We start from the raw sequence: 54,867 nt of genomic DNA, 5'->3' as shown, positions 1-54,867 counted from the left end.
TTATGGCGTATTGCGGCTTTTTTATTAACAGCTATTGACAGAAAAAACGCGCCGCGCTGAAGATGCCTTCATCCGGTGCCGCCGTGGCATCGCCGTTCTGGAGTTGCCCTGGCATGTCTCGAATCACCTGCGTGCGCACGCTGCGCCTCGCGCATCGTCCCAGCCTCATCTGGCTCGAGGTGGACACTGAGGACGGGCGCACCGGCCTGGGTGAAACCTTCCGCGGGGCCGCGGCGGTAGAGACCGTGCTGCACGAGGAGATCGCTCCCTGGCTGATCGGCCGCGACGCCACGCACATCGAAGCCATCTCAAGGCATCTGCTGAGTCCATATGTGGGCTTCAACGCGTCGGGGGCGGAGACGCGGGCCGCCAGCGCGGTCGATATTGCGCTGTGGGACCTGGCTGGCCAGCGCCAGGGCGTGCCGCTCTACGTGGCCTTGGGCGGTGGTGCGCGCGAGAGCGTGCCGGTCTACAACACCTGCGCGGGCTACGCCTTCAACACCACGGGCAAGCGGCGCGACATCGGCGCGGCCGACGTGAGCGCGGGCCCCTACGACGACCAGATCGCGTTCATGCGCGACGCCGGCACGCTCGCGCAAAGCCTGGTCGAGGAGGGCTACCGGGCCATGAAGATCTGGCCGTTCGACATCCACGCGCCGGCCAGCGGCGGCCAGCGCATCGGCCTGGCCGAGCTCAAGCAAGGGCTTGCTCCCTTCGAGAAGATCCGTGCCGCCGTGGGTGACCGCATCGAAGTCATGTGCGAGCTGCACAGCCTGTGGAGCGCGCCGGCGGCCCTGCGCATCTGCCAGGCCCTGGAGGACTTCGACATCTTCTGGGTGGAGGATCCGATCGCCAAGATGGACGATGCGCAAAGCCTGCGGGATCTGCGCTCGCGCACCCGCGTGCCGATCTGCGGCAGCGAGACGCTCGCCGGATTGCGCCCGTTTCGCGACCTGCTCGCCAATGATGCGCTGGACGTAGTGATGCTCGACGTGGCCTGGTGCGGCGGACTCACCGAAGGCCGCAAGATCGCCGCGCTCGCCCAGGCCTATGCCCGGCCGCTGGCGCCGCACGATTGCACCGGCCCCGTGACCCTCATGGCCGGGCTGCACATGGCCTTGCATGCACCCACTGCCATCTACCAGGAAGTGGTGCGTGCGTCGCTCGCGACCTGGTATCGCGAGCTCGTCACCGACCTGCCCGTGCTGCGCGGTGGCATGGCCTTGCCGCCAACGACACCCGGCCTTGGCACGGCCCTGACCCCGGCGCTGCGTGCGCAACCCGATCTCATCCAGCGCGAGACGCGCGCCTCCTGACTCCAACGCCATCATGCGCATCCACATCGTCGGGCTCCACGCCCCCAACACGCCCCGTCTGCAAGCCTTGCTCGGCGACGATCATCAGGTAGAAGGCCTGGCCGGCTTTCCGGCCGATGGCCCGCCGGCCGACGTGGTCGTCACCAATGCCGTGGACGCGACCGCAGCCGCCCGCCTGAACTGCCGTTTGCTGCAGGTGCCGGGCGCCGGTACCGAGCAGATCGCGTTCGCCGCGTTGCCGCCGGAATGTACGGTAGCCAATGTGCACGGACACGAGATCCCGATCGCCGAATTCGTCACGCACGCCATCCTCGAGCATGCGCTGGAGCCCTGGCGTCTGCCTGCCGTGCTGGACGAGACAAGCTGGCCGGCGGTCTACGCGGGGCGGCCCTTGCACCACGAGGCGCACGGACGCACGGTGACCCTGGTGGGTTACGGCCACATCGGCCGCGAGGTGGCGCAGCGGGCCCGTGCCCTGGGTATGCACGTGGTGGCCCTGACCCGGCGCGGTGGCCTGAAGGAGGCCGACGGCGTGCATGAGAGCCACCCCGTGCGGGCGCTCTTCGAGGTGCTGCCGCGCACCGATGTGCTGGTGCTGTGCTGCCCGCTCGACGACGCCACCCGAGGCATGATCGGGCGCGAGGCGCTGGCCGCCTTGCCTGCCCACGCGATGCTCGTGAACGTGGCGCGCGCCGAGGTCGTCGACGAGGCCGCGTTGCATGCAGCGCTGACCGAAGGCCGGCTTGCCCGCGCTGTGCTGGACGTCTGGTACCAGTATCCCAAGCCCGGTGAGGCCGCGCTCGCGCCCTCGCGCCTGGGCCTGCACCGGCTGCCCAACGTGCGCGCCACGCCACACGTGTCGGCCATGACGCCAGGCCTGCTCGCCCGTCGCTATGCCGTCATCGCCGAGAACATCCAGCGTCTGGCTGCCGGCAAGCCGCTGCGTTACGTCGTCCGCCCGCCGCACTGACGCGGCGCGGCTGCGCGTTACCCGTGAGCCGGCCCGTCGCGCCGGCCACGGCCCCCACCACGAGAACCAGGAGACACCCATGCTTGCGACTCTGAAGGCTGCCCTGCGCGGCCCGCGCCGTCACGCCCGTACTGCCGCGCTCGCGGCCCTTGCCGCCGTGTTCGCGAGCGGCGGCGCCCCCGCCGTTGCGGCTGATTTCCCGACCAAGCCGGTGCGCATCGTCGTGCCCAATCCCCCGGGCGGCGCCTCGGACGTATTGGCGCGCCTGGTGGCGCAGCACCTGTCCCAGGCATGGGGCCAGCCGGTGCTGGTCGAGAACCGCGCGGGTGCCAACGGCAACATCGGGGCGGCCCTCGTGGCCAAGTCCGATCCCGACGGCCTGAATCTGCTGCTGATGGACGCGAGCAGCCTCGCGAGTTCGCCGGCACTGTATCCCAACCTGAATTACAGCCCGTTGAAGGACCTTGCCCCGGTCTCGATCGTGGCGTATTCGCCCCACATTCTCGTGGTTCGCAAGGATCTGCCGGTCAACACGCTGCCCGAGCTCGCCGCCTACGCGAAGCAGCACCCCAACAGCCTGAGCTTTGGCCAGACGCCCGGCAGCATCACCCATCTGGCCGGCGTGCTGCTCGGCCAGCAGATGGGCTTCAGCTGGATGCCCGTGGGCTACAAGGGGGGGCTCGCAGGTGCTGACCGATCTCGCGGGCGGTCAGATCGACGCGGCGCTCAACAGCTACCTAGCCACCTATCCCCTGGTGAAGAACGGCAGCGTGAAGATGCTGGCCGTGGCGAGCGCAGAGCGCTTCACGCCGATTCCGCAGACGCCGACGGTGGCCGAAGCCGTACCCGATTTCGTGACGGGCTCGTGGCAGGGGCTGTTCGCCCCCGCGGGCACGCCAGCCCGCGTCGTCGACAAGATCCACGCTGACGTGGCGCGCGTGCTCGCGCTGCCCGAGGTGCACCAGCGCCTCGCGGACCTGGGCTCGGAAGCCGTCGACAAGACGCCGGCGCAGTTCAGCACCTGGATGCAGGAGCAGGCCGATTATTGGGGCAAGGTGGTGACGGACAACAACATCCAGCTCATGTGAACGCGCCGGCCGCGCGCGGCGGCCGGCTCCACGCATCGCCGGATCAGGCCGGCTGGGCGAGCGGGTTGGGCGCGTAGGTGCGCTCCCCCGGCTCGACGGCATTGGCTGGCAGCTCCGGCAGGTCGCGCAGCGCCTGGTAGAGGGGCGCGAAATCCGGCGCGGTCGCGTCGAAGAGCTCGTCGAAGCTCTCGATCACGAAGTAGGTTTCCTGGTAGGTGTCGATCTTGTAGCGCGTGCGCATGAGGCGCAGCGCGTCGAAGGCCACCCGGTTCGGCTGGGGCGAGGTCAGGCAGTGCTCGAGTTCGCCCACCGAGGACAGGATGCCGGCGCCGTAGGCGCGCAGGCCCTTGGGCGTCTGCATGATGCCGAATTCCACGGTGTACCAGTAGATTCGGGACAGATACTCCAGCGCATGCAGCCCCTCCGCCTTCAGCCCGCCGGCGCCGAACGCCTGGATGTAATCCGCGAACACGGGATCGAAGAGCAGCGGCACGTGGCCGAACAGGTCGTGAAAGAGGTCCGGCTCGACGATGTAATCGAACTCGGCCTCCGTGCGCAGCCAATAGGTGACCGGAAAGCGTCGGTTGGCGAGCAGGGTGAAGAATTCGCGCTCGGGGATGAGGCCAGGCACCGCGACGATTTCCCAGCCAGTCGCAGGCTTGAGCAGTTGATTGATGTTTTCGAAGCGCGGGATGCCCTGCGCGTCGCCCAGGTGGGAGAGCGCCGCGATGAATTCGTCGCAGGCTCGACCTTCGACGTGCTTGAGCTGGCGGGCAACGAGCCGCGCGTAGCGCCCGTGTTCGTCTGCCGTGTAGGCGTCCCAGCCCTGATCGCAGGTGTAGTCTTCGCGGGCGCGGGAGTAGTCGCCACGGGGCGGGCGATCGCTGGCGCCGTAGGTGACGGGCTTGGCGGTGGTTTGCATGATTGTCTCCTCGTGGCGTTCGCCAGGCGGGCCGCAAGGCGCAGACCCATCGAAAAATTGTAGGGAGATTGGCGGGGCGAAAGATTGCCAAGTTGGCCTCTCAAGGCGGCGTTCGCGCAATAAAATGCGCGAAATCGACCCTGTAGAGCAATGCCATGGCTGATATCGATCTTGACCGAACGGATCTGCGCATCCTTGCCGAGTTGCAGCGCGACTGCCGACTGACCAATCAGGAGCTCGCCGAGCGAGTGTCGCTCTCGCCCAGCCCCTGTCTTCGACGCGTGCGCCGGCTGGAGTCGCTGGGCGTGATCCGCCAGTACGTGGCGCTGGTCGATGCCGAGAAGGTCGGCTTCGGTCTGGCGGCCTACGTCGAAGTGCGTCTGCAGAAGCAGGCCCAGGGCGATCACGAGCCGCTCGCGGATTTCGCGCGCGCAGTGGCGCGCTGGCCCGAGGTGGCCGCGTGCTACGCCACGACGGGCGACATGGACTATCTGCTGCGGATCCAGGTGGAGGACCTGGCACATTTCTCGCGATTCGCCATGGACACCCTCATGCAGCATCCCGCCGTGGTCGACATGCGGTCGAGCTTTGTGCTTCGCACCATCAAGGAGACGACGGCGGTGGGCTTGTGAGACAGCATGTGGCTTTTTTGAGACAATATTGTTTCACGGGTTACGGCGCGTAGCACGCACGGCTCGTCAGCTTGTGTCTCCGGATTGGTAGAATCCCGCCTTATGAATCCCAACCCTTCCGCCGGTGACGAGGCTGTTCTCGTCTTCGAGGGCCTTGCTGTCGGTTATGGCGGTGCGCCTGTGCTGGCTGGCATCGACATCACGGTGCGTCGCGGCGAAGTCGTCGCACTGCTGGGCGGCTCGGGCAGCGGCAAGACCACGCTGCTGCGCGCGGCCACCGGCCAGATCTTGGCCCAGCAGGGGCGCGTGCTCGCCTTCGGGCAGGATCTCGCCACCGCGAGCGCCGATGCGCTGCGCGCGGTGCGCCAGCGCATGGGCGTGCTCTTCCAGCAAGGCGCGCTCTTCACCGATCTGAATGTCTTCGAGAACGTCGCGTTCCCGCTGCGCGAGCATGCGCGGCTGGGCGAGGCCGAGTTGCGCGACAAGGTCCTGGAGACTTTGTATGCCGTCGGTCTGCGCGCGGCGGCACATCTGCGCCCGGCCGAGATCTCGGGCGGCATGGCCCGCCGGGTGGCCCTGGCGCGCGCCATCGTGCTCGATCCGGCGCTGGTGCTCTACGACGAGCCCTTCGCCGGGCTGGACCCGATCTCCATGGGGGTCACCGCGCAGCTCATCCGCAGCCTGTCGGATCGGCTCGGTTGCGCCTCGCTCCTCATCACGCACGACGTCCAGGAGTCCTTCTCCATCGCCGATCATGCCTACCTCGTCGGTCAACGCGAGCTCAAGGCCGGCGGCACACCCGCCGAGATGCAGGTAAGCCCGGACCCTTACGTCCAGCAGTTCCTGCAGGGCGAGCCGGATGGCCCCGTCGCCTTTCACTATGCCGAGACACCGGCATTCCTCGCCTGGCAGGAGCGGCAGCAGCGTCGTGCCCCGGGCGCGCGGGGGGACAAGCCATGAGCGCGTTGGTCAACGGTATCTCCTGGATCGGCTGGCGCGTGCGCGAGAGCATCGGCGCGTTGGGGTATTTCGCGCGCTTTCTGCTTGGGGTGCTCGGCCGCACGGGCATCTGCCTCGCCCGGCCCCGCCTCGTCGTGCAGCAGGTGCACTTCCTCGGCAATCACTCGCTCGTCATCATTGCCGTCTCCGGCACGTTCGTCGGGCTGGTCCTGGGGCTGCAGGGGTACTACACCCTCAGCCGGTTCGGCGCCGAGGATTCGCTGGGCGTGCTCGTGGCGCTGTCGCTGGTGCGCGAGCTCGGCCCGGTGGTCACGGCATTGCTCTTTGCGGGGCGTGCGGGCACGTCGCTGACGGCCGAGATCGGTCTCATGAAGGCCGGCGAGCAGTTGTCCGCCATGGAAGTCATGGCCGTCGATCCGCTGCGGCGCGTCGTCGCGCCACGCCTCTGGGGCGGCATCATCGCCATGCCGGTGCTGGCGGCCATCTTCTCCGCCCTGGGCATCCTGGGCGGCTGGCTGGTCGGCGTGCAGATGATCGGCGTGGACAACGGTGCGTTCTGGTCGCAGATGCAGGCGGGTGTCGACGTGCGCGACGACGTCGTCAACGGCATCATCAAGAGCGTGGTCTTCGGCGTGGCCGTCACGCTGATCGCGCTGTTCCAAGGCTGGCAAGCCCGTCCCACCCCCGAGGGGGTTTCGCGCGCGACCACCCGCACGGTGGTGGTCGGCTCGCTCGCCGTGCTGGGGCTGGATTTCCTGCTCACGGCGTTGATGTTCGGTAATTGATCGAGGTTTCTCATGGCACGTAGCAAGGTGGATTTCTGGGTAGGGCTGTTCGTGCTGCTGGGCGCGGCCGCCGTGGCGTTCCTGGCGCTGCGCGCCGGCAACCTGGGCTCGGTGTCCCTGGGGCCCAGCTATACGGTCACCGCCCAGTTCAACAACGTGGGCGGGCTGAAGGCGCGCTCGGCTGTGCGCAGCGCTGGCGTCGTGGTGGGCCGCGTCGAATCGATCGAGTTCGATGACCAGTCCTTCCAGGCCCTGGTGACCATGCGCCTGCAGCAAGGCATTGAATTCCCGTCAGACTCGTCCGCCAGTATTCTCACGTCGGGCCTGCTCGGCGAGCAGTACGTCGGCCTCGAGCCCGGCAGCGAAGACAAGCTGCTGGCCGATAACGCGCGCATCACCTATACCCAGGGCGCCATCGTCCTGGAGAATCTCATCAGCCGTTTCCTCTACAGCATGGCGAACAACCAGGGAACGGCGTCGAACAACAACAGTGCTCCGGCTCCCCAGAGCGCTCCTGCCCCCCAGACACCATGACCCAAGCATCGACGTTCCCGCGCACGGCGGCCGCCACGGCCGCAGCCCTGCTCCTGGCGGGCTGTGCCGCCACTTCCGGCACGCCGGATCCGCGTGACCCCTGGGAGGGCATGAACCGCTCGATCTATGCCTTCAACGACACCGTCGATCGCGCCGTGTTGAAGCCGGTGGCCACGGCCTACCAGCGCGTGACGCCGCGCCCGGTGCGCAGTTGCGCCGCCAACTTCTTCGGCAACCTGCGCGACGTCTGGTATTCGGCCAACAGCTTCCTGCAGGGCCAGGTGCCGGACGGCATCAACATGGTCGGCCGGGTGCTCATGAACACCACCGTGGGCGGCCTGGGCTGCTTCGATGTCGCCACGGATGCAGGTGTGCCCTCGATCCCGCGCAACTTCGGCTCCACGCTGGGTGTCTGGGGCTTGCCTTCCGGACCTTATCTCGTTCTGCCGCTGCTCGGCCCGAGCACCGTGCGCGATACGGCCGGCGTGGCGGTGGATTCGGTCGGCAACGTGCTCTTCGACATGGACAACATCCGGGTACGAAACTCGCTGTTGGGATTCCGTGTCGTGAGCGACCGCGAGCGCCTTCTCGAAACGGGCGATCTGGTCGACGACATTGCCCTGGACCCGTACAGCTTCGTGCGTGACGCCTACCTGCAGCGGCGCCAGGCCCTTATCAATCAATCGCTGGGCAAGGACGCACTGCCGGACTACAACCTGCCGGACTACGACGACCCCGCCGATACGGCGCCTGCCGCGACCCCGGCACGCCCCTGATCACACAAGGATGGTTTCATGATGTTCATGCTTTCTTCCCAACCCTGGAAGGCACTGCGCCGCGGTGCCCTGGCAGCCGTGACTGGCCTGTCCCTGCTGGCTGCCGCGGGTGCCGTGCAGGCCCAGGCCAAACCCGATCCCAACGGTGCCCCGGATGCCTTCGTGAAGGCGGTGGCCGAGGACGTGCTCAACGTGCTCAAGCAGGACAAGGCGCTGCAGGAAGGCAACGTGCGCCGCATCAACCAGGTGGTGGACGAGCGCGTTCTGCCCTATGTGGACTTCGAGAAGACCACGCGCCTGGCCGTGGGCCGCAACTGGCGCGACGCCAGCCCGCAGCAGCGTGAGCAGCTGGTCCAAGGCTTTCGCGGCACGCTCGTGCGCACCTACAGCGGCGCCTTCCGCCAGGTGTCGCCCCAGACCAGCATCGTGATGCTGCCGTTCCGTGGCGATGCCAAGGCCGACGACGTTGTCGTCAACACGCAGGTCCGTCAGCCCGGCAGCCAGCCGGCTGCCGTGGACTATCGCCTGGAGCGCACGTCCCAGGGCTGGCGCGTCTACGACATCAGCGTCGAAGGCATCTGGTTGATCCAGAACTATCGCAACCAGTTCGCCCAGCAGATCCAGCAGAACGGTATCGACGGCCTGATCGCCACGCTGAACCAGCGCAATCAGTAATCCGTACCCGCTGACGCCCCTCGCGGGGCGTCAGTTCTCCGCATTGCCTATAATTGACGGCTTGGCCTCATTGCCCCCACCATGTCCGTCGTTCGCATCGAACACCTCACCAAGATCTACACGCCGCGCCGCAGTCTCGGGCAGCGGCTGCGCGGCGTCGCCCAGCCCCCAGGCTTTCAGGCGCTCGATGACGTCAATCTCACCATCGAGGCGGGCGAATTCTTCGGGCTGCTTGGGCCGAACGGTGCCGGCAAGACGACACTCATCTCCGTGCTCGCGGGTTTGTCCGCCGCCACGCAAGGGCATGTCTCCGTGTGTGGCTACGATGTGGCCCACGATGCCGCCCGGGCACGTCGCGCCCTCGGGGTGGTGCCCCAGGAGCTCGTCTTCGACCCCTTCTTCACCGTTCGTGAGACCTTGCGTATCCAGTCGGGCTACTTCGGCCTGCGCCGTAACGATGACTGGATCGACGAGATCCTCGCGAGCCTGGGTCTGGCCGACAAGGCCGACACGAACATGCGCGCGCTGTCGGGCGGCATGAAGCGTCGCGTGCTGGTGGCGCAGGCGCTGGTGCATCGTCCGCCCGTGATCGTGCTGGACGAGCCGACGGCCGGCGTGGACGTCGATCTGCGCCGCACGCTCTGGGAATTCATCGTCCGCCTGAATCAGCAAGGACACACCATTCTGCTCACCACGCATTACCTGGAAGAAGCCGAGGCCCTGTGCGGCCGGGTTGCCATGCTGAAGGCCGGGCGCATCGTCGCCCTGGATCGCACGGCCGCCCTCGTCAGGCAGGTGGGTGGTGCCGATCTCGAGGAGGCCTTCGTGCGCATCATGCGGGGGGATCCGGCGCTGGCCGGTGGCACGAGCGAGGCCGCACGTGCCGAGGACGAACCGACCGAGGTGAGCGCATGAGTGCGGATCGCACGGCCGCGCAGATGGCCGCAGACGCCGCGGCACCCGTCACCCCCAAGCACCGGCCGCAGGGCGTGCCCGCACCGACCCGCATGGACGTTGCGGCGCAGACGCCCCTGCAGGTACCTGATCTGCGCGGCGGCTCGGGCTTTCCGACGCTCTTCTACAAGGAGCTGTTGCGCTTCTACAAGGTGAGCTTCCAGACCGTGGCCGCGCCTGTGGTCACCGCCTTGCTCTACCTGCTCGTGTTCGCGCATGTGCTGGAAGACCACGTCCGCGTATACGACCAGATTCCGTACGTCAACTTCCTGGTGCCCGGGCTGGTGATGATGAGCATGCTGCAGAACGCGTTCTCCAACGCGTCTTCCTCGCTCATCCAGAGTCGCGTCACGGGCAACCTGGTGTTCGTGCTCCTGCCGCCGCTGTCCTATCTGGACTTCTACGGCGCCTACGTGCTCGCGTCCGTCGTGCGCGGGCTCGTGGTGGGCATGGGCGTGTGGCTCGTCACGCTGATCTTTGCCGGGCCGATGCTCGCGCATCCGCTGTGGATGCTCACTTTCGCCGTGCTCGCGTGCGCCAACATGGCCACACTCGGCCTGGTCGCCGGCATCTGGGCCGAGAAGTTCGACCAGATCGCCGCGTTCCAGAACTTTCTCATCATGCCGGCCACCTTCCTGTCCGGCGTGTTCTATTCGATCAATACGCTGCCGCCCTTCTGGCAGGCTGTCTCGCACTGGAACCCGGTGTTCTACGCGATCGACGGGTTCCGCTACGGCTTCTTCGGCCTGTCCGATGCCTCGCCTTGGCACAGCCTGGCGGTGGTCGGCGGCGTCTTCCTGGCCTTGGCCGCGTGCGCGATGCGCTTGCTGGCCAGCGGCTACAAGCTCCGGAGTTGACCATGCAAACCCTGCCCACCCCCGAACAGGTGCGCCAGTACATCCTGGACGGCCTCGCGTGCGAACGCGTCGAGGTCGCGGGTGACGGCCAGCATTTCGAGGCCACGATCGTCTGTGCGGGCTTCGAGGGCAAGCGCCCGATCGCCCGACATCAGATGGTCTATGCCGCGCTGGGCGACCGGATGCGCGCCGAGATCCATGCGCTGTCGATGCGCACCCTCACGCCCGCCGAGCACGCTGCCCGCGGCGCCTGACACCCCACATGCTTTTGGCGGCGCCCTCGTGGCACCGCCGTCCTGGAATGCGATGGATAAACTGAACATCACTGGCGGCCAGCGCCTGCAGGGCGAGGTCGTCGTCTCCGGCGCCAAGAACGCCGCGTTGCCCATCCTGTGCGCAAGCCTGCTGACAGGCGACGACGTGCGGCTCACCAACGTGCCGCAGCTGAACGACATCAACACCCTGTCGCGCTTGCTGGGCCAGATGGGCGTGAAGGTGGCGCAAGAGGGCGCCGGCACGCTCGTGCTCAAGGCCGACGCGCTCACCTCCTGCGAGGCGCCGTATGAGCTTGTGAAGACGATGCGTGCCTCGATCCTGGTGCTGGGCCCCCTGGTGGCGCGCTTCGGCGAAGCCCGGGTGAGCCTGCCCGGCGGCTGCGCCATCGGTCAGCGTCCGGTGGATCAGCACATCAAGGGCTTGGCGGCGCTGGGCGCCGACGTGCGCGTGGAGCATGGCTTCGTGGTGGCGCGGGCGGATCGCCTGAAAGGCGCCATCGTGCGCACCGACATGATCACCGTCACCGGCACCGAGAATCTCCTGATGGCCGCCGTGCTCGCCGAGGGCGAGACCGTGCTGGACAACGCCGCGCGCGAGCCGGAGGTGGTGGACCTGGCTGAGATGCTGATCGCGATGGGCGCGCAGATCGAAGGCCATGGCACCGACCGCATCGTGGTCCAGGGCGTGGAACGTCTGCACGGTGTGGATTACCGCGTCATGGCCGACCGTATCGAGGCCGGCACCTTCCTGTGCGCCGTGGGTGCGGCGGGCGGCGATGCGATCCTGCGCGCGGCCCCGCCTGCGGCGATGGGCGCGGTCATCGACAAGCTGCGCCGGGCGGGCGTGACGATCGACTGCGATGGCGACAACATCCGCGCGCGCATGGATCGCCGCCCGACGGCCGTGGGCTTTCGCACGCAGGAGTATCCGGGTTTCGCCACGGACATGCAGGCCCAGTTGATGGCCATGAATGCCGTGGCCGATGGCACCGCCGTCATCACCGAGAACATCTTCGAGAACCGCTTCATGCACGTGCAGGAGCTGATTCGCCTGGGCGCGGACATCGCCATCGACGGCCACACGGCCGTCGTGAAGGGCGTGCCGTCGCTGTCGGGGGCCACCGTGATGGCCACCGACTTGCGCGCCTCGGCCAGCCTCGTCATCGCCGGCCTCGTGGCCGACGGTGTCACCACCGTCGAGCGCATCTATCACCTGGATCGTGGCTACGAGTGCATGGAGCACAAACTGCAGCAACTGGGCGCGCGCATCGAGCGCGTGTCCGACCGGAGGTCCGCATGATCGCCCCCGCGGGACGCCGCCCGCTGACCCTGGCCCTGTCCAAGGGCCGCATCTTCGACGAAACTCTGCCGCTGCTGGCCGCCGCCGGCGTCACCGTGTCCGAGGACATGTCGAGCACCCGCAAGCTCATCATCGAGACGAGCGACCCGGATCTGCGCATCATCATTGTGCGGGCGTCAGATGTTCCCACCTATGTGCAATCCGGCGCTGCCGACCTGGGCGTGGCGGGCAAGGACGTGCTGATCGAACACGAGAGCAGCCATCCGGGCGGGCTCTACCAGCCGGTGGACCTGGGTATTGCCCGATGCCGCCTGTCCGTGGCCGTGCCGGCAGGCTTCGACTACGAAGCTGCCGTGTACCAGGCGCGCGCCTTCGCGTGGCGACCAAGTACGTCCAGGCCGCCCGTGAACATTTCGCGGCCAAGGGCGTCCATGTGGATATCATCAAGCTGTACGGCTCCATGGAGCTCGCGCCGCTGGTGGGCCTGGCCGATGCCATCGTCGATCTCGTCTCCACCGGCAGCACGCTGCGGGCGAACAACCTGGTCGCCGTCGAAGACATCATGGACATTTCCTCGCGCCTCATCGTCAACCAGGCTGCCCTGAAGACCCGGCGTCCGCGGCTCGAGCCGCTGATCGACGCCTTTCGCACTGCCAGTGCTTCGTGACAGGATTTCTCCGCGATGTCCGCTACTCCGCTGATCCGCCGTCTGGACACCCGCGCCGACGGCTTTGCCGCCACGCTGCGCCAGCTGCTGGCCTTTGAATCGGGCGAGGATGCCTCGATCGAGCAGGCCGTGCAGGGCATTCTTGCCGACGTGCGTACGCGCGGCGACGATGCCGTGCTCGAGTACACGCAGCGGTTCGATCGCCATGCCGCCCGCGACATCAGCGCGCTCGAGATTCCGCTGGCTGAAGCCCAGGCTGCGCTCGCGGCGCTGCCGGCCGAGCAGCGCGCCGCGCTGGAAACCGCCGCCGAGCGCATCCGCCTCTACCACGAGCGCCAGCGCGCCGAGTCCTGGTCCTACACCGAGGCCGACGGCACCCGTCTGGGCCAGAAGATCACACCGCTGGACCGCGTCGGCCTGTACGTGCCGGGCGGCAAGGCTGCGTACCCCTCCTCGCTGTTGATGAACGCGATCCCGGCCAAGGTGGCCGGCGTCGGCGACATCGTGATGGTGACGCCGATGCCCGACGGCACGCGCAACCCCATCGTGCTGGCGGCCGCTGCGATTGCCAGCGTGGACCGCATCTGGGCGATCGGCGGTGCGCAGGCCGTGGGCGCGCTCGCCTACGGCACGCAAAGCATCACGCCGGTCGACAAGGTCGTCGGCCCCGGCAACGCCTACGTGGCGGCGGCCAAGCGCCGGGTGTTCGGCACCATTGGGATCGACATGATCGCCGGCCCCAGCGAAATCCTCGTGATCTGTGATGGCCAGACGCCGCCCGACTGGATCGCGATGGATCTCTTCTCGCAGGCCGAGCACGACGAACTCGCGCAATCCATCCTGCTGTGCCCGGACGCGGCCTACCTGGACGCCGTGGAGGCCTCGATTGCCCGTCTGCTGCCCGAGATGCCGCGCGCCGACATCATCCGCACCAGCCTGCGCGATCGCGGCGCCCTGATCCTCGTGCGTGATCTGGACGAGGCCTGCGCCATCGCCAACGACATCGCGCCGGAGCACCTGGAGATCTCCACCGCCGAACCGGAACGCTGGGCCGACCAGATCCGTCATGCCGGCGCGATCTTCATGGGCCGTTTCAGCTCCGAATCGTTGGGCGATTACTGTGCCGGCCCGAACCACGTGCTGCCCACGTCCCGCACGGCGCGGTTTTCCTCGCCGCTGGGGGTGTACGATTTCCAGAAGCGTTCGAGCCTGATCCAGGTCTCGGAAGCCGGCGCCGCCACCCTGGGCAGGGTCGCCGCCACGCTCGCCTATGGGGAGGGCCTGCAGGCCCACGCCCGTAGTGCCGAGCTTCGCCTCGAGAAGCCCTGATGCCCGAGACGCCCGTCAATTCCGGATCCGCCATGCGTACCGCCGACATCACCCGCAACACCAACGAGACCCGCATCCGCGTGGCCATCAACCTGGACGGCACCGGCCGCCAGAGCATCGCCACGGGCGTGCCCTTCCTGGACCACATGCTGGACCAGATCGCCCGCCACGGCCTGATCGACCTGGACATCCAGGCCGAGGGCGACCTGCACATCGACTCGCACCACACGGTCGAAGACGTGGGCATCACCCTGGGCCAGGCCTTTGCGAAGGCGGCTGGCAACAAGGCCGGCCTGCGCCGCTACGGCCACGCCTACGTGCCGCTGGACGAAGCGCTCTCGCGCGTCGTGGTGGACTTCTCCGGCCGCCCGGGCCTGACCTATCACGTGCCCTATACGCGTGCGATGATCGGTCAGTTCGACGTGGATCTGGCCCGCGAGTTCTTCCAGGGCTTCGTGAACCACGCGCTCGTCACGCTTCACATCGACAACCTGCGCGGCGAGAACGCGCATCACCAGTGCGAAACCGTCTTCAAGGCTTTTGGCCGCGCCCTGCGCATGGCGCTGGAAGTCGACGAACGCCAGAATGGCGCCGTGCCGTCCACCAAGGGAGTGCTCTGACACCATGGCCAGCATCGCAGTCGTGGATACCGGCGCGGGCAACCTGCGCTCGGTCGTGAGAGCGCTGCAGTTCGCGGCGCCAGAGGCCGATGTGCGCGTGAGCGCCACGCCGCCGGAAATCGCTGCCGCCGATCGCGTCGTGCTGCCCGGGCAGGGCGCCATGCGCGACTGCATGCGCCAGCTCGGTGAGGCGGGCCTCATCGAAGCCGTGCTTGCGGCCGCGCGCAGCAAGCCGATGCTCGGCGTGTGCGTGGGCATGCAGATGCTCTTCGAGACCAGCGAGGAGGCCCCGGACGTGGGCGGCCTGGGCTTGATGGCAGGCGGCGTGCCGCGCTTCAAGGGCGAGGCTTTCCGCACCGGCGCCCAAGGCCAGCCGGGCGAACTCAAGGTGCCGCACATGGGCTGGAATCGCGTGCACCAGGCCAATCCGCACCCCCTGTGGGAGGGCGTGAGCGACGGCGCCTACTTCTATTTCGTCCACAGTTATCACGTGGCACCCGCGAGCGAAGACATCGTCGCCGGCACCACGCGATATGGCATCGACTTTACGAGTGCCATCGCTGCGGATAACATCTTTGCTACTCAGTTCCATCCCGAAAAAAGCGCCGAGGCAGGGCTCAGGCTCTATCGCAACTTCGTGCACTGGAACCCCTGACCTTGGCCATCCCAGGCCATCACCCTGACCTGAACCGTTTTCCGTCATGCTGCTCATCCCCGCCATCGATCTCAAAGACGGGCGCTGCGTGCGCCTGCGCCAAGGCGATCTGGACGATGCCACCGTATTCTCCGAAGATCCCGCGGCCATGGCCACGCGCTGGCTCGACGCCGGCGCCCGCCGTCTGCACCTGGTCGACCTGAACGGTGCCGTCGCCGGCAAGCCCCTCAACGAAGCGCCGATTCGTTCCATCATCAAAGCCGTTGGCAGCGAGATCCCCGTGCAGATCGGCGGTGGCATCCGCGATCTGGACACCATCGAGCGATATCTCGACGGTGGCATCTCGTACGTCATCATCGGCACGGCCGCGGTGAAGAACCCGGGTTTCCTGCACGACGCGTGCAGCGCCTTCCCGGGCAGCATCATCGTCGGCCTGGACGCCCGTGACGGCAAGGTCGCCACGGACGGCTGGAGCAAGCTCACCCGTCACGACGTGGTCGATCTCGCCCGCAAGTTCGAGGACTACGGCTGCGAAGCCATCATCTACACCGACATCGGCCGTGACGGCATGCTCTCGGGTGTGAACGTCGAAGCCACCGTGCGTCTGGCCCAGGCCGTGCGCATCCCGGTGTACGCCTCGGGCGGCATCGCGAGCATGGTCGACGTCGAGCAGCTCTGTGCCGTCTACGACGAAGGCGTCGAAGGCGCCATCCTCGGGCGCAGCATCTACGAAGGCACGCTGGATTTCGCCGAGGCGCAGGCCCGTGCCGACGAGCTGATGGAGCGCGAATGAGCGTCGATCGTCCGGTCGTGGCGTCTGAGCTCACCTGCCGCATCATTCCCTGCCTGGACGTGCATGCCGGGCGGGTCGTCAAGGGCGTGAACTTCGTCAGCCTGATGGATGCGGGCGACCCGGTCGAGATCGCACGCCGCTACAACGAGCATGGCGCCGACGAACTCACCTTCCTCGACATCACCGCCTCCAGCGACGAGCGCGACCTCATCCTGCCCGTGATCGAACGCGTGGCCGAGCAGGTCTTCATTCCGCTCACCGTGGGCGGCGGCGTGCGCCAGGTGGGCGACATCCGCCGTCTGCTCAACGCCGGCGCGGACAAGGTCTCGATCAATACGTCAGCCGTCACGAATCCCGCTCTCGTCGAAGAGGCCGCGGGCTACTACGGCTCGCAGTGCATCGTGGTGGCCGTGGACGCCAAGCGCGTCTCGGCCGCGGGCGAGCCGGACCGCTGGGAAGTCTTCACCCATGGCGGGCGCAACGCCACGGGCCTGGAAGTGGTGTCGTGGGTGCAGCGCATGGCCAAGCTGGGCGCGGGCGAGATCCTGCTCACCAGCATGGATCGCGACGGCACCAAGTCCGGCTTCGATCTGGCACTCACGCGCGCCGTGTCCGATGCGGTGTCGATTCCTGTGATCGCCTCCGGCGGCGTGGGCAATCTGCAGCATCTGGCCGACGGCATCCGTGAAGGCCATGCGAGCGCCGTGCTCGCCGCGAGCATCTTTCACTACGGCCAGCACACCGTCAGCGAAGCCAAGGCCTTCATGGCCGCACAAGGCATCCCGACGCGCACGCTGGAAACAGCATGAGCGGCGACCTGACCGCCGGCTGGCTCGACGCCGTTGTCTACGACGACAACGGGCTCGTGCCCGCCATCGCCCAGGATGCCGCCACGGGCCGCATCCTGATGTTCGCCTTCATGAACCGCGAATCGCTCGCGCTCACGCGCGACACGGGCTTTGCCACCTACTGGTCGCGCTCGCGCAACCGGCTCTGGAAGAAGGGCGAGGAATCCGGTCACCGCCAGCACGTGCGGGCGATGCGGCTCGATTGCGACGGCGACGTCGTCCTGCTCGAGATCGAGCAGGACGGTGGCATCGCCTGCCACACCGGCCGCGAGAGCTGTTTCTTCCGCGAACTGCAGGGCGAGGGTGGCGAGGCCGACTGGGTCGTGACCGATCCCGTGCTCAAAGATCCCAAGGCCATCTACCGATGAGCGACTCTGATTCCCGCGCCAGCGCGGGCGACGTCCTGGCCCGCGTGGCCGAGACCATCGCGTCGCGCGACCCGCGTCGCGGCGGCGATCCCACGGCCTCCTACGTGGCCAAGCTGCTGACCAAGGGTCCGGACGCCATCCTGAAGAAGGTGGGCGAAGAGGCGACCGAAGTCGTGCTGGCCGCCAAGGATGCCGACCGCCAGAAGATCGTCTACGAGACGGCCGACCTGTGGTTTCACACCCTCGTCATGCTGGCTCATTACGATCTGCGCCCCCAGGATGTCCTGGACGAGCTCGCTCGCCGGGAAGGCCTGTCAGGATTGGCCGAAAAAGCCGCTCGCGGCAAGGACTGATTCGTCCTCGCCTTCTCCCCCGACTTGGTTAGAATGGTGCGTAGCCCCCTGGCTGGCACTTGCACATTACGGAGCATCACATGGGTTCTTTCAGTATCTGGCACTGGCTGGTCGTTCTGGTCATCGTGGCGCTCATTTTCGGCACCAAGAAGCTGCGCAACATGGGTGAAGACCTGGGCGGCGCCGTCAAGGGCTTCAAGGCGGGCATGAAGGACGGCGACGAACAGGCTGCCGCCAAGCAGGTCGACGCCAAGCGCGTGAACGACGACACGATCGATGTCCAGGCCCGTGAGAAGAACGGCAGCAATACGTGATCCGGGCCTGACCGCCCGCTGCCGGTAGGCTTGCATGTTCGATATCAGTTTCACGGAGCTCCTCGTCATCGGTTCGGTCGCCCTCGTGGTGCTCGGCCCCGAGAAGCTGCCCAAGGTTGCCCGCACCGTCGGGCATCTGGTCGGCCGTCTTCAGCGCTATGTGAGCGACGTCAAGCGCGACATCAATCGCGAAATGGAGCTCGAGGAGTTGCGCAACCTGCGTGCGCAGATGGACGAGGCTGCGCGCGAGGTGAACACCTCGATACGCAAGCACACGGACGACATCCAGGGTGAATTCGACGACGCCGCGCGCGCCATCAAGCCACAAGCCGATGACGCTGCCCGTCCCGTGGCGGGTGTGAGCGTGGCGCCCGAAGCCGACACGGCGCCGCCTGTGCCCGAAGGCGCTGCCATGACCACCGCGGACGACGCGCTGGCCAGTGCAGCGGCCGCCGCCGATCTCGGCCAGTCCGATCCGGCACAGCGGGCCGCACAGGCGGCAACGCAGGTCGCCGCACCTGCCTCTGATTCCGCCCCGGCGGCCCCCGTCGTGCCGGCACCTGCCGGCGCTGACTCGACCCCCGCCGCGACGCCGAAGCCATGAGTGCCATTCCCGACAACGACAAGCAACCCGAAGAGCGCGAAGAAACGTTCGTCTCGCATCTGGTGGAGTTGCGCCAGCGGCTGGTGAAAGCCGTGGCCGCAGTGCTCGGCGTATTCATCGTCCTGTTCGCCTATCCCGGGGCTTCCTATATCTACGACGTGCTGGCCCAGCCCATGCTGGCCACGCTGCCTGCCGGCACGCGTATGATCGCCACTGGCGTGATCACGCCCTTCATGGTGCCCGTCAAGATCACCCTGATGGCGGCGTTCGTGATCGCGTTGCCCGTCGTGCTCTACCAGGCCTGGGCGTTCGTCGCGCCAGGTCTCTATCAGCACGAGAAGCGTCTGGCGCTGCCACTCATCCTGTCGAGCACCTTGCTCTTCATGGCGGGCATGGCGTTCTGTTATTTCGTCGTCTTTCGCACGGTCTTTCATTTCATCGCCTCGTTCGCGCCGCAGTCAATCACGCCGGCGCCTGACATCGAGGCCTATCTGAATTTCGTGCTGACGATGTTCCTCGCCTTCGGCATCACCTTCGAGGTGCCCGTGGTCGTCGTGTTGCTCGTGAAGACCGGAATCGTCACGGTTGCCAAGCTGCGCGCGGCGCGCGGTTACGTCGTGGTCGTGGCCTTCGTCATCGCGGCCATCTTCACGCCGCCGGACGTGGTGAGCCAGTTCATGCTGGCCGTGCCGTTGTGCCTCCTGTACGAAGTCGGGATCATCATCGCCGCCAGTATGGTCAGGCGAGGAGCAGACGAACGTGACGAAGCTGGCAAGGACGCCTGATCCCATCGACGCCGGACCCGGCGTGGCGCGCGATGCGCTGGTCGCCTGGCTGGCGGAGGCGCTGCGCGTCGCCCGCTTCAAGGACTACTGCCCGAACGGCCTCCAAGTCGAGGGCCGCCAGGAGATCCGTCACATCGTCACGGGCGTGACGGCCAGTGCCGCACTGCTCGAGGCTGCTATCAAGGCCGGTGCCGACACGGTCCTGGTGCACCACGGCTGGTTCTGGCGCAACGAGGATCCGCGCGTCATCGGCACGCGCCGACGCCGCCTCGGGCTGGCCCTGGCCGCCGATCTGAATCTGCTCGCCTATCACCTGCCGCTGGATGCCCATCCGGTGTGGGGGAACAACGCCCAGCTGGCGCGTGTGCTGGGGCTGCTGCCCGACGCGGCGCCGGGTGAGGGCGGCGCGCTGCCGCGTACGGCCGGCGTGGATGGACTCATCTGGCTGGGCTCCGCGCCTGGCCTCGTCACGCTGGGCGATCTGGCCGAGCGCGTGGAGAGCCGGCTGGACCGCCCGCCCCTCGTTATCGGCGATCCCGGCCTGCGCCTAGGCAGCATCGCCTGGTGCACGGGGGCGGCGCAAGGCATGATGCAGGAAGCCGTCGATGCCGGCGCCACCGTGTACATTACCGGAGAGGCGTCCGAGCCCACCGCCCATCTCGCCCGTGAAACCGGATGCGGTTTCGTCGGCGCGGGCCATCACGCCACCGAGCGCTATGGCGTTCGCGCCCTGGGCGACGCCGTTGCCGAGCAATTCGGCGTGCGCGTCACCTTCATCGACATCGACAATCCGGTCTGATCGCGGCTTTCAGCCAGGGCAGGGCTGACCTTTCGCAGAGCGGGGCGGGTCGCCCGCTCTGCCATTGGCGCGGCATGCGCCAGCCCTCAATAGTTTTCCTGCGTGACACCCGGACTTGCCGCAGCGAGCGGCATCCCGGGCATCAGCCGTTCCGCCGTCAGGGAGCAGGTGGCACCGTGGGAGGCGTGGCGGGCGGCGGCACGACGGCCGACACCGGACGGCCCGCCAGGGCGTCGCGGATCTCACGCAGCAACACGATGTCCTCCGGCGGCGCCTTGGGCGCGGCGGGGGCGGCCTGCTCTTCGTGTTCGAAACGTGCACGCGCCTTGTTCAGCGCCTTCACCATCATGAACACCACGAAGGCGAGGATGATGAAATTCAGCAGGATGGTGAGAAAGTTGCCCCAGGCAAAGAGAATGGCGCCCGCGGCGTTCAGATCGGCGTAGGTCATGGGGCCGGTGTAGCCCTCGGGCGCTCGCAACACGATGAACTTGTTGCTGAAATCGACCGAGCCACCCAGGATGACGTTGATCACCGGCATGATCACGTCGCGCACCATGGAATCCACGATGCGGCCGAAGGCCCCGCCGATGATCACGCCGACGGCCAGATCCATCACGTTGCCCTTGACGGCGAATTTCTGGAATTCCTTCAAGATCCCTGACATGGGGACTCCTCTATGAGTGGGGTTGCGATTTGCCTACAGGGGCTTGCGGAACGCGCGGCTATCTCTACCGCGCCGGGCCGTTCGCAATGTTAGTGCCAGCGTGTGGTTTGGGCGAGACCAAGGGTTCCCCTGGGTTAGTGTCTGTATGTGTCGCTGCGTTATACTCGAAAGTTGCAATGCGTCTAAAAAGGGGCATTGAACAAGGGATGGTGGAGATGAGTCAGAATTCAATCACGCTGGGTGGTAGACAAGACGGAGACGGCACATCGGACACTCCCGAGAACCCGTTGGGTCCGCAGAACAAGCGGCCGATGGATCCGGAGCGTCGTTTCTGGGTGGGCACAGCCTGTGCAGCCGGTGGTCTCGTGGGCGCCGGCGTTGCCGTGCCCCTGGTAGGCTCCTTCGCACCTTCGGGTCGCGCGCGCGCTGCCGGTGCCCCCGTCGAAGTGGATATCGGGTCGATCCCCGTGGGCGAGATGCGCACCGTCGAATGGCGCGGTCGCCCGGTGTGGATCCTGCATCGTTCCCCGCAGATGCTCGAATCCCTGAAGGCCACCGACAACCTGGTGGCTGATCCGAATTCCGATCGTCCCGGTTTCACGCCAGCCTACGCCAAGAACGAGTACCGCTCGCGCAAGCCTGAGTACCTCGTCGCGGTCGGCATCTGTACGCACCTGGGCTGTGCGCCCACTGCCGTACTCGCCGCCCAGCCCGGGCCGGGCCTGCCGGCCGATTGGCCCGGCGGCTTCTTCTGCCCCTGCCACGGTTCGACATTCGATCTGGCCGGTCGGGTCTATCGCAACAAGCCTGCACCCGACAATCTCGAGGTTCCGCCCTACGAGTTCGTGTCCGACACCCGCATCATCGTGGGTGTCGACGAAGACAACAAGGCCTGAGCCCAGGCAAGGGCGGCCCTCGGGACGCCCGCCTGCGCTGCATTCGAATCAACCGCCACGCAAAAGGAGCCGCTGTCATGGCTGGCGAGAAAAAGATCGAGACGACGGGCCTGCTCGGATGGGTCGACGCGCGCTTTCCGCTCACGTCGACTTTCAAGGCGCATGTCTCTGAGTACTACGCACCCAAGAATTTCAACTTCTGGTACATCTTCGGTTCGCTCGCACTGCTGGTGCTGGTGATCCAGATCGTCACTGGCATCTTCCTGGTCATGCACTACAAGCCTGACGCGGAACGTGCCTTCCAATCGGTCGAGTACATCATGCGCGAGGTGCCGGGCGGCTGGCTCATCCGCTACATGCACTCGACCGGCGCGTCGATGTTCTTCGTCGTCGTGTACTTGCACATGCTGCGCGGCCTGTTCTACGGCTCGTATCGCAAGCCGCGCGAGCTGGTCTGGATCTTCGGCGTGGCGATCTTCCTGTGCCTGATGGCCGAAGCCTTCTTCGGCTACCTGCTGCCGTGGGGCCAGATGTCCTACTGGGGCGCCCAGGTGATCGTGAACCTGTTCGCGGCCATCCCGCTCATCGGGCCTGATCTGGCCATCTGGATCCGTGGCGACTACGTCGTGTCGGACGCCACGCTGAACCGCTTCTTCGCGTTCCACGTGATCGCGATCCCGCTGGTGCTGATCGGCCTGGTCGTGGCGCACATCGTGGCGCTGCACGAAGTCGGCTCGAACAACCCGGACGGCGTCGAGATCAAGAAGTACAAGGATTCGCGCGGCATCCCGCTGGATGGCGTGCCGTTCCATCCGTACTACACGGTGCACGACATCCTGGGCACGGCCGTGTTCCTCATCGTCTTCTTCGCGATCGTCTTCTTCGCGCCGGAGATGGGCGGCTACTTCCTGGAATACAACAACTTCGTGCCGGCCGATCCGTTGAAGACGCCGGCGCACATCGCCCCGGTGTGGTATTTCACGCCGTTCTACTCGATGCTGCGTGCCATCACCAACGAGTTTGCCTGGGTGCTGGCCGGTCTGGCGGTGCTGGGCGCGATCATGCTGTTCCTCAAGGGCGGGCTGCGCGGCATCCTGCGCCTGGTCGTGCCGGCGGTGCTCATCGTCCTCGCCGTGCTGCTGCGCGTCATCGACGCCAAGTTCTGGGGCGTGGCCGCCATGGGTGGCGCCGTCGTCATCCTCTTCTTCCTGCCCTGGCTGGACGTCTCGCCGGTCAAGTCGATCCGCTATCGTCCGGGCTGGCACAAGTGGCTGTATGCGATCTTCATCATCAACTTCCTGATCCTGGGCTTCCTGGGTACGCAGCCGCCGAGCCCCGTGTACAACCTCATGGCGCAAGGTGGCACGCTGATCTATCTCGGCTTCTTCCTGCTGATGCCCTGGTGGAGCGGGCTCGGCACGTTCAAGCCGGTGCCGGATCGCGTCACCTTCAAGCCCCATTGAGTCGACGGAATACGGATATCAAGATGAAGAAGCTGCTTGGAGCTCTCGCGCTGCTGATGTCGATGTTGGCACCTGCCGTGCACGCCGCCGAAGGCGGTGTGCCGCTGGAGCGCGCCCCGTACCGGTTGAACGATCTTGCCGCCCTGCAGAATGGCGCGAAGATCTTCGTCAACTACTGTCTGAACTGTCACTCGGCCACCAGCGTGCGCTACAGCGATCTGCGCCAGATCGGGCTGTCCGACGAGCAGATCACCAACAACCTGCTGTTCTCGGGTGAAACGGTCAACGACATGATGCGCATCGCCATGTCCCCGCGCGACGCCAAGGCGTGGTTCGGCACGGCGCCGCCGGATCTGTCGGTGATCGCCCGTGCGAAGTCGGTCAACGCCGGCCCGCCCGGAGGTGACTACATCTACACTTACATGCGCTCGTTCTATCGGGATGCGTCCAAGCTCACGGGCTGGGACAATCTGCTGTACCCGAGCGTGGCCATGCCGCACGTGATGTGGGAGCAACAAGGTGCGCGCGAGCTCACCAAGACGCTGACGCACCGTACGGCCGATGGCAGCTGGGAGCGCGTGGTCACCACCTACGACAAGGACGGCTACGTCACCACGCAGAAGGCGCCGGCCACGGGCGTGGTTGCCCACGGCGGCACCGACGTCGCCTTCAAGGCGCTGGATCCGGCCAAGGCTCGCGCCTTCGACAGCCAGATGGCCGATCTCGCCGCCTTCATGACCTGGATGGGGGAACCCGTCCAGCAGGATCGCAAGCGCATCGGCATGTGGGTGTTGTTCTACCTCGGCCTTTTCCTGCTGATCGCCTGGCGCCTGAATGCGGTGTACTGGCGCGACGTGAAGTAGTTTTCGTCGTCCGTACCGCCCCGGCCAGCGCCGCGCCCTCGCGCGGCGCTGGCCTTTCGCTTATGATCCACTGTTTGAATTTGGAACGCTCGCCATGATGGTCCTCTACTCAGGCACCACTTGCCCCTACTCGCAGCGCTGCCGCTTCGTGCTGTTCGAAAAGGGCATGGACTTCGAGATTCGCGACGTCGATCTCTACAACAAGCCCGAGGACATCTCGGTCATGAACCCGTACGGCCAGGTGCCCATCCTGACCGAGCGCGACCTGGTGTTGTACGAATCCAACATCATCAACGAATACATCGACGAACGCTTCCCGCACCCGCAGCTCATGCCCGCGGATCCGGTGATGCGCGGTCGTACGCGTCTCTTTCTCTACAACTTCGAGAAAGAGCTCTTCGTGCACGTGAGCACGCTCGAATCCCGCGCCGCCCAGAGCGACGCCAAGGCGCTCGAGAACGCGCGCCAGAACATTCGTGATCGCCTCGCGCAGATCGCCCCCATGTTCCTGAAGAACAAGTTCATGCTGGGCGAGGAGTTCTCCATGCTCGACGTGGCCCTGGCCCCGCTCCTGTGGCGCCTGGATCACTACGGCATCGAGCTGCCGCGCAGCGCCGCGCCGCTGCAGAAGTACGCCGAGCGCATCTTCGCGCGTCCGGCCTACATCGAGGCGCTCACGCCGTCCGAGAAGGTCATGCGCAAGTGACGGAAACTTCCACCAAGCCCTACCTCATCCGCGCCTTGCACGAGTGGTGCACCGACAACGGCTACACACCGTACCTGTCGGTCGCTGTCGACGAGCACACCGTCGTTCCCCGCGAGCACGTGCGCGATGGGATGATCACGCTCAACGTCGGTACGCTCGCCACCCACAAGCTGCAGTTGGGGAACGACTACGTGGAATTCCAGGCGCGATTCGGCGGTGTGAGCCGCCAGATCTCTGTGCCGATCACGGCGGTGCGCGCCATCTATGCCCGCGAGACCGGGCAGGGCATGGCGTTCGAGCCGTCCGACGCCGACGTGGCATCGCCGCCGCCCGCGCACGCCGAGGCTGCCCCGCAGAGGAGGCGCCCAGCGCACCGGCTGCGGAGGATCGCCCCGTGCTGGCCGCCGTGCCCGACACGGGCGCCGACGCCCCGGACGACGACGATCCGTCGCCGTCTGGGAGCGACAACGGCGGCAGCCGCCCGCGCCTGAAAGTCATCAAGTAGAATAGCGCCCCCGGCTCCCCGCCGGGGCGTCTTCAGACCGCCGCGCCACGCCGCGGTCTACCGTGCCGGTGTAGCTCAGTTGGTAGAGCAGCTCACTTGTAATGAGAAGGTCGAGGGTTCGATTCCTTTCACCGGCACCACAGTATTGAAATCCGTTGATCGTATAGAATCAAAAACGTTCAAAATCAACGGCATACAAAGGTCATGTTGAGCTCGTTGAGTGCCGAATAACTAAGATTCGCAGCCAGCGGCCCCATTTTGGCCCCATGCCAGCCTCCGATGGCAAGCATCCAAAAAACCAGCAAAGGGTACCGCGCACAGGTGAAGTCTCTTGGAGTGCGCGACAGCCAAGTGTTCGCGACCAGGCGAGAAGCTGTTGAGTGGGCTGCCCTCCGCGAACTAGAGATCCGCAACAAGGCCTCGAAGCCCGCTGGCAATCTCCACACCCTTAGGGACGCTTTGCGAAAATTCTCGCAGGAAGAGGCTCCGAAGCGTCGCGGTACGCGTTGGGAGCAGATTCGCCTTCAGGCGTTCGAGCACTATCCGCTGCCGTTAGACGTGCCTTTCTCTCAGGTGGATGCCACACATATTGCCGTGTTCCGCGACTACCGCATCGGCAAGGTCAAGCCGGGGTCTGTGCTGCGTGAGTTGACGCTTTTGTCTGCGGTATTCCAGGTGGCCAAGCTGGAATGGCGCTGGATTAAGGACAATCCGTGCCGGGACATCAAGAAACCGCCCACCGTGCCGCATCGTGAGCGCGTGATCCATTGGCACGAGGTACGCCGGATACTGCGAGAACTGGATTATCGCTGGGCTGAGCGCGTCTCGTCGAAAAAGCAGGCCGTCGGCTTGTGCTTCTTACTGGCATTGCGCACGGGCATGCGAGCGGGCGAGCTGTGCAACCTCCACTGGTCGAACATCCACGAACGCCATGTGCGTTTGCCCATGACGAAGAACGGCAAGCGACGGGATGTTCCCCTGTCCAGCAGGGCGCAGCGTATCATCGTTCAGATGCAGGGCTGGCACGAGGTGTCGGTGTTCAACTTGACGGCGGCTAGCCTGGACTCTCTCTTCCGAAAGTACCGCGCGCAGGCGGGATTATCCGGGTTCACCTTTCATGATTCCCGACACACAGCGGCCACCATGCTGTGCAAGAAGGTGGACGTGCTCACCCTCTGCAAGGTGTTTGGTTGGTCAAACACCAAACAGGCGCTTACCTACTACAACCCCAGCCCATCAGCTGTCGCCGACATGCTGGGATAGGTATCTTCGGATCTCCCTGCCACTGATACGGCCGTCAACGGGCCGGATCTTGCCCTCTTTAATGCGTTTTGCGAGCGTGTTGTAGCTCACCCCTAAGCGTTTGCAAGCGTCACGGAGATGATAGGTGGTCAGCTCGTCGAAAGCATGATTTGCGCCTAGCCGCGCTGCTTCAACAAGCAACTGCTGCAATTCGGTTCGGGGCATGGTGACGGCTTCAATCATTTCCAACTCATCTCTATGCTTGGTCCAGGATCTGTGTTGACGGGGCACATTCTCCAGCTGCCGTTGCTGGCGGCTCGAGGATGTGCCCTCGCGACAGCAAGATGCCACGATGCTGTTCGCGAGGGGCCGGTTTGCACGGCACGTTCCGGTTGGGCCGGACGACTTCGCTTTCGATTACGTCGCCATCGATAGCTTGGGGTCATGCTTGCGGCATGAATCCACCGGGGCGCGGCTGTAGCCGTCCCTCTACGTGAGCCTGCGCACACACGGTGTTCACACACCCGCACGCAGGAAGCTCTCACGAAGAGATTTCGCCAGTTTTACTCCCACCCCGGCGCGTTACAGGTGGCCACTCAAACGTCTGCGCGAGCGCAGCGGAATGGTATTCATCGATCATAAGTTGTTAAAGACGGGCAATTTTGCAATCGCACAGGCCGAAATATGTCATGACGCTTATTTCGTGTCAACGAGTGTTAAAACGCAACGATACGTCGCGAGTTGCGGCCGGCGCAAAAACTGTGTCGCTAGACCCTGGGTGTTTGTCGGACCATGAGGCGCGCAGCCTCGAGAAGAGGGCGTAAGGACGCGGGGGCTTCTGCCGGCATGGGTAGACCATGCTCGATGCTTAGTAGAGCCTGAATAATCAGTCTCGTCTCAGCGCCCGCACACTCGTATCGGCGAATCTCTGCTGCCGTGGCATGTCGCGCTGGGCCCACACCCTGGGCGAGCCACTCCGGAGAGACGCCAAGAGTCTGTGCGATCGGGATCAAATACTTCGAGCGCTGTGTGTCGCCTGCTTCGATCCTTGAGACAACGCTCTGCGCGACCCCTACACTTCGTGCAAGCTCGACTTGCGTCAGCCGAGCGTCCTGTCGAGCTCTGACAAGTCGTGCTGCCACTGATTCCATGGGTGAGGAAGAGATAGGGTTGGAGGCAGATGATAATACCCGCAGAGTTACAAATTTGTCTGTTCTTTCTCGGAACTTGGCGTTGGCGTCTCACGTGAACTAGGCCCTTCTTTCACCCCGCCCGCATGGACATGTGGAGCTCGGCTGCGCCGACCCCCTGGCGCGCTGCGCGCGGTTGTGGATAGCTCTATGGACACCGCGGGGACAGGCTGGCGCGTGCCCCCTGCGCTGTCCACAGCCCTGCCCACAACTCCCCAGTCTGCCCCACATGACCACACGGGCCTGTCAGCTGCCACCGAGCTCTCGGGGCACAGACTGAGCACGGAGTTGACGTCCGCCGCCTGCGCTCAGTTCGCTCTACCGAAATCGTTCGAGCGGAGCGGGCAGATACTACGCAACGCCTTGGACGTCGTGATGTGTATCAGTCGGGCAGTTCGAGGTCTGCTTCTCAGGTCGAGCATGCGTGGTGCGGTGTCGTAACCTTTGACCTAATGTTTAACGTGGCGGGTGGAGGGCTAAATGCACTGCAAGGGAACGGCGCTCGTGCCATCAAAATTTCAATTTGTCTTCAGGGAATCATTTTCAGGTGCCGAAGTGACGTGCGCAGAATTGGCCAAGTACATGCGTCAGATTGGATTGGAAGGCATTGCGTACCAAAGATGTAGTAGGGCGATCGCATTGCAGTTGCGTTTTCACGAATCCGTGTTGGGCTTGAACCCAAAGAGTATCGTTCGCGAGATCGCGGCAATGGAAGGTTCAGGTGGTCCCTCTCTCACTAAGCCCGAGAGCAGCTTTGTATTAAATGGGCCTCTGTCCGGGCTGTGGCACAAACACTTCTTTTTTGGACATCCAAGCGTGATAGCGGCAAATGCGCTTTCGATGAGCAAGGCAGCGCAGGAGGGCCTTGCTCGTGCCCACTTTGCGGAGCATATTTCCGAAGAGAGCATTGCCCTCTACGTTGAAGACCGCGTGACTCGGCCTCTCGAATGGCGTGCGAAAAACCAGAAGCTTACTGGTGAATGGATAGTCTTCGTGCGAATTGAGGAAAAAAACTATTATCTGGGACTCGCATCTCACTCACGCGCGGAGGAGGACATCAAGGGTTGGGCGCCTATTTATCGGGCTGAGCTTCCTCAACTCGTGCAAATTTCTCCTGGACTCTTTGGCTGAACACGGCTCACGCATGCGGTTTGTGCGTTCGTCCTTTGGCTGAAGGCGTACCCATACGCAGTCGTGCCGACCACATCAGAACGGGGCGACTCGAGCGGCACGCTTAGCTCCCTCCAATGGCTACACGTTGTCAAGTCCTTGGCCTGCTTCGGGGTATGACTTGCAGGGATGGCTTTGCAGCAGCACCGTGAGCAAGATTCTTAGCGTGCCAAGCAGCGCGCCGAGACAGTGTTAAGGCGCAAGCACGGGCGGGCGGCCTGTAACTGACGGGGCGTGGGACAGCACCGGCTCAATTTTTGGATCAACATGTAATTTTTGTGTTAAAAAGCTCTTGGCCCCGCAAACAGATTTTTTTGTCGTGTTTCGCGGCAAGTGAACGAAATGTTTCCGGGTATGCTCCATGTCGGCTAACTGGTTATCGTACAGCTGATGTATGCTCATCAAGCCAATGAGTGTTTGTGGGGCCACTTGATTATCAGGCCGTACTTTATATGTCACAGTTAATCGCCTTGCGCAATGCTGACACAAGGCGCGAAATGGCTGCTCTATTGGGATATGAGTCCTCTAAACTGACATATGCTCTCCATGGGCTGAAAGAGGAATCTCGATACACTCAGTTCGCCATACCCAAGAAGAATGGAGGGCATCGCACCATTAGCGCCCCTGATGATGCGACTAAAGCTTTGCAAAGAAAGCTTGCAGCACTGCTTGCAAATTGCGTTCGGGAAATTCGAAGCGTGGAGTCGCCGCGATTGCCAGGGCAAAGGCGTGGGGTTCTGTCCCACGGCTTTGAGCCGGGACTAAGTATTATTACAAACGCTCGCGTGCACAGAAAAAGAAGGTGGGTGTTCAACATCGATCTGGCTGATTTTTTTGACTCCATTCATTTTGGAAGGGTACGTGGCTATTTTGAAAATAATCGAAACTTCCAGCTCAAGCCAATTGCTGCACTGGTTATCGCTCAGATCGCTTGCTTCAAAAGCAAGTTGCCACAGGGTAGCCCGTCATCACCAGTAATCGCGAACCTCGTAGCCAGCATACTTGACATTCATTTATCACGTTTAGCAACGCAAGTCGGGTGCTCCTACACCCGGTATGCCGACGACTTGACCTTTTCCACCAACCAGGAAGAGTTTCCGAGCGCTATTGCGCATCAAGTTGACCGGGATTCAAACAGATGGGAAGCAAGTAAAGAACTAGTTGACGTTATATCGCGAAGCGGATTCAAACTGAATTCTAGGAAGACGAGAATGCAGTATCGTCATTCGCGGCAGGAAGTGACCGGACTTGTTGTGAATCGCGTTGTGAATGTTCCCTCTGAGTATCGGAGAGAAGTAAGGGCGAGGGTGCATCGTCTCATAACCAAGGGCGAGTTCTACATTTCGGGCATAGGCGAGGCCGGACAAAGCACACAGGTGGCAGGAACACCAGCCCAGCTCAGGGGAATGCTCGCATTTATCGACCGCGTAGATCTATTCAACTTGAATTTGGCACGTGAATCCAAAGGTGAACCCCCGATCACGCCGGCGTCTGACTTGGTGGATCTTACGAGAAACGAAGAGACCTATAGAAAATTTCTGTATTTCACTGAGTTCTATGCCACACCTTTGCCGCTGGTGATTTGCGAGGGCTCCACCGACTACGTTTACTTGGTTCATGCCATACGCGCGTTGGTCGATGATTTTCCTGAGCTCGCCTATCGCACCGGTGATGAAGAGATAAAGTTCAAAATCCGTTTCTATCGTTATCCGCGCAACAGTACCCGTCGCCTAACCAGGATCCGGGGTGGGACGGCGGATCTGAAAAAATTTGTCGCCACTTACGGTGCCGAAGTTCAGAGGTTCAAAGCGGGCGGTCAGCAGCATCCCGTTATCGTGGATAATGATGCCGCTGGGAGAGAGGTGTATGGCCCCGCCAAGAAGCTCGGGGTGGTATTTAATAAGAGCAGGCCACTCACTCGGGTCAGTGCGAATCTTTACTTGACTGCCACTCCACTGTTGGGCGCGGACGAATCGTGCATTGAGAGCCTTTTCAAGACAGAAGATACCGCTCGACTTGTGGACGGCAAATCGTTCGACCCAGACGACAAAGCGGACCGGAGTCTTACGTACTCAAAGGCTGTGTTCGCTCATCAGATAGTCGCGAAACACGCGGCACACATTAACTTTGATCGATTTCGGCCGCTGCTTGCGTCCCTAAGCGATGCGGTGACGATGCATCGGGAGAGCAGGACTGAAGAGGTCGCTCCGGCCGCTATTACCTAGGGTCGCTGGATGGCAGTCTAGACTCCGGAACGAATGCAATAGGTTCTATGGCGTCAAAAAAGGCTTCCAATACACACCAGCCGAGTCTTTGTCCCCCTCTCTCGCTGCATTGCCGGTTTCGGGTGTCTCTGTCCCGGCTTTTGCGCAGGCAGACATGCACCCTGCTAACGCGGCTGTACCTCGACAGTCTACGACTCCTCTCCTCACCCACTGCACGATACATGCGGCCCGCGCGACGAGACGTCGCTTCAGGGTTAGAAGGTGGCAGCTGTATCGCTGTGCGCATTGGACGTGCTGAGCTTTTCGGCGTTGGCGAACCCTTTACCTCCGGCCGTCTTGAGCATCAGACCTGACGGCTCGCCAACACCTCAGCCTTCGGCACCACATCGTGTGCTGACTCGACCATAGGAGCGTGGCGCACGAGTAGTCCCATTCGCCGAGGCTAGAAGGCGGCGGGGCCGCACGTCGGCGCGCCTAGTGCCGATAAGTAGATGGCGCCCTTTGGGCGTGGTCTGGGAGACCACCAAGGGTGGGGGCTGACTGCTGCATCCTATCGTACCGCGCCATTCTCGGGTTCAAGTGCTGCGCGCCCCTTGGCGCTTGCGGCCTAGCGGCCGGCTTCGCCACTTGAGCCCTGCGCTGTGGCGCGGTGCTCACGTTGCAGGCAATCCAGCCTGCATCAGGAGCTACCCATGTCGCAGTTTTCTCTCGATTTCGCGAGCGCAATCATCTCCGAGAGCACTCCCTCGCCAGTACGCCGTCCGTTGATGGTCGCTGAGTCCAACGGCCAGTTCCGGGCCGCCTCTGATCACGACGTGCTGTGCGTCGCGCGCGACATCATCGAGACCCTGACGCCGCGCACGAAGATGATGAGCCCGGCCGAGGCCAAGACCTTCGTCCAGGTCAAGCTGGCTGGCCTTGAGCGGGAAGTCTTCGCCATGCTCCTCCTGGACAGCCAGCATGGCCTCATTGCCTATGCTGAGCCGTTTGCCGGCACGATCAATCAGGCCACAGTGCATCCGAGAGAGATGGTCAAGCTGGCGCTGCTGCACAACGCCGCGGCAGTGATTCTGGCGCACAACCATCCGAGCCGTTCATCGGAAGCGAGCAAGGCAGACATCGCGACCACGCGTCAGCTCGTAACTGCCTTGGATCTCGTTGGTGTGCGCGTGCTCGACCATCTGATCGTGGCTGGTCACGCTGTTACGTCCATGGCGCAGCTGGGCTTGATGTAGGCCATACGGGCGGCTGCGGCCGCCGCGTGCCGGGGTTCCCGGCACGCATCACGCCGGCAGCGCCGGCGTGCTCGCTCTGCCTTCGCTCCACTCCGCTCAACGAAGGCAGGTGATCTTGAGCCGCACCCATGAAAGCCGTAGCACTGTTGGGCGGTCCTGCTGCCCGGTCATTGTGTCACGGCGTTCTCGCGTTCAAGTGCTGCGTGCCGCCGCGAGCGGCACTTGTGGCCTTCGCCAGCTACGCCACTTGAGCGCTGCGCTGCGCCGTGATCTCGGGTTCCGGGCATTCCCGCCCTGGCAACCGGAGATACACATGGCAAGCAAAGCACAGCAGCGTCGTCACATCCAAAATTCGAGCAACCATCAGCAGGAGATCGTGAAGATCATCCAGCGCGTGGCGCGGCGCTTCGGTGTCGATCGCGTCTGGCGCGATTGGATCGAGATCTGCGCGATCGCCCTGGCCAAGCTCGACTTGTCGCGCGCTGAAGCGCGAGAGACGCGATATCTCGAAGTTGTGGGTAGGTATGAGCGCGACGAGCTCGATCTGCTTGTGCAGGCATTCGCGCACCTGCAGCTCGAGTTCCAGACCTTGGTGGAACACGGTGATTTTGCCGACGTGCTCGGCGCAACCTACATGATGCTGGACCTGGGCAACGCGGAAACGGGGCAGTTCTTCACCCCGTACTGCGTTTCGCGGCTGATGGCCGGCATGATCATGGGCAGCCGCGAGGATCTGGCGGCCACGGTCGCGCAGCGGGGCTTCGTACGGGTGCACGAGCCGGCTGTCGGCGCCGGTGGCATGGTAGTGGCCGCGGCGCAGGCCATCCGCGATGTCGGCGTTGATTACTGGGATTGCATGCACGTGTCGGCGATCGACGTCGACTTGCGTTGCGTGCACATGGCTTACATCCAGTTCACGCTGCTGGGTATCCCGGCTGTGGTGGTCCACGGCAATGCGCTGACATTGGCCGAATGGGATCACTGGTACACGGTGGCGCACATTGCCAACGGCTGGAGCGAACGCCTGCGGTTGCGCCGCATGGCTGACCAGATGCTTGATGTGATCTCGAGCACTGACATCCAGACACGCAAGGAGGCTGGTCCTGCACCTGCCGTAGCTGCGGTGCCTGCTCAGCCGGAAGCCGTCCTGGTCGAGCCAGCGAGGGCAGGGCAGATGATGCTCTTCTAAGCCGTTAGGCGCCCCATCCGGGCGCCTAACGGCGTATGTCGCCTCACGCGCGCACGATGGGTAGCTCTGCCCAATTGGTCGTGTACGCAGGGGTCTTGCGCTCCTGGCGCATTTGCCAGTGTTTGGTCGCACCCGCAGGTCCTGCACTCGCAATGCCGATCGCCCCGCGACCATAGCGCTGGTTGATAGCGTCCAGGGCGGTCATCAGCTGCGTCTGATCCTCGTGCGGCTCGTCCAGGCCGAGCTCGCCCTGGACGAGGTCGTCGGGCTGCAGGTCCAGCAGCATCACGCCCGCTTTTGCTAGCGCATAGCCGGGCGCATATATCTTTCGCACGCCGGCGATCGCTGCGGCCACCAGGTGCCGCGTGTCACGCGTTGGCCGTACCGGCACGACGCAACTGCGCGAGAAGCGGGGACCTTCTCGGAAAGGGCTGGTCCGTGCAAAGACCAGGACCTGGCTGGCCACACTGGCTTGGCCGCGCAGCTTCACAGCTGCCGTCGTGGCAAACGCCGTCACGGCTTCGATGAGCGGCTCGATCGACGTGATGGGCCGCCCGAAGCTACGCGTGCTCGCGATTTCTTTGCGCGGCGCAGGGCTTTCATCGAGCTCGATGCACGGTACGCCTTGCAGCTCGCGCTGAGTCCGTTCGAGCACAACACCCCAGCGCGATCTGAGCGTGCCCGTGTCGTACCGCACCAGGTCGTGCACTGTCTGGACGCCGGCTAGCTGGAGCTGGGCTCCGATGCGGCTTCCTACGCCCCAGACTTCGCCGACTGCCGTGGCCTGCATGAGCTCGTCGACATCACTTTTGGGCATCGCTCCCAAGTTGCAGACTTGGGACAGGTGAGCAGGGTAGCTGCCTGGCTTGCGTTCAGCTCGCTTCGCAACGTGGTTCGAGAGTTTGGCCAGAGTCTTCGTCGGTGCGATCCCGATGCAGCAGGGCACGCCGATCCATTGCAAGATGCGCCCTCGGATCTTGCGTGCGCGCTCGACCAAATCGCCTCGCATGCCGTCAAGACCGATGAAACACTCGTCGATCGAGTAGATCTCCTGCGTAGGGCCCAAGCCTGCGGCAAGCGACATCATGCGGTCGCTGATGTCTCCGTACAGGGCAAAATTGGCTGAAAGCGCTACCAATCCGGCCGAGTCAGCCAGGTGACTCACCCTGAACCAGGGCGCGCCCATTTTGATGCCGAGCGCACGGGCTTCATTCGAACGGGAAATCACGCAACCATCGTTGTTGGACAGGACAACAACCGGTTTGCCCGCGAGCGACGGGCGAAATGCGACCTCGGCTGCGACGTAGAAATTATTGCCGTCCAGAAGCGCGTACATGGTGGCCTTGGGTCAAGCTGGGAACTGCTTAATGCACGACGTGACAACGCCCCACACTTCGAGCGTCTGGCCGTCACGCGGGACGATATCGGGATACGTGGGATTGCCGGCCTGGAGCTTGATACGACCCTGCCGTTGGAATAACCGCTTGCAGGTGAACTCGCCATCTACGATGGCAACCACGATGTGCGCATGCCGCGGACGGATCGCTCTGTCGACGACCACTACGTCACCGTCATCGATGCCTAGCTCACGCATCGAGTCGCCCCGCACGCGCATCAAAAATGTGGCCTGCGGATGCACGACCAGTTGTTTGATTAAGTCAATGCGCTCTTGTGCGAAATCAGCCGCCGGCGACGGAAATCCGGCGCGCACGTCGCCGACCAGACGCAGGAATACGCTGCGCTCAGGCACGGTGACGGCGATAGGCTGATAGCTGTACATTCATCCAGTGTACCGCAGGATTTCTGAACATCAAGAATGGGCGTGTCCCTATGGGACCGGGCTCTCGCGCTGCGCGTCGAGCCTCGCTGTCGCGAGTCTCGCCCCCGGCTCTGCCGGGGCTTCCATCCCTCACGCCTTCGCGCCCGGCGCCGAGCGCCAGTCGCTGCGCGCTGCGCTTGCGGGCCGCGTTGCGGCCGGCTGGGCGCCTGCGGCGCCGTATCGAGCGGCTCCCGCTCGCGCGGGCCGCTCAGTATGTCTGCATGCCGAAGCTGCCGCGTCGGTGGCGTCCGTCCGTGATGCCGTCCATCGGGGGTATGGGTCGGAACGTGAACGGGCGCGCAGAGCGTGCAAGGGGGCATTCATAACGGCCGGCAGGCCGACCGTTACAAAGCTTCCCCCTTGCACGCTCCGCATCTCCGCCCGTTCCCTGGGGTCCTACCCCCCGATTGGACTCACGGACGAACGCCCCCTCAACCGAAAGCGGAGACTTCACATGCATACCCACAACTCACGTTCCCCCCTTCATGGATCTACGTCCGAATGCCTGAAACAGACCACCGTGCGTGGACTCGACACACGCTGCCGCTACGCGATCGCGCACATGGCTGGCGATTGGAATGGCGTCGATGCAGCCCTGAATGCAGCCGGCGATAAAGGGATGCGTGACTTTCAACTTGGCCGGTCTCGCATGCCGCCACTCTTCGCTGATGTGACCGAGCTGGCCCGCGAATGGAAGAGAGGGTATGCGATCGAGTCCGAGAACTTTGCTGCCGTTCTCGCGCGAGGCGATTCCACAGAAGCGCTTGATTGACAGTGCACGGCTCGTGCCTCGCGTGCGGGGCATCGGCAGGCGCTGTGCCTGGATCAATTCTCGAGTTTCGGCGCCCATGAATCGCAGGGATCCAAGAGAGCGATAAATGCAAAGTTACGTTTCATTTGCTGCGGTGCTGGAAACCGTTCGGGCCGTCCCTGGGGCCTCTCCAGTTGCCATCACGACCTGGCTGCGTCATTCCATGGCGGCTTACTGCCGGCGCCTTCTGTCCGCCACACCTGACGAGCTGGCGCAGGCCGAGGAGGGGCTGCAGGGGCGAGCCGCAGAATTGGTGCGCTGGCTGTGCGCGACAAAGGGCAATCCGCTCGACCTCGTTGCAGAGGTTGAGCAGTTGGGAGTCCGCCGCCCGGCAATGGGCCGACTGATGGCCCGCGCCATTGCGGTCTACGCATCGCACATTGCAAGCATGCCTGCCGCGCGGGTCCGGGCCGTGTCCAGCCGAGTCGATGCCAGCACCTGGCGTGCGATAGCGGTTGGAATCGACTCATCAATCGGTCTTGTCGCCGCATTTGAGAGCCGTGGCGAAGGAGCCACATGGCGCCGAAGCGGAAACAGGAATGGAACTGGTTGACATGTATGAAGCCGCTGCTGAATCCGAACCGATCCTGTGCTGCGAGCATCTTGCCTTGCAGCAGAACGTGCACTTGGACGTCCAAGTCTGCCTTTATCAAATGTGCGCGACTTGGAGTGCAGCAGGCAGGCGTTCAACGGTTCGACATTAGTCACCTCGACACCTGCCGTATCGCCGATTCGACGGCACTCTGCAGCGCCTCCGGGCTGAGTCGATCCAGGCGCTGTCCATCGATGTAGAAAGTCGGCGTGCCGCGGATGCCGAACTGCTCGACGTCGGCCGCATCGGCCTGGATGACCCGGCTGATGCCTTCGTCTTGCAGGATGGCGCGCGCCTGCCCCTCATTAAGACCCGCCCGCGCGGCCGCTGCCCATGCGGCCGCGACGGCCGGGTCATCGTGCCAATCCGGCTGCGCCGCGAGAATTGCGTCCAGCACCGGCGCGAAGAGATTCTGACGACGCGCGGCCTCCAGCAGACGCACCGTCTCCTCCGATCCCTTGTGGAACAACACATAGCGCATCACCACGCGCACGTCCTGCGGGTAGCGCTCCAGGAGCGCCTTGACGTGGGGGTGGAACGCGCGACACCCCTCGCAGGACGGATCGAAGAACTCCACGATGGTGACCGGCGCATCCATGCGCCCCAGCACCGGTGAATGGAAGCGCACCAGTGCCTGCGCGGCGCCGCGGGCATCCGCAGCGGCCGGTGCGACCGGGGACGTGAGCGACGCATTTCTGGAGGAGAGAACGGCAGCAACGGCCAGCGCGGCCACGGCAACGGCGCCGACGACCAGAACCAGGGAACGACGATTCATGAGCGGGTGTACCTGCGAACGAAGGTCAGGGAGAGCACGACGATAAGAAAGGCAGCGGCAGACAGCCCCGGCAGCGGCACGATGCCGAACATCAGCATGTTGGCCCCTGAGCATGAAGCCTCGGCGGAGCAGGGCACGATGGCAGGCTCGATCCACCGCCAGTACAGGAGGCTGTGATAGACCGCGAATCCGCCACCGACGACAGCGAGCGGCAGGGCATAGCGCCACACGGCAAAGTCCGACCGGTAGCTCGCCACGCCGAGTATCCAGACGAGCGGAAACATGAAGATCCGTTGATACCAGCAGAGCGAGCATGGGGTCTGCCCCAGGATCTCACCGACGAGGACCGCGCCAGTGGTAGCCATCAGCGCCACGGCCCATCCGCCAGCCAACCACCACCATGCGGCACGCTCGCTCATGGCTCCACCTTGTGCGATGCCTGCGGGCCTCGGTAACGCAGCAGGCGCAGCGCGTTGGCGGTCACGAGCACCGTGGCCCCTGTATCGGCCAGAATCGCCATCCATAGCGTCGTGATGCCAAACACGGTGGTCAGCAGGAACACGGCTTTCAGCCCGAGTGCCAGCGCGATGTTCTGCCAGATGTTGGCCAGCGTCACCCGGGAGAGGTCGATGATGTCGGCGACGCCTGACACCCGGTTCCTGAGCAGCGCGGCATCGGCAGTCTCGAGCGCCACGTCCGTGCCGCCGCCCATGGCCACGCCGACCGACGCGGTGGCCAGCGCGGGGGCATCGTTGATGCCGTCGCCCACCATGGCGACCTCGCCCTTGTGCTTGAGTGCCTCGATGGCGGCAAGCTTGGCCTCGGGCAGCAGTTCGGCCTGCACGGCCACGCCGAGGGCCTGACCAATCGCGTCGCCTGTGCGCTGATTGTCTCCCGTCAGCATGACCGCCCCCACGCCCATGGCGTGCAGACGCCGCACAGCCTCGGCGGCATCCGGTCTGGGCTCGTCGCGCAAGGCGATGAGCCCGGCCACGACTTTGCCAGCCAGGACGACGACTACCGTCTTGCCGGCGGCCTCCAGCGTGCGGATGGTGAGTTGCAAGTCCTCGGACACGGTAGCGGCCTCGGCGGCATGCCGTGGCGATCCCACCGTGACGAAACCGGACTTCAGCCGGGCGGTGACGGCCTTGCCCGGCAGGGTCAACGCCGCCCCATAGCTGTCGGGCAGCGTCAACGCGCGCCGCTGGGCTTCCTCGACAATGGCAGCGCCCAGCGGGTGGCTGGTCTTGCGCTCGACGGCCGCGGCCTGAGCCAGCACCACGCTCTCGTCGTCCAGCAGCGCGACGACGTCGGTCACGCGCGGCCGGCCTTCCGTGAGCGTGCCCGTCTTGTCGAATGCCACCGTCTTGACCTTGCCCAGCGTCTCGAGCGCCGCGCCGCCCTTGATCAGCAGGCCTCGGCGGGCGCCAGAAGCGAGACCGGACGCAATCGCCGCCGGCGTGGAGATGACCAGGGCGCACGGGCAGGCGATCAGCAGGGTGGCCAGACCCCGGTAGATCCAGGTCATCCAGTCCGCCCCCGCCAGCAAGGGCGGCACGACCGCGATGAGCAGGGCCAGCACCATGGCCAAGGGCGTGTACACGCGGCTGAACCGGTCGATGAACCGTGCGAGCGGCGCCTTGGTCTCCTGCGCCTCCTCCACCATGTGGATGATGCGCGCGATCGTGTTGTCCGACGCCGGGCGGGAGATCGACATGCGCAGCTCGCCGTTGCCGTTGATGCTGCCCGCGTAGAGGGTGGCGCCCCCGCCCTTGGGCACCGGCACCGACTCGCCCGTGATCGGCGCCTCGTTGACGTCGGACTCGCCTTCCAGAACGACGCCGTCCGAAGGAATCCGGTCCCCGGGCCGCACGATGGCCACGTCCCCGATCGCCAATTGCTCGACCGGCACGGTCTGCAGATGGCCGTCCTGCTCACGCAGGGCCTGTCGGGGCGTCACGTCCATCAAGGCCTTGATCGCCGAGCGTGCGCGCCCGGCGGCCACCGTTTCCAAGAGCTCGCCCACGGCGAACAGGAAGATCACGACGGCAGCCTCTTCGGCTGCGCCGATCACGAGCGCGCCGAGGGCAGCCACCGACATCAGCGTCTCGATGCTGAACGGCGTGCCCGTGCGCGCACTGGCCCAGGCACGCCGCATCACGGGGAACACGCTGACCAGCGCTGCCGCCGAGTACAGCCAGCGCTCGGCCTGCGGCCAGATCCACGCGGCGAGGAAGGCCACCGCGAAGACCAGACCCGTCATCAGCACCAGTTGCGCCTTCTTGCCCAGCCAGATAGAGCGCCGTTCCGCGCTCGCCGCTGCCGAAGCCCCACCGGCATCGGCCGGGCCTACCGGGGTGAAACCCAGCGCCCGGATCTGGGACTCGATCGCCTGACGCGTGCTGCGATCCTCGTCGAGCGACACGGCCAGGCTCTCCTGCGCGTAGCTGACCTGGATATCGCTCACCCCAGGGATTCGCTTCAGCGCGTTCTCGATCTTGACGGCGCAGCTGCCGCAATCCATGCCTTCGATGCGAAGTTTGAGGGTTTTGATGGAGGACATGTGAATCTCGGTAAATCACTGAGACCGCTACCGTAAAGCCTGGAGTGGCTACAGGGTCAAGCATTGCCTGAAACTGAGCGCTCGGAGGTGACCGGCGACGCTGACAACACCGCCACGGAGAACCCAATCGTGACCAGCCGTTCCTCGCATCGCGCCCGCCCACGTCCACCATGCATACGCGCGATGGCATCAACAATGGCCAGGCCAAGCCCATGATGATTGCTGTCGTATGCCCGCGCCTCGTCCGCGCGATACAGGCGGTGGAATAAGCGTGGCAGGTGATGAGGCTCGATAGGCGTTCCGAGGTTCGCCACATCCAGGTAAACCAGGTCATCGCGCTCGTCGACTCTCAGGGTGACGGTGCTGCCGAAATCTGCGTACCGAATCGCGTTGCTCAACAGATTGGACAGCGCGCGTTGGAGCAGGCCCCGATCGACCTGGGCGTACCCACGGCCTTGGACGCACAGGCTTACGCCCATGTCCTCTGCCTCTGCCTCGTGGTACTCGGCCACCTCACGGGCGAGGTCGGCCAGATTACCGACCCAACTCGTGCGGGCGATCGCACCGCGATCCGCTTGCGACAGGAACAGCATGTCTCGGATGATTGATGACAGACGGTGGAGTTCTTCCAGATTCGAGCCCATCACCTCTCGCATGGCCGCATCGTCCGTTGGCGAAGACAAGGCCAGCTCAGTCTGCCCTACGAGAGTCGCAAGGGGCGTACGCAGTTCGTGCGCCACGTCGGCATTGAACCCTTCCATCTGCACGTAGGCCGCCTCCAGACGCCGCAGGACCTGGTTGAACTGCCGCACGAGAGGCAGGAGTTCCTGCGCGAGCCCTTGCTCAGTCAGCCGCTCACCGATGCGGTCAGGTGCTAATGCGCTGGCCTGGGCGGCCAATTCCTGAACGGGCCGCAACGCCGCGCGCGCGAGTGCTGATCCCACGAGCGCCGCCACGATAGCGCCGCCCACCGTGCAGAGCAGCAGCGTCCAGGCCAATACCCTCTGAAGGCGAACGTCAGCCGAAATGTCCAGCGCAATGGAGGCCGGAATGGAAGCTCCCGCATGCCGCGGATCCCGAAGCAGGAAATCCACATCACGGCTGGCCTCGAATGTAGATCTGTCGCCCGTGCCGCCATAACTCAGACGTTGCCCATCGAGGTCCACGGCGAGCGAGAATTCGGAACGTCCGATGAAGAAATCCTGCAGCTTGTGGTTGAGAGAGTCCTCATCTTGCTGCAACGCACTTTCGTCGAACAGATGCTGGACGACCTCCATCTTCTGCTGTAGCAGCGCCTGGTGACGGTTGTCCAGATTGAAGCTTGTGGCCACATAGACGACCGAGCAGACCAGACCAATGGCCAGAAAGGTCAGCAGGGCCAGCCAGCGTGCGAGCCAGCCCTGGAGGGAGCCCTCGCCCCGAGGCCACATCACGCACCCTCGGCGTCAAGGACGTATCCCATGCCGCGCACAGTGCGCAGAAGCTTCTGGTCAAACGGATCATCGACCTTTGCGCGCAGTCGCCGCACGGCGACTTCGACGACGTTCGTGTTGCTGTCGAAATTCATGTCCCAGACCTGCTCGGCGAGTTCCGAGCGTGACAACACCTGCCCCTGCTTGCGCATGAGCAGTGCCAGGAGGGAGAACTCCTTGGCGGTGAGGTCAAGGCGGATGCCGGTGCGAGAGGCTCGGCGGCGCAGCAGGTCCAGTTCCAGATCGCCCACGCGCAACACGTTCTGGCCGCTGATCTCGGCCGTGTTCTGGCCCGATCGCCGGCCCAGTGCCAGAATGCGGGCCAGCAGTTCGGACAGCGCGAACGGTTTGGGCAGATAGTCGTCCGCGCCATCGCGCAACCCCTGGACGCGATCCTCCACCTTGTCGCGTGCGGTAAGCATGAGCACAGGCACCTTGCTCGTCCTGCGCAGTTCGCGCAGGACAGTAAACCCGTCCATGACCGGCAGCATGACGTCCAGGAGGATGAGATCGTATTGCCCCTCCCGGGCCAGGTGCAGTCCGTTCATGCCGTCCGCGGCAACGTCGACCACGTAGTTCTGTTCGACGAGCGCGCGGCGCAGGTACTCTGCAAGCTTCTTCTCGTCTTCGATGACCAGGAGTTTCATTCAGGCAATGTCTCGACGGCGCACCGCCAGCTCATGGGCGCGAGCCCATCGCCAGGAGACGGCCGCCCGCAAGGAATCCAGAAAATGGCACACCAGCACAGCAATGACGTGCCCTGCCACGCTCGCACGTCATCCCGGCGTGTAGACAGCCGAGATGCGCTCGCGTTCCGCTGGCGTCTGCGCCAGTCGCTCTGCGACCACGTCTTCGCGTGAGCGCTCGGATGTGCGCATCATCCAGCCCGGCGTGCCGAGATTGTAGTACTGAAGCCCCCAGTCTGGCCGCGCCTTGGCCTGGGCGAGCTCACCGAGCACCTGATCACGGCTCTTGCCGGCAGTGGCGTGCGATGGCTGTGTCTGCACTCCGACTTCGGTCTGGGTCTCGTGCCAGAAGGTGTCCGCCAAGGCCTGGCCGGACAGGACGGTGAGCGACACCAACGCGGCCATCGACAAAAGGGATTTCATGGTAACTCCGTGAGGAAATGGGATCGTTGAATACTTGCGGTGCGTTCGCAAGCCGGTCACTACCGGCACCCCGGTATGTGACAGACAGATTACGCAGCGCTGCGCGTCAATTTCCCCACGCCAGGATTACGAAATCGTCATGACCGTGGATGACAGAAATGTCATGTGGCAGTACGCGTTCTGACGGCCCGCCGCCGATAGAGTGCAGCCACGTCAACCGACCGGCAGCGACAATGGGCATCTCGCCAGGACTTGCGCTACCGGGCATGTCTCTCGGCTATCCATGCGTCCTTCCCTCATCATCGCGGCACTCGCGGTCGCGCTTTCCCTGAACCCGGCGCGAGCTCAGCCAGCTACGCCCAATGTGGAGCCCGTAAACGCGGCGGCACCAGCGTCACCGCTGACGCTGACCGATGCGTTTGCACGCGCCGAGGCAGCCAGTCCCCTGCTGGCAGTGTCACAGCGCGAGACTGCGGTGGCTATAGGACAGGTGATGCAAGCAGAACGCCTGCCCAATCCCGAACTCGACGTCAGCGTCGAGGATCACCGCTCGCCCACCCGTACAAGCACGGTGTCGATCAGTATGCCGATCGAGCTCGGCGGCAAGCGCGCTGCCCGTGTGCGCTCGGCCTCGCTTGAACGCGATTTGGCAGAACAATCGTTGCTTGACACCCGGGCACAGCTGCGCGCAGCTGTGATCGCACGCTTCTTCGACGTGGCGATTGCTCAGGAGCGTTTACGCCTGGCCCAGTCGATGCAGACCATCGCCGAGCGTGGCGCGGGAATGTCGCGCGCCAGGGTCGAGGCCGGCCGAGCCGCTCCACTAGAGAACAGCCGGGCCGGCGTGGAACTGGCCAATGCGCGCATCGAGACCCAGCAGGCCAGTGCCGATCTGCTGGCGGCACAGCGCTCGCTTGCCGCCCTCTGGGGCGATTCGGCGGGTGTGCCGAGCCGTGTCGAGGCAGACCTGTCTGAACTGCCTTCGTTACCTGGGCTGGAAGTCCTGCAGACGAGGCTCGAATCCTCGGCCCGCCTGCGATCGGGCTTGCTTCAAGTCGAGTTGCGCCAATCCCAACTGGATGAAGCGTCTCGCGCACGCGTACCGGACATGCGGGTGAGCGTGGGTGTCGCCAAGGACCGCGAGGCTGGCCGGAACATCCCGCAAGTTGGCGTGAGCATCCCGCTACCGTTCTTTGATCGCAATCAGGGCAACCTCTACAGCGCCACCCAGCGGGTGTACCAGGCCACCGATGCCTTGCGGGACCTGCAGACGCAACTGCGTGTCGAGCTCAGCCTAGCCTTCAGCAACGCCGAGTCTGCCGATTTGGCCGCGCGCGAGTACCGCAACGTGGTACTGCCCGGCGCGCAGGCCGCTTACGACGGCGCCCGCAAGGGATTCGAGGCAGGCCGACTCACACTGCTCGACGTCCTGGACGCCCAGCGCACGCTCTCCCAGGCCAATGCCAGCTACCTCTCACAGGTCGCCACGGCACACCGGGCCCGGGCCGATCTCGAACGCCTGACCGGCCGTTGAAACCGACCTCACGATGACTCCAGAGATGCCTTTCATGCGACGACACGCTCTCGCTCTCGCCCTTTCGGCCCTGCTCACGAGCGCGGGCTACACCGGTGCCGTCCAGGCCGGTCCGGGGCACGCGGAAACCGCGCCCACGGCCTCAGCGGCCCCCGCGTCCGAAGACCACGAAGAAGCTAGCAACGAGATCCACCTGAGCGCGGCCCAGCGCGCAGCGGCCAAGATCGAAATATCTACGGCCCAGCCAGGCAGGATGGCGCAGACTTCTCGTTTTCCCGGGGAGATCGCCTTCAACGCCGACCGCACGGCGCACGTGGTGCCGCGCCTGGCGGGAGTCGTGCAACAGGTCACGGCGGATCTCGGCCAGAGCGTCAAGAAGGGCCAGGTGCTTGCCACCCTCTCCAGTGTGGAGCTCTCCGAGCTGCGTGCCACGTGGGCCTCGGCGGTGAAGCAGCGTGACTTGGAAGCAGCCAACTATCGGCGGGAAGAAAGCCTGTGGCGCGAACAGGTGTCGGCGCGCCAGGATCTGGAGCAGGCGCGCGCCACGCTCGCCCAGGCGCAGATCACAGCCCAGAACGCCGAGCAAAAACTGCGTGCCGTAGGCGCCTCCCCGCAGGCCCGTGATTTCAGCGTCCTGGAAGTCCGGGCGCCCTTTGACGGGGTCGTCGTCGAGAAGCACATCGCCTTGGGCGAGGCGCTCACGGAGGCCTCAAACATCTTCACGATCTCTGATCTAAGCACGGTGTGGGCGGAGTTCGTCATCGCGCCAGGTGACCTCGCCAAGGTCCGGGTGGGCGAGAACGCGCGCGTCAGCGCCGTCTCCTTCGACGACAGCGTCGCCGGCAAGGTGTCCTACATCGGCTCGCTGCTGGGCCAGCAAACGCGGACCGCCACGGCCCGGATCACGCTGCAGAATCCGGACCTCGCGTGGCGCCCAGGCCTATTCGTCAACGTTGACGTGGTTACGGACGAGACCCAGGCGCCCATCGTCGTGCGCTCGAGCGCGATCCAGACGCTGGGCGAAGAATCCGTCGTCTTCGTCGAGACTGAGGATGGTTTCCGGGTCCAGCCGGTCAAGCTGGGACGCACCGCCGAGGACATTACCGAGATCCTGGAAGGACTCGATAGCGGTACCCGCTACGCCGCCACTAACGCCTTCACGCTCAAGTCCGAACTGGGCAAGGCGAGCGCGGACCACGCCCACTAGCCCGATCGTCTTCCCGCAGGCCTCCTATGTTTGAACGACTCATCCGTTTCGCGATCGAGCAGCGCTGGCTTATCTTGTTTGCCACCCTGTGCATGGCCGCGCTTGGCGCGTATAACTACACGCGCCTGGCCATCGATGCCGTGCCCGACATCACCAACGTACAGGTGCAGATCAACGCCAGCGCGCCTGGCTACTCGCCGCTCGAGACCGAGCAGCGCATCACCTACCCAATCGAGACGGTCATGGCCGGCCTACCCGGCCTGCAGCAGACCCGCTCGCTATCCCGGTACGGCCTGTCCCAGGTGACCGTGATCTTTCGCGACGGGACCGACATCTATTTCGCGCGTCAGCTGGTGAACCAGCGGCTGCAGGAGGCAACCGAGAGCCTGCCGGAAGGGATCACGCCTACGCTGGGCCCGATCTCCACGGGGCTGGGCGAAATCTACCTGTGGACGGTGGAGGCCGAGCCCGACGCGCGCAAGGCGAACGGCGAACCCTATACCGAGACCGACCTGCGTGAGATCCAGGACTGGGTCATCAAGCCACAATTGCGCAACGTGCCTGGCGTCACCGAAGTCAACACGATCGGTGGGTTCGCGAGGGAATACCAGGTGGCGCCGGACACCGCCAAGCTCGCTGCCTACGGCATGACCCTCACGGACATCGTGGCAGCGCTCGAGACGAACAACGCCAACGTCGGGGCAGGCTATATCGAGCGCAATGGCGAGCAGTACCTGGTGCGGGCGCCCGGGCAGGTCAGCGGTCCGCAGGACATCAGCAACATCGTGCTGGCCACGGTTGGCGGGCAGCCCATCCGCATCCGCGACGTTGCGGACGTCACCCCCGGACGCGAATTGCGCACGGGTGCGGCCACCGACAACGGCAAGGAGGTGGTGCTCGGCACAGTCTTCATGCTAATGGGCGAGAACAGCCGGGCGGTGTCACAGGCAGTGTCGGCACGAATGGCCGAGATCAATCGGAGCCTGCCGGCGGGTGTGCAAGCCATCACTGTCTACGACCGCACCAACCTGATCGACAAAGCCATTGCCACTGTCCGCAAGAACTTGCTCGAAGGCGCGGCCCTGGTCATCGTCATCCTGTTCCTCTTTCTCGGCAATATCCGCGCAGCACTCATCACCGCCTTCGTGATACCGCTGTCCATGCTCTTCACGTTCACCGGCATGGTCACATACAAGGTGAGCGCGAACCTGATGAGTTTGGGCGCTCTGGACTTCGGGATCATCGTCGATGGCGCGGTGGTGATCGTGGAGAACTGCGTGCGGCGCCTGAGCCACGCGCAGGAGCACAAGGGGCGTGCCCTCACCCGCAGCGAGCGCTTCCACGAAGTCTTTGCCGCAGCACGAGAGGCCCGACGTCCACTGATCTACGGCCAGCTGATCATCATGGTCGTGTATCTGCCGATCTTCGCCCTGAGCGGGGTAGAGGGCCGGATGTTCCACCCCATGGCGCTCACTGTCGTGCTCGCTCTGCTCGGCGCCATGATCCTGTCAGTGACGTTCGTGCCCGCAGCCGTCGCCCTCTTCATGGGCAAAAAAGTAGCGGAAAAGGAAAACAGGCTGATGGCCTGGGCCAAGGGCCGCTATGCCCCGTTGCTGGACCTGGCGATGCGTCGAACGCCGATCGTGCTGACCGCAGCCGTAGTGTTTGTGTTGGCCTGCGGCGCGCTTGCCACCCGCATGGGCAGCGAGTTCATTCCCAACCTGAACGAGGGCGACATGGCCGTTCAGGCACTGCGTATTCCCGGCACCAGCCTCACGCAGTCCGTCGCCATGCAGAAGCAACTTGAGAGCCACCTGATCCAGGCGTTTCCGGAGATCGAGCGCGTCTTCGCGCGCACCGGCACGGCCGAGATTGCCTCAGACCCCATGCCGCCGAACATCTCGGACGGCTATATCATGCTCAAGCCACGTGCCGAGTGGCCCGATCCGCGACGCGATCACGCCGATCTGCGCGCGGCCATCCAGCGCGAAGCTGAGGGCATTCCCGGAAGCAACTACGAGTTCTCGCAGCCTATTCAACTGCGTTTCAACGAACTCATCTCCGGGGTGCGCAGCGACGTGGCCGTCAAGATCTTCGGGGACGACAACACCGTGCTCGAGCAGACGGCCAATGAAGTCGCCGAGGTCATGTCGGCCATCCCCGGCGCCTCGGAAGTCAAGGTCGAACAGACCAGCGGCCTGCCCGTACTCACCATCAACGTCGATCGTAACCAGGCCGCGCGCTACGGTTTGAGCGTGGCGCAGGTCCAGGACACCATCCAGACGGCGATCGGCGGGCGCGAGGCCGGCACGGTCTTCCAGGGCGACCGCCGGTTCGCCATCGTCGTGCGCCTGCCGGAGACCGTGCGCACGGACCTCACCGCGTTGCGCCAGTTGCCGCTGGCCCTGCCGCGCCAGGAAGGAGCCGCACGCACCACCTACATCCCGCTGGGCGAGATCGCAAGCTTCGATCTCGCCCCCGGCCCCAACCAGATCTCGCGCGAGGACGGCAAGCGCCGCATCGTGGTGAGCGGCAACGTCGCGGGACGCGACCTGGGTTCGTTCGTGGACGAGGCGCAGGCCGCGATGCAGGACAAGATCCAGCTGCCGGCCGGCTACTGGATGGCATGGGGTGGCACGTTCGAGCAATTGCAGTCGGCCGCGAACCGGCTGCAGATCGTCGTGCCTGCCGCGCTTGCGCTGGTCTTCGCCTTGCTCTTCTCGATGTTCGGCAACGTGCGCGACGGTCTGATCGTGTTCACGGGCATTCCCTTCGCGCTCACGGGCGGCATCATCTCCCTGTGGCTGCGCGGCATTCCGCTGTCCATCACGGCCGCAGTGGGCTTCATCGCCCTGTGCGGCGTGGCGGTGCTCAACGGCCTGGTGATGCTGTCCTTCATCCGCGATCTGCGTCAGGACGGCAAGTCGCTGGACGACGCGGTGCGGATCGGCGCTCTCACGCGGCTGCGGCCAGTGCTCATGACAGCGCTGGTCGCCTCGCTGGGCTTCGTTCCCATGGCCATCGCCACTGGCACCGGCGCGGAAGTGCAGCGCCCCCTCGCCACCGTGGTCATCGGCGGCATCATCTCGTCGACCATCCTGACCCTGCTCGTGCTACCGGCCCTATACCGCCTGGTGCATCGACGGGCGGCGGCCAATGAGCAGGTAGAAACGACGGCTGGATCAGGTAGTGCTGCGTGATGGGATATCCGACGCACACGCCGGCACGGGCCGACGCGCCCCTGCCTGCCCGGTGGTGGCTGGCTTTGCTGGCCGCGCTGCTGCTGGCCCGCATCGCCGCGATGATCTGGGTGCCCCTGATCGACACCTCCGAGCCCCGGTACGCAGAAATTGCCCGGCTGATGGCGCAGCGCGGCGACTGGATCACGCCCTGGTTCGAGCCTGGCGTGCCGTTCTGGGGCAAGCCGCCCCTCTCGTTCTGGCTGCAGGCGCTGTCGATCCAGGCGTTCGGAGAAACCGCCTTCAGCCTTCGGCTGCCCGCGCTCGCGGCGCATCTGGGCATGCTGGTGCTGCTCCATGCCGTGGCCCGCACGCGCCACGGCCAGCGCGTTGCCCAGATCGCTACGCTCGTATTCGGTAGCATGCTGCTGCCGTTCATCGCCTCGGGCGCCGTCCTCACGGATGCGTTTCTGTCGCTGGGCGTGACGTGGAGCCTGGCGGCCTGGCTGATGGTCGGATCGCACCGCGCATGGTATTGGCGTTACGGGCTTTTCCTGGGCATGGCCATCGGTGCCCTCGCCAAGGGCCCGGTCGCGCTCGTGCTTATTGCCGGGCCCCTGCTGGCCGCACTGGCGCTGGACCGTCGCGCACGTGCTCAGTGGCGATCGCTGCCGTGGTTGCCCGGACTGCTGCTGTTCGCCGTGCTGGTGCTGCCCTGGTATGTGCTGGCCGAGCGCAAGACGCCCGGCTTCGCCCACTACTTCCTGCTCGGCGAGCACGTGCTGCGCTTCATCCAGCCCGGCTGGGAGGGCGACCGGTATGGCTCAGCGCATGAACGCGCCTACGGCAGCATCTGGGCCGATATGCTGCTGGCAGCACTGCCCTGGAGCCTGGTCCTGCTGACCAACCTGCGCCAGGCCTTCGTCGCCCGTCGCGAGACCTGGCGCTGGTTGCGCACGCCGGGCACAGCATGTCTGCTGGCCTGGGCCCTGGTCTGCCCGGCACTGTTCACTGTGTCTGGCAACATTCTCTGGACCTATGTGCTGCCTTCGCTGCCAGCATTCGCGCTGCTGACGGCGAGCGTGATCGCCACGTGGAAAACGCCACGCGCCGGCGCGCTCTTCGTGACATTGTGTCTTGTCGTGCCCACGCTCACCCTAGGGTTGACCGCCTTTGCCACGGCTCGACCCGAGCGGCTCAAGACCGAGCAGACCCTGATCCAGACCGCACGCAATGCACTCGCCAGCGATGGCCCCATTGTCTACGTCGATCACCTGCCTTTCTCCGCGCGCTATTACAGCCAGGGCCAGGCGCAACGGGCCAGCCGGCACGAGATCCTCGCGCTGCTGGACGATGCGCGCGTGGCCGTGGCCATCGTGGTGGACACCGGCGAAGTGCAAGCGCTGCAACAGGAGACCGGCCAACGCGCCATGGTGCTCGGACACAACCGTCAGCACACCCTGCTCCTGTACCACCCGCCGTGAGCGCACCACCGGGTATCCGAGAGACGGCTGGCGCGCATCGATGCTCCCTGACGACGGTGAGCAGGCCGTTTCCTTACGTATTGGTAATCCCGCAGTGCGATTCCTGTCTGGCGCCGCCTCTTAATCTGGCGCTCGTGCTCGCCGTCACCGGTCGTAACACGGGACGCCCAACCCCCGCCGCCCCTGTCGGCTTGCGGTGAACACGTCATTGTCTCGACATTCTCAATCTTGGAGTCACCATGAAAAAGTCCCTGCTTGCCACGGCGGTGCTGGCTGCCGCCTCCGGCAACGCATTCGCGCAGTCGTCTGTCACGCTGTACGGCCTGCTCGACACGGGCGTTGGCTACTCGCGCCTCAAAGGTTCCTACACCAACGCCGCCGGCCAGTCGGTCGGCGTGAGCGACAGCACTGTCGGCATGACCAATGGCGTGAAGAACGGCACGCGCTGGGGCCTGCGCGGTCAGGAAGATCTGGGCGGCGGGCTCTACGCGACCTTCCAGCTCGAATCGGGCTTCAACGTCAGCAACGGCAGCAACACGTCCGCCAGCCGCATGTTCAGCCGCGAGACCACGCTTGGGCTCAAAAGCCTGACCTGGGGTGAGGTCAAGGCCGGCCGCCAGTACAATGTCGGCTCGCGCATGCTCGCCGATCTGTTCGGCGGCAGCTTCGGTGGCGGCTTTTACCAGAGCGTCACTGGCTTCGGCCTGTCGGCAGGCGACTTCGTACGCTACGACAATCTACTGGTCTACCAGACCCCGAACTTGTCTGGCTTGACGGCCAGCGCCGGGTATTCGTTCAACGCCGAGGAGTCGCGCTCTGCGGGCACCGGCACGGCGGACAAGCTGCGCGCGATCACGGCCGGCCTGAACTACAAGAATGGTCCGTTGTATGCCTTCGCTGCCTACGACCAACTGAATGCACCCCGCGGCTCCGCTGCGGGCCGCAACGGCGTGCGACCGAAGAACTACATGGCAGGCGTGTCGTACGACTTCTCGGTGGTGAAAGCGTTGCTGGCCTACGGCCGGACGACAGACGGCTGGTTCGCGGCTCAGACCCTGCCGTCGGGCTTCACCGTGGGAACCTCCAACGGCATCGGCGGCCTCGCGTTCGCCGATGGCTTCCGTTCGAATTCCTACCTCGTGGGCCTGTCCGCGCCGCTGGGCAAGGCCGGCAGCGCCTTCGCCTCCTGGCAACGCGTGGATGCTAACAACACGTCGCTTACTGGCGGCGACAGCACGATGAATACCTACAGCGTGGGCTATTCGTACAACCTGTCCAAGCGCACCGACATCTACGCGCTGGCCTCCTACACCAAGAACTTCGCGTTCCTGGACGATGCCAAACTCACCGAAACCAGCATCGGCCTGCGTCACCGGTTCTGATGCGTCGAGCGCCGGCCAGCCCCCCGGGGCTCGCCGCGTGGCGGGCCGGCAGTCGCTGCCGGCCCTGCTGCGGCAGGCGGGTCGGTTCGCCCTGTCGGGCGGGCTGGCCACCGGCGTGCATCTTGGCATCATGGCCGCTGCCGTGCATGCCGGTCTGCCCGGGCTGGCCGCCACCGTGCTCGGCGCCGCGTTCGGCGCACTGGCCAACTACGTGCTGCAGTACACCTATACCTTCAACGCGCGGATATCCCACGCGAGAGCCATCCGCCGCTACAGTCTCACCGCCGCTGCCGCCATGCTCATCAATGCGCTCATGTTCTACGCCCTGCACGACGGCGCCCGGTTGCCTGTGGCCACCGCCCAGGCGCTGACCACAGGAGGTCTGGCCATGACCCACTTTCTGCTCTACCGAAAGGTCGTGTTCCATGAATAGCCGACTGCCGCTGTCGAGGCCCATCCTGACGCAGACTCACCGTCCGCTGCTGTCCATTGTCGTGCCCGCCTACAACGAGATCGACGTGATGCCCCTGTGTCTGGCGCGATTGCGACGGGTTCTGGACACGCTGCCGATGAGCTACGAGATCGTCGTGGTCGACGACGGCAGTACCGATGGAACAGGAGACCTGCTGGCCGCGTGGGCGGTCACCGCCAGCGACCTGAAGGTCGTACGTCTGGCGCGCAACTTCGGCAAGGAGGCCGCACTCACGGCGGGCCTGGGGCACGCCGACGGCGCCGCGGCCATCGCGCTGGACGCGGATCTGCAGGACCCGCCCGAACGCATTCCCGAGATGGTCAGGGCCTGGGAGTCAGGTGCCGACGTGGTGGCCATGCGAAGGCGATCGCGGGAAGGCGAATCCTGGGCCAAGCGCACCAGCGCGCACCTGTTCTATCGGCTGCTCAACCGCCTGAGCGACATCCACATTCCGCCAGACACCGGCGACTTCCGCCTGCTTAGCCGGCGCGCGCTAATCGCCATGGCCGAGCTGCCCGAGCGCAACCGCTACATGAAAGGCCTGTTCGCCTGGATCGGTCTGCCCACGACCACGCTGTACTACGACCGCGCCGCGCGTGCCGCAGGCCACAGCAAGTGGAACTATGCACGGCTGGCGGGTCTGGCTTTCGAAGGCATCACTTCGTTTTCGATCCGTCCGCTCAGATGGTCCATCGGCGCGGGCCTCGCCGCCGCCGCCTTCGGTGCCGCCTATGGCCTGTACATCGTCGTGAAGACGACGTTGCTGGGTGAGGCCGTGGCCGGCTATCCCTCACTGATGGCCGTGATCACCCTGCTCGGGGGCGTGCAACTGCTGACGCTGGGGGTTCTGGGTGAGTACGTCGGCAAGGCGTACATCGAGGCCAAGCAGCGTCCTCTCTACCAGGTTCGCGATGTCGTGCGCCGTTCTGCCTCTGAAGAGATGACTTCTCCGGCGCAGACGGGATCACCCTGAGCGGCTTCAAGGTCGCAGCCCGGGACGGGGACTCTTCTGCCTTAGGGCACCCCAGCGGCAAAAAAAACCGCCCGCACCATAGAGGGCGGGCGGTAAGAACCGGGGCAGTCTTGGGCGAGACTGCCTCGATCGACTGGAGGTTCAGCGAGTCGGTGCCGCGGTCGTGCCTGCAGCATGACGGCTCAGTTCGAGATAGCGCGCATAGGCGGCACGGTACTCTGCAGAATGCATATCGGGCGTGTTCTCGCCGCGCCAGAACTTGTCGAGCCCGGCCTCCTTCCAGCGCTGCAGGTCTGCAACCACTTCAGCGCGCGACAGGCCGCGTTCTTGATAAGCGCCTGCAGTCTGCGCGTTGGCGCCGATGGCAGTGGCCGAGAGTAGGAAGGCGAGGACAATCTTCTTGGTGCGATGCATGTTCGTACTCCATGAGTTGACTAGGGTCATGCCGTGTCAACGATTCGCTATTTGCTGGCAGTCGTTGACCGTGACGACAGTCTAAGGAGCGGACTGCGGCAGATCGCGAACATGCAGATTACGTTTCTGAAAGAAATATCGCCTGCGCCAGCTTATACATGCTACGTGTTACGAGGCCGTTGTTCATTCCAGTCGACGCTACCAGCTCAGCGCTTGGCTCTTGATCCGTCGTTCACACCGCGGATTTCGTGTACGCACTTGCCAGTCCGGAGTCCTGAGTGCGTTTCACAGAGGCGCATAATCGCTGATTCCACTTTGAGCGTGATCAGCCGCCGTGCCGAGCGTCGTTGCTGTCTGCTTGTCCCAATGATGTCCCGAATGCGTCATGCTCTCGGCCGAGTCCTGTTCACGGCGTGTCCCATGCGTGTCCTATGCGTGTCCATCTGGAGTAGCTCTTAGGTAGCTTGAGCGTCTCCATCGTGCGATAAAGCATCCCATCGGCCTCGCCGATGGGGCCCTCCGTGGGTGGGGGCCGCCTTCGGCGGCCGGGCAGGGCCCTTAAAGCGGTGTTTTCTAGTCCTTAAAGGGGAGCAGGGTCTGGTTCAAAAAGCCCCCCACACCTAACGCACCTTCCAGGTGCTCATAACCCATTGAAAATTAAAGGCTATCGCAGATGGCTGACTTCCGTTTGTAGCACGCTGTGGGGTACAATGTGCAGACAAACTGTTGATCTCTAATGTTCTTTTTGTGGCTCATTCTGGGCCACAGGGTGTTAGGTTGTGAATCTCGACGCAGAAATGAAGTTTCGCCTGCCCGTGGCGGCGAAGAAGCGATACCTTTCAGCTGCCGCAGCTGCCGGGCTCGACCAGTCGACATGGATCCGGCGAGAGCTGGAGCGATCCCAAGAACTCTCGCGAGAGCTTGCACAGTTGAGGCAGCTAATAGCGCACCAGGCGTCAGCGACGGGCCGCGTGCACGAGAGCGAGTCGGCTGACAATAGCGCGCTTGGCATTGAATCTCTATACCTGCTGCGCAGCCTTGCTGGAGGCGACAGGCTCCGGGCTGTGCATGCCGAGATGCGGCGGCTGGGGCTAGACGTCCATACAGGTCATTCCCGTCCGCGCGACTGCAGAGAGTAGCGGTGCTACCAACCGTTGTTAGCTGGATGTTCAGCAGCCTGGTGCATAGGCTGATACTCTTCGAACATAGCTGAAGATTGTTGGTCTGGCCAACCTTTTGTATCCTGCGGCCGTGCACCGCCGCGGCAATTCCCGTTGACAGCGCACGGCAGGATCAATCAGGCTCACGTCGAGCCGAAACACCGAAAACATAGCCGAGAGCGCTCCCAGCCAGCCCTAACAAGCCGGCCCGTGCGACCGCAAGATGGTCGCCGTCGACGAACAGCGTAACCGCATATGTGATCAGACAGAATGCGATCACCAGCCCTGCGATGTTCGTACCCGCTGCGCCATCTGACCCGAGAAACTTACCGACGAACCCAAGCCCTTGTCGCTGCTTAGCAAGCAAGTACTTGTATCGATACTGCTCAAA

57 protein-coding genes, 1 tRNA gene and 2 pseudogenes (1 of these 60 cut by a window edge) are annotated in these 54,867 nt (G+C 64.5%); 46 read left to right on the top strand and 14 right to left on the bottom strand.

Annotated features, from left to right (window positions below; all coding sequences use genetic code 11):
• Positions 1–113: 113 nt before the first annotated feature.
• The 4 genes and pseudogenes from IMZ29_RS07470 (at position 114) to IMZ29_RS22625 (ending at position 3,374) form a co-directional block, all read left to right on the top strand.
• Positions 114–1,316 (top strand): mandelate racemase/muconate lactonizing enzyme family protein, encoded by a 1,203-nt coding sequence (locus IMZ29_RS07470; protein WP_216182321.1) that lies wholly within the window; start codon positions 114–116, stop codon positions 1,314–1,316.
• Between the two features lie 13 nt (positions 1,317–1,329).
• Complete coding sequence (locus tag IMZ29_RS07465) at positions 1,330–2,286, top strand: 2-hydroxyacid dehydrogenase (RefSeq protein WP_216182319.1); 957 nt, start codon at positions 1,330–1,332, stop codon at positions 2,284–2,286.
• Positions 2,210–2,911: pseudogene (locus IMZ29_RS22630) on the top strand (Bug family tripartite tricarboxylate transporter substrate binding protein); the annotation flags it as partial. The gene IMZ29_RS07465 and the pseudogene IMZ29_RS22630, both read left to right, overlap by 77 nt.
• Before the next feature lie 61 nt (positions 2,912–2,972).
• Entirely contained in the window at positions 2,973–3,374 is a 402-nt protein-coding gene (locus IMZ29_RS22625; protein WP_371820154.1) for a Bug family tripartite tricarboxylate transporter substrate binding protein, read from the top strand.
• Between the two features lie 43 nt (positions 3,375–3,417).
• Here IMZ29_RS22625 and phhA read toward each other — a convergent pair whose 3' ends face one another.
• Positions 3,418–4,296, bottom strand: coding sequence for a phenylalanine 4-monooxygenase (gene phhA / locus IMZ29_RS07455; protein ID WP_216182317.1), 879 nt, complete (start codon positions 4,294–4,296; stop codon positions 3,418–3,420).
• A gap of 155 nt (positions 4,297–4,451) precedes the next feature.
• Between phhA and IMZ29_RS07450 the strand changes: the two genes are divergently transcribed.
• The 22 genes and pseudogenes from IMZ29_RS07450 (at position 4,452) to IMZ29_RS07345 (ending at position 20,179) form a co-directional block, all read left to right on the top strand.
• Positions 4,452–4,928 carry an Lrp/AsnC family transcriptional regulator gene (locus IMZ29_RS07450; RefSeq protein WP_216182314.1) on the top strand — a complete coding sequence of 159 codons (477 nt, stop codon included), beginning with the start codon at positions 4,452–4,454 and terminating at the stop codon, positions 4,926–4,928.
• A gap of 102 nt (positions 4,929–5,030) precedes the next feature.
• Entirely contained in the window at positions 5,031–5,888 is an 858-nt protein-coding gene (locus IMZ29_RS07445) for an ABC transporter ATP-binding protein (protein ID WP_216182311.1), read from the top strand.
• A complete protein-coding gene (mlaE, locus tag IMZ29_RS07440; RefSeq protein WP_216182308.1) occupies positions 5,885–6,673 on the top strand; it encodes a lipid asymmetry maintenance ABC transporter permease subunit MlaE in 789 nt (262 codons plus the stop codon). Before IMZ29_RS07445 ends, mlaE begins: the two co-directional genes overlap by 4 nt.
• A gap of 12 nt (positions 6,674–6,685) precedes the next feature.
• On the top strand, positions 6,686–7,207 hold the full coding sequence (gene mlaD / locus IMZ29_RS07435; protein WP_216182306.1) for an outer membrane lipid asymmetry maintenance protein MlaD: 522 nt from the start codon (positions 6,686–6,688) through the stop codon (positions 7,205–7,207).
• Positions 7,204–7,983, top strand: coding sequence for an MlaA family lipoprotein (locus IMZ29_RS07430; RefSeq protein WP_216182303.1), 780 nt, complete (start codon positions 7,204–7,206; stop codon positions 7,981–7,983). The genes mlaD and IMZ29_RS07430 overlap by 4 nt, the downstream gene beginning before the upstream one ends.
• 18 nt (positions 7,984–8,001) lie before the next feature.
• Positions 8,002–8,658, top strand: a complete 657-nt coding sequence (locus IMZ29_RS07425) for an MlaC/ttg2D family ABC transporter substrate-binding protein (protein ID WP_253206932.1) — start codon at positions 8,002–8,004, stop codon at positions 8,656–8,658.
• Between the two features lie 81 nt (positions 8,659–8,739).
• Positions 8,740–9,573 carry an ABC transporter ATP-binding protein gene (locus tag IMZ29_RS07420; protein WP_216182300.1) on the top strand — a complete coding sequence of 278 codons (834 nt, stop codon included), beginning with the start codon at positions 8,740–8,742 and terminating at the stop codon, positions 9,571–9,573.
• Between the two features lie 92 nt (positions 9,574–9,665).
• Positions 9,666–10,469: an ABC transporter permease gene (locus IMZ29_RS07415; RefSeq protein WP_216182451.1), complete on the top strand. Its 804-nt coding sequence runs from the start codon at positions 9,666–9,668 to the stop codon at positions 10,467–10,469.
• Between the two features lie 2 nt (positions 10,470–10,471).
• Positions 10,472–10,723, top strand: coding sequence for a BolA family protein (locus IMZ29_RS07410; RefSeq protein ID WP_216182297.1), 252 nt, complete (start codon positions 10,472–10,474; stop codon positions 10,721–10,723).
• A 52-nt stretch (positions 10,724–10,775) separates the two neighbouring features.
• Positions 10,776–12,044, top strand: coding sequence for a UDP-N-acetylglucosamine 1-carboxyvinyltransferase (murA, locus tag IMZ29_RS07405; RefSeq protein ID WP_216182294.1), 1,269 nt, complete (start codon positions 10,776–10,778; stop codon positions 12,042–12,044).
• A pseudogene (hisG, locus tag IMZ29_RS07400) lies at positions 12,041–12,711 on the top strand (ATP phosphoribosyltransferase). The gene murA and the pseudogene hisG overlap by 4 nt, the downstream one beginning before the upstream one ends.
• Positions 12,712–12,726: 15 nt before the next feature.
• Complete coding sequence (gene hisD, locus IMZ29_RS07395) at positions 12,727–14,040, top strand: histidinol dehydrogenase (protein ID WP_216182291.1); 1,314 nt, start codon at positions 12,727–12,729, stop codon at positions 14,038–14,040.
• 32 nt (positions 14,041–14,072) lie between these two features.
• Positions 14,073–14,660, top strand: coding sequence for an imidazoleglycerol-phosphate dehydratase HisB (gene hisB / locus IMZ29_RS07390; RefSeq protein ID WP_216182448.1), 588 nt, complete (start codon positions 14,073–14,075; stop codon positions 14,658–14,660).
• Between the two features lie 4 nt (positions 14,661–14,664).
• Complete coding sequence (gene hisH, locus IMZ29_RS07385) at positions 14,665–15,315, top strand: imidazole glycerol phosphate synthase subunit HisH (RefSeq protein ID WP_216182288.1); 651 nt, start codon at positions 14,665–14,667, stop codon at positions 15,313–15,315.
• Positions 15,316–15,361: 46 nt separating this feature from the next.
• Positions 15,362–16,108, top strand: coding sequence for a 1-(5-phosphoribosyl)-5-[(5-phosphoribosylamino)methylideneamino]imidazole-4-carboxamide isomerase (hisA, locus tag IMZ29_RS07380; RefSeq protein ID WP_216182285.1), 747 nt, complete (start codon positions 15,362–15,364; stop codon positions 16,106–16,108).
• Entirely contained in the window at positions 16,105–16,917 is an 813-nt protein-coding gene (gene hisF, locus IMZ29_RS07375) for an imidazole glycerol phosphate synthase subunit HisF (RefSeq protein WP_216182283.1), read from the top strand. The genes hisA and hisF overlap by 4 nt, the downstream gene beginning before the upstream one ends.
• Positions 16,914–17,324: a phosphoribosyl-AMP cyclohydrolase gene (gene hisI / locus IMZ29_RS07370; protein WP_216182281.1), complete on the top strand. Its 411-nt coding sequence runs from the start codon at positions 16,914–16,916 to the stop codon at positions 17,322–17,324. Before hisF ends, hisI begins: the two co-directional genes overlap by 4 nt.
• Positions 17,321–17,677, top strand: a complete 357-nt coding sequence (locus IMZ29_RS07365; protein ID WP_216182279.1) for a phosphoribosyl-ATP diphosphatase — start codon at positions 17,321–17,323, stop codon at positions 17,675–17,677. The genes hisI and IMZ29_RS07365 overlap by 4 nt, the downstream gene beginning before the upstream one ends.
• Before the next feature lie 80 nt (positions 17,678–17,757).
• On the top strand, positions 17,758–17,991 hold the full coding sequence (gene tatA, locus IMZ29_RS07360; protein WP_216182277.1) for a Sec-independent protein translocase subunit TatA: 234 nt from the start codon (positions 17,758–17,760) through the stop codon (positions 17,989–17,991).
• Between the two features lie 34 nt (positions 17,992–18,025).
• Entirely contained in the window at positions 18,026–18,595 is a 570-nt protein-coding gene (tatB, locus tag IMZ29_RS07355) for a Sec-independent protein translocase protein TatB (protein ID WP_216182275.1), read from the top strand.
• The gene (tatC, locus tag IMZ29_RS07350; protein WP_216182272.1) at positions 18,592–19,380 is read left to right on the top strand and encodes a twin-arginine translocase subunit TatC; all 789 of its coding nucleotides are present in this window, start codon (positions 18,592–18,594) and stop codon (positions 19,378–19,380) included. Before tatB ends, tatC begins: the two co-directional genes overlap by 4 nt.
• Before the next feature lie 22 nt (positions 19,381–19,402).
• Entirely contained in the window at positions 19,403–20,179 is a 777-nt protein-coding gene (locus IMZ29_RS07345) for a Nif3-like dinuclear metal center hexameric protein (protein WP_216182445.1), read from the top strand.
• A gap of 157 nt (positions 20,180–20,336) precedes the next feature.
• Here the strand turns inward: IMZ29_RS07345 and mscL are convergent, their stop codons facing one another.
• On the bottom strand, positions 20,337–20,846 hold the full coding sequence (mscL, locus tag IMZ29_RS07340) for a large conductance mechanosensitive channel protein MscL (RefSeq protein WP_216182270.1): 510 nt from the start codon (positions 20,844–20,846) through the stop codon (positions 20,337–20,339).
• Between the two features lie 215 nt (positions 20,847–21,061).
• Here mscL and petA point away from each other — a divergent pair, with 215 nt between their 5' ends.
• The 7 genes from petA to IMZ29_RS07305 all read left to right on the top strand — a co-directional run bounded on the left by petA (position 21,062) and on the right by IMZ29_RS07305 (position 26,542).
• Positions 21,062–21,742, top strand: coding sequence for a ubiquinol-cytochrome c reductase iron-sulfur subunit (petA, locus tag IMZ29_RS07335; RefSeq protein ID WP_216182267.1), 681 nt, complete (start codon positions 21,062–21,064; stop codon positions 21,740–21,742).
• Between the two features lie 77 nt (positions 21,743–21,819).
• On the top strand, positions 21,820–23,205 hold the full coding sequence (locus tag IMZ29_RS07330; protein WP_216182264.1) for a cytochrome b: 1,386 nt from the start codon (positions 21,820–21,822) through the stop codon (positions 23,203–23,205).
• Between the two features lie 23 nt (positions 23,206–23,228).
• Positions 23,229–24,068 carry a cytochrome c1 gene (locus IMZ29_RS07325; RefSeq protein WP_216182261.1) on the top strand — a complete coding sequence of 280 codons (840 nt, stop codon included), beginning with the start codon at positions 23,229–23,231 and terminating at the stop codon, positions 24,066–24,068.
• Between the two features lie 94 nt (positions 24,069–24,162).
• Positions 24,163–24,774, top strand: a complete 612-nt coding sequence (locus IMZ29_RS07320; RefSeq protein ID WP_216182260.1) for a glutathione S-transferase N-terminal domain-containing protein — start codon at positions 24,163–24,165, stop codon at positions 24,772–24,774.
• Complete coding sequence (locus IMZ29_RS07315) at positions 24,771–25,265, top strand: ClpXP protease specificity-enhancing factor (protein WP_371820153.1); 495 nt, start codon at positions 24,771–24,773, stop codon at positions 25,263–25,265. The genes IMZ29_RS07320 and IMZ29_RS07315 overlap by 4 nt, the downstream gene beginning before the upstream one ends.
• A gap of 78 nt (positions 25,266–25,343) precedes the next feature.
• A tRNA-Thr gene (locus IMZ29_RS07310) sits at positions 25,344–25,419 on the top strand.
• 139 nt (positions 25,420–25,558) lie between these two features.
• On the top strand, positions 25,559–26,542 hold the full coding sequence (locus IMZ29_RS07305) for a tyrosine-type recombinase/integrase (RefSeq protein ID WP_216182257.1): 984 nt from the start codon (positions 25,559–25,561) through the stop codon (positions 26,540–26,542).
• Here the strand turns inward: IMZ29_RS07305 and IMZ29_RS07300 are convergent.
• Both IMZ29_RS07300 and IMZ29_RS23235 read right to left on the bottom strand, forming a co-directional pair.
• Positions 26,516–26,764 (bottom strand): helix-turn-helix domain-containing protein, encoded by a 249-nt coding sequence (locus IMZ29_RS07300; protein WP_216182254.1) that lies wholly within the window; start codon positions 26,762–26,764, stop codon positions 26,516–26,518. The genes IMZ29_RS07305 and IMZ29_RS07300 overlap by 27 nt on opposite strands.
• A gap of 524 nt (positions 26,765–27,288) precedes the next feature.
• Positions 27,289–27,672, bottom strand: coding sequence for a helix-turn-helix domain-containing protein (locus IMZ29_RS23235; protein ID WP_371820152.1), 384 nt, complete (start codon positions 27,670–27,672; stop codon positions 27,289–27,291).
• Between the two features lie 519 nt (positions 27,673–28,191).
• Between IMZ29_RS23235 and IMZ29_RS07290 the strand changes: the two genes are divergently transcribed.
• From IMZ29_RS07290 to IMZ29_RS07275, 4 genes are all read left to right on the top strand, one after another.
• Positions 28,192–28,842: a hypothetical protein gene (locus IMZ29_RS07290; RefSeq protein ID WP_216182248.1), complete on the top strand. Its 651-nt coding sequence runs from the start codon at positions 28,192–28,194 to the stop codon at positions 28,840–28,842.
• 458 nt (positions 28,843–29,300) lie between these two features.
• Positions 29,301–31,106, top strand: coding sequence for a retron Ec67 family RNA-directed DNA polymerase/endonuclease (locus IMZ29_RS07285; RefSeq protein ID WP_216182245.1), 1,806 nt, complete (start codon positions 29,301–29,303; stop codon positions 31,104–31,106).
• Positions 31,107–31,873: 767 nt separating this feature from the next.
• On the top strand, positions 31,874–32,341 hold the full coding sequence (locus tag IMZ29_RS07280) for a JAB domain-containing protein (RefSeq protein ID WP_371820158.1): 468 nt from the start codon (positions 31,874–31,876) through the stop codon (positions 32,339–32,341).
• 247 nt (positions 32,342–32,588) lie between these two features.
• Positions 32,589–33,530, top strand: coding sequence for an N-6 DNA methylase (locus IMZ29_RS07275; protein WP_216182239.1), 942 nt, complete (start codon positions 32,589–32,591; stop codon positions 33,528–33,530).
• A gap of 43 nt (positions 33,531–33,573) precedes the next feature.
• Here the strand turns inward: IMZ29_RS07275 and IMZ29_RS07270 are convergent, their stop codons facing one another.
• The gene (locus tag IMZ29_RS07270; protein ID WP_216182236.1) at positions 33,574–34,866 is read right to left on the bottom strand and encodes a Y-family DNA polymerase; all 1,293 of its coding nucleotides are present in this window, start codon (positions 34,864–34,866) and stop codon (positions 33,574–33,576) included.
• 12 nt (positions 34,867–34,878) lie between these two features.
• The gene (locus IMZ29_RS07265; protein ID WP_216182234.1) at positions 34,879–35,310 is read right to left on the bottom strand and encodes a LexA family protein; all 432 of its coding nucleotides are present in this window, start codon (positions 35,308–35,310) and stop codon (positions 34,879–34,881) included.
• A 493-nt stretch (positions 35,311–35,803) separates the two neighbouring features.
• Between IMZ29_RS07265 and IMZ29_RS07260 the strand changes: the two genes are divergently transcribed.
• Positions 35,804–36,121: a hypothetical protein gene (locus IMZ29_RS07260; protein ID WP_216182231.1), complete on the top strand. Its 318-nt coding sequence runs from the start codon at positions 35,804–35,806 to the stop codon at positions 36,119–36,121.
• A 106-nt stretch (positions 36,122–36,227) separates the two neighbouring features.
• Positions 36,228–36,713, top strand: a complete 486-nt coding sequence (locus IMZ29_RS07255; protein ID WP_216182228.1) for a hypothetical protein — start codon at positions 36,228–36,230, stop codon at positions 36,711–36,713.
• Positions 36,714–36,864: 151 nt separating this feature from the next.
• Here IMZ29_RS07255 and IMZ29_RS07250 read toward each other — a convergent pair whose 3' ends face one another.
• The 6 genes from IMZ29_RS07250 to IMZ29_RS07225 all read right to left on the bottom strand — a co-directional run bounded on the left by IMZ29_RS07250 (position 36,865) and on the right by IMZ29_RS07225 (position 42,671).
• Complete coding sequence (locus IMZ29_RS07250; RefSeq protein ID WP_216182225.1) at positions 36,865–37,527, bottom strand: DsbA family protein; 663 nt, start codon at positions 37,525–37,527, stop codon at positions 36,865–36,867.
• Positions 37,524–37,946, bottom strand: a complete 423-nt coding sequence (locus tag IMZ29_RS07245; RefSeq protein WP_216182222.1) for a disulfide bond formation protein B — start codon at positions 37,944–37,946, stop codon at positions 37,524–37,526. The genes IMZ29_RS07250 and IMZ29_RS07245 overlap by 4 nt, the downstream gene beginning before the upstream one ends.
• The gene (locus IMZ29_RS07240; RefSeq protein ID WP_216182219.1) at positions 37,943–40,090 is read right to left on the bottom strand and encodes a heavy metal translocating P-type ATPase; all 2,148 of its coding nucleotides are present in this window, start codon (positions 40,088–40,090) and stop codon (positions 37,943–37,945) included. Before IMZ29_RS07240 ends, IMZ29_RS07245 begins: the two co-directional genes overlap by 4 nt.
• Before the next feature lie 56 nt (positions 40,091–40,146).
• Positions 40,147–41,520: a heavy metal sensor histidine kinase gene (locus IMZ29_RS07235; RefSeq protein WP_216182217.1), complete on the bottom strand. Its 1,374-nt coding sequence runs from the start codon at positions 41,518–41,520 to the stop codon at positions 40,147–40,149.
• The gene (locus IMZ29_RS07230) at positions 41,520–42,209 is read right to left on the bottom strand and encodes a heavy metal response regulator transcription factor (protein WP_216182215.1); all 690 of its coding nucleotides are present in this window, start codon (positions 42,207–42,209) and stop codon (positions 41,520–41,522) included. Before IMZ29_RS07230 ends, IMZ29_RS07235 begins: the two co-directional genes overlap by 1 nt.
• 129 nt (positions 42,210–42,338) lie before the next feature.
• The gene (locus tag IMZ29_RS07225; RefSeq protein ID WP_216182213.1) at positions 42,339–42,671 is read right to left on the bottom strand and encodes a DUF4148 domain-containing protein; all 333 of its coding nucleotides are present in this window, start codon (positions 42,669–42,671) and stop codon (positions 42,339–42,341) included.
• Positions 42,672–42,954: 283 nt separating this feature from the next.
• Between IMZ29_RS07225 and IMZ29_RS07220 the strand changes: the two genes are divergently transcribed.
• The 7 genes from IMZ29_RS07220 to IMZ29_RS07190 all read left to right on the top strand — a co-directional run bounded on the left by IMZ29_RS07220 (position 42,955) and on the right by IMZ29_RS07190 (position 52,902).
• Positions 42,955–44,205: a TolC family protein gene (locus IMZ29_RS07220; protein ID WP_216182211.1), complete on the top strand. Its 1,251-nt coding sequence runs from the start codon at positions 42,955–42,957 to the stop codon at positions 44,203–44,205.
• Between the two features lie 34 nt (positions 44,206–44,239).
• Positions 44,240–45,412: an efflux RND transporter periplasmic adaptor subunit gene (locus tag IMZ29_RS07215; protein ID WP_253206931.1), complete on the top strand. Its 1,173-nt coding sequence runs from the start codon at positions 44,240–44,242 to the stop codon at positions 45,410–45,412.
• 26 nt (positions 45,413–45,438) lie between these two features.
• Positions 45,439–48,612 (top strand): efflux RND transporter permease subunit, encoded by a 3,174-nt coding sequence (locus IMZ29_RS07210; RefSeq protein WP_216182207.1) that lies wholly within the window; start codon positions 45,439–45,441, stop codon positions 48,610–48,612.
• Positions 48,612–50,075 carry an ArnT family glycosyltransferase gene (locus IMZ29_RS07205; protein WP_253206942.1) on the top strand — a complete coding sequence of 488 codons (1,464 nt, stop codon included), beginning with the start codon at positions 48,612–48,614 and terminating at the stop codon, positions 50,073–50,075. The genes IMZ29_RS07210 and IMZ29_RS07205 overlap by 1 nt, the downstream gene beginning before the upstream one ends.
• Before the next feature lie 239 nt (positions 50,076–50,314).
• Positions 50,315–51,457 carry a porin gene (locus IMZ29_RS07200; protein WP_216182201.1) on the top strand — a complete coding sequence of 381 codons (1,143 nt, stop codon included), beginning with the start codon at positions 50,315–50,317 and terminating at the stop codon, positions 51,455–51,457.
• 37 nt (positions 51,458–51,494) lie between these two features.
• Positions 51,495–51,890 carry a GtrA family protein gene (locus IMZ29_RS23065; protein ID WP_216182198.1) on the top strand — a complete coding sequence of 132 codons (396 nt, stop codon included), beginning with the start codon at positions 51,495–51,497 and terminating at the stop codon, positions 51,888–51,890.
• On the top strand, positions 51,883–52,902 hold the full coding sequence (locus IMZ29_RS07190) for a glycosyltransferase family 2 protein (protein ID WP_216182195.1): 1,020 nt from the start codon (positions 51,883–51,885) through the stop codon (positions 52,900–52,902). Before IMZ29_RS23065 ends, IMZ29_RS07190 begins: the two co-directional genes overlap by 8 nt.
• Before the next feature lie 141 nt (positions 52,903–53,043).
• On the opposite strand, the gene IMZ29_RS07185 is transcribed toward IMZ29_RS07190, so the two are convergent.
• Together IMZ29_RS07185 and IMZ29_RS07180 are read right to left on the bottom strand one after the other, a co-directional pair.
• Positions 53,044–53,316, bottom strand: a complete 273-nt coding sequence (locus IMZ29_RS07185; protein WP_216182192.1) for a DUF4148 domain-containing protein — start codon at positions 53,314–53,316, stop codon at positions 53,044–53,046.
• A gap of 1,293 nt (positions 53,317–54,609) precedes the next feature.
• Positions 54,610–54,867: the 3' portion of a hypothetical protein gene (locus IMZ29_RS07180; RefSeq protein ID WP_216182188.1), read on the bottom strand. Its footprint extends 105 nt past the window's final position; 258 of the gene's 363 nt are visible here — the last part of the coding sequence; its start codon lies off the right edge, out of view — the gene reads right to left on this strand; the stop codon is at positions 54,610–54,612.

The sequence above is a fragment of the Verticiella alkaliphila genome (genome assembly GCF_018904615.1).
Lineage (GTDB): Bacteria > Pseudomonadota > Gammaproteobacteria > Burkholderiales > Burkholderiaceae_B > Verticiella > Verticiella alkaliphila.
Note: the sequence above shows the minus strand (reverse complement) of the source record. Positions and strands in the feature narration are given on the sequence as shown.

What these genes read in the sequence shown, in the direction of transcription:
- IMZ29_RS07470 (WP_216182321.1), top strand. Translation starts at nt 114, where the DNA reads ATGTCTCGAATCACCTGCGTGCGCACGCTGCGCCTCGCGCATCGTCCC.
- IMZ29_RS07465 (WP_216182319.1), top strand. Translation starts at nt 1,330, where the DNA reads ATGCGCATCCACATCGTCGGGCTCCACGCCCCCAACACGCCCCGTCTG.
- phhA (WP_216182317.1), bottom strand. Translation starts at nt 4,296, where the DNA reads ATGCAAACCACCGCCAAGCCCGTCACCTACGGCGCCAGCGATCGCCCG.
- IMZ29_RS07450 (WP_216182314.1), top strand. Translation starts at nt 4,452, where the DNA reads ATGGCTGATATCGATCTTGACCGAACGGATCTGCGCATCCTTGCCGAG.
- IMZ29_RS07445 (WP_216182311.1), top strand. Translation starts at nt 5,031, where the DNA reads ATGAATCCCAACCCTTCCGCCGGTGACGAGGCTGTTCTCGTCTTCGAG.
- mlaE (WP_216182308.1), top strand. Translation starts at nt 5,885, where the DNA reads ATGAGCGCGTTGGTCAACGGTATCTCCTGGATCGGCTGGCGCGTGCGC.
- mlaD (WP_216182306.1), top strand. Translation starts at nt 6,686, where the DNA reads ATGGCACGTAGCAAGGTGGATTTCTGGGTAGGGCTGTTCGTGCTGCTG.
- IMZ29_RS07430 (WP_216182303.1), top strand. Translation starts at nt 7,204, where the DNA reads ATGACCCAAGCATCGACGTTCCCGCGCACGGCGGCCGCCACGGCCGCA.
- IMZ29_RS07425 (WP_253206932.1), top strand. Translation starts at nt 8,002, where the DNA reads ATGATGTTCATGCTTTCTTCCCAACCCTGGAAGGCACTGCGCCGCGGT.
- IMZ29_RS07420 (WP_216182300.1), top strand. Translation starts at nt 8,740, where the DNA reads ATGTCCGTCGTTCGCATCGAACACCTCACCAAGATCTACACGCCGCGC.
- IMZ29_RS07415 (WP_216182451.1), top strand. Translation starts at nt 9,666, where the DNA reads ATGGACGTTGCGGCGCAGACGCCCCTGCAGGTACCTGATCTGCGCGGC.
- IMZ29_RS07410 (WP_216182297.1), top strand. Translation starts at nt 10,472, where the DNA reads ATGCAAACCCTGCCCACCCCCGAACAGGTGCGCCAGTACATCCTGGAC.
- murA (WP_216182294.1), top strand. Translation starts at nt 10,776, where the DNA reads ATGGATAAACTGAACATCACTGGCGGCCAGCGCCTGCAGGGCGAGGTC.
- hisD (WP_216182291.1), top strand. Translation starts at nt 12,727, where the DNA reads ATGTCCGCTACTCCGCTGATCCGCCGTCTGGACACCCGCGCCGACGGC.
- hisB (WP_216182448.1), top strand. Translation starts at nt 14,073, where the DNA reads ATGCGTACCGCCGACATCACCCGCAACACCAACGAGACCCGCATCCGC.
- hisH (WP_216182288.1), top strand. Translation starts at nt 14,665, where the DNA reads ATGGCCAGCATCGCAGTCGTGGATACCGGCGCGGGCAACCTGCGCTCG.
- hisA (WP_216182285.1), top strand. Translation starts at nt 15,362, where the DNA reads ATGCTGCTCATCCCCGCCATCGATCTCAAAGACGGGCGCTGCGTGCGC.
- hisF (WP_216182283.1), top strand. Translation starts at nt 16,105, where the DNA reads ATGAGCGTCGATCGTCCGGTCGTGGCGTCTGAGCTCACCTGCCGCATC.
- hisI (WP_216182281.1), top strand. Translation starts at nt 16,914, where the DNA reads ATGAGCGGCGACCTGACCGCCGGCTGGCTCGACGCCGTTGTCTACGAC.
- IMZ29_RS07365 (WP_216182279.1), top strand. Translation starts at nt 17,321, where the DNA reads ATGAGCGACTCTGATTCCCGCGCCAGCGCGGGCGACGTCCTGGCCCGC.
- tatA (WP_216182277.1), top strand. Translation starts at nt 17,758, where the DNA reads ATGGGTTCTTTCAGTATCTGGCACTGGCTGGTCGTTCTGGTCATCGTG.
- tatB (WP_216182275.1), top strand. Translation starts at nt 18,026, where the DNA reads ATGTTCGATATCAGTTTCACGGAGCTCCTCGTCATCGGTTCGGTCGCC.
- tatC (WP_216182272.1), top strand. Translation starts at nt 18,592, where the DNA reads ATGAGTGCCATTCCCGACAACGACAAGCAACCCGAAGAGCGCGAAGAA.
- mscL (WP_216182270.1), bottom strand. Translation starts at nt 20,846, where the DNA reads ATGTCAGGGATCTTGAAGGAATTCCAGAAATTCGCCGTCAAGGGCAAC.
- petA (WP_216182267.1), top strand. Translation starts at nt 21,062, where the DNA reads ATGAGTCAGAATTCAATCACGCTGGGTGGTAGACAAGACGGAGACGGC.
- IMZ29_RS07330 (WP_216182264.1), top strand. Translation starts at nt 21,820, where the DNA reads ATGGCTGGCGAGAAAAAGATCGAGACGACGGGCCTGCTCGGATGGGTC.
- IMZ29_RS07325 (WP_216182261.1), top strand. Translation starts at nt 23,229, where the DNA reads ATGAAGAAGCTGCTTGGAGCTCTCGCGCTGCTGATGTCGATGTTGGCA.
- IMZ29_RS07320 (WP_216182260.1), top strand. Translation starts at nt 24,163, where the DNA reads ATGATGGTCCTCTACTCAGGCACCACTTGCCCCTACTCGCAGCGCTGC.
- IMZ29_RS07305 (WP_216182257.1), top strand. Translation starts at nt 25,559, where the DNA reads ATGGCAAGCATCCAAAAAACCAGCAAAGGGTACCGCGCACAGGTGAAG.
- IMZ29_RS07300 (WP_216182254.1), bottom strand. Translation starts at nt 26,764, where the DNA reads ATGATTGAAGCCGTCACCATGCCCCGAACCGAATTGCAGCAGTTGCTT.
- IMZ29_RS23235 (WP_371820152.1), bottom strand. Translation starts at nt 27,672, where the DNA reads ATGGAATCAGTGGCAGCACGACTTGTCAGAGCTCGACAGGACGCTCGG.
- IMZ29_RS07290 (WP_216182248.1), top strand. Translation starts at nt 28,192, where the DNA reads ATGCACTGCAAGGGAACGGCGCTCGTGCCATCAAAATTTCAATTTGTC.
- IMZ29_RS07280 (WP_371820158.1), top strand. Translation starts at nt 31,874, where the DNA reads ATGGTCGCTGAGTCCAACGGCCAGTTCCGGGCCGCCTCTGATCACGAC.
- IMZ29_RS07270 (WP_216182236.1), bottom strand. Translation starts at nt 34,866, where the DNA reads ATGTACGCGCTTCTGGACGGCAATAATTTCTACGTCGCAGCCGAGGTC.
- IMZ29_RS07265 (WP_216182234.1), bottom strand. Translation starts at nt 35,310, where the DNA reads ATGTACAGCTATCAGCCTATCGCCGTCACCGTGCCTGAGCGCAGCGTA.
- IMZ29_RS07260 (WP_216182231.1), top strand. Translation starts at nt 35,804, where the DNA reads ATGCATACCCACAACTCACGTTCCCCCCTTCATGGATCTACGTCCGAA.
- IMZ29_RS07255 (WP_216182228.1), top strand. Translation starts at nt 36,228, where the DNA reads ATGCAAAGTTACGTTTCATTTGCTGCGGTGCTGGAAACCGTTCGGGCC.
- IMZ29_RS07250 (WP_216182225.1), bottom strand. Translation starts at nt 37,527, where the DNA reads ATGAATCGTCGTTCCCTGGTTCTGGTCGTCGGCGCCGTTGCCGTGGCC.
- IMZ29_RS07245 (WP_216182222.1), bottom strand. Translation starts at nt 37,946, where the DNA reads ATGAGCGAGCGTGCCGCATGGTGGTGGTTGGCTGGCGGATGGGCCGTG.
- IMZ29_RS07240 (WP_216182219.1), bottom strand. Translation starts at nt 40,090, where the DNA reads ATGTCCTCCATCAAAACCCTCAAACTTCGCATCGAAGGCATGGATTGC.
- IMZ29_RS07235 (WP_216182217.1), bottom strand. Translation starts at nt 41,520, where the DNA reads ATGTGGCCTCGGGGCGAGGGCTCCCTCCAGGGCTGGCTCGCACGCTGG.
- IMZ29_RS07230 (WP_216182215.1), bottom strand. Translation starts at nt 42,209, where the DNA reads ATGAAACTCCTGGTCATCGAAGACGAGAAGAAGCTTGCAGAGTACCTG.
- IMZ29_RS07225 (WP_216182213.1), bottom strand. Translation starts at nt 42,671, where the DNA reads ATGAAATCCCTTTTGTCGATGGCCGCGTTGGTGTCGCTCACCGTCCTG.
- IMZ29_RS07220 (WP_216182211.1), top strand. Translation starts at nt 42,955, where the DNA reads ATGCGTCCTTCCCTCATCATCGCGGCACTCGCGGTCGCGCTTTCCCTG.
- IMZ29_RS07215 (WP_253206931.1), top strand. Translation starts at nt 44,240, where the DNA reads ATGCGACGACACGCTCTCGCTCTCGCCCTTTCGGCCCTGCTCACGAGC.
- IMZ29_RS07210 (WP_216182207.1), top strand. Translation starts at nt 45,439, where the DNA reads ATGTTTGAACGACTCATCCGTTTCGCGATCGAGCAGCGCTGGCTTATC.
- IMZ29_RS07205 (WP_253206942.1), top strand. Translation starts at nt 48,612, where the DNA reads ATGGGATATCCGACGCACACGCCGGCACGGGCCGACGCGCCCCTGCCT.
- IMZ29_RS07200 (WP_216182201.1), top strand. Translation starts at nt 50,315, where the DNA reads ATGAAAAAGTCCCTGCTTGCCACGGCGGTGCTGGCTGCCGCCTCCGGC.
- IMZ29_RS07190 (WP_216182195.1), top strand. Translation starts at nt 51,883, where the DNA reads ATGAATAGCCGACTGCCGCTGTCGAGGCCCATCCTGACGCAGACTCAC.
- IMZ29_RS07185 (WP_216182192.1), bottom strand. Translation starts at nt 53,316, where the DNA reads ATGCATCGCACCAAGAAGATTGTCCTCGCCTTCCTACTCTCGGCCACT.